The organism is Cellulophaga baltica 18 (genome assembly GCF_000468615.2).
GTDB classification, from domain to species: Bacteria; Bacteroidota; Bacteroidia; order Flavobacteriales; family Flavobacteriaceae; genus Cellulophaga; species Cellulophaga baltica.
Genome location: NZ_CP009976.1, coordinates 3,460,284 through 3,517,954, shown reverse-complemented (window position 1 = coordinate 3,517,954; position 57,671 = coordinate 3,460,284). Strand labels below are relative to the sequence as shown.

The 57,671-nt window shown below is 33.8% G+C and carries 49 protein-coding genes and 1 other RNA gene (2 of these 50 cut by a window edge); 21 read left to right on the top strand and 29 right to left on the bottom strand.

Features of this window, described 5'->3' with window-relative positions; translation table 11 throughout:
• The 5 genes from M666_RS15085 to M666_RS15065 all read right to left on the bottom strand — a co-directional run.
• On the bottom strand, nucleotides 1-606 hold the 5' portion of the coding sequence (locus tag M666_RS15085; RefSeq protein ID WP_029446525.1) for a hypothetical protein. Its footprint begins 78 nt before the window's first position; only the first 606 of its 684 coding nucleotides appear in the window; it begins with the start codon at nucleotides 604-606; its stop codon lies off the left edge, out of view.
• 22 nt (nucleotides 607-628) lie between these two features.
• Nucleotides 629-1,624 carry a hypothetical protein gene (locus M666_RS15080; RefSeq protein WP_029446524.1) on the bottom strand — a complete coding sequence of 332 codons (996 nt, stop codon included), beginning with the start codon at nucleotides 1,622-1,624 and terminating at the stop codon, nucleotides 629-631.
• 57 nt (nucleotides 1,625-1,681) lie between these two features.
• Nucleotides 1,682-2,680 carry a hypothetical protein gene (locus M666_RS15075; protein WP_029446523.1) on the bottom strand — a complete coding sequence of 333 codons (999 nt, stop codon included), beginning with the start codon at nucleotides 2,678-2,680 and terminating at the stop codon, nucleotides 1,682-1,684.
• 173 nt (nucleotides 2,681-2,853) lie between these two features.
• On the bottom strand, nucleotides 2,854-3,264 hold the full coding sequence (locus M666_RS15070; protein WP_029446522.1) for a peptidase associated/transthyretin-like domain-containing protein: 411 nt from the start codon (nucleotides 3,262-3,264) through the stop codon (nucleotides 2,854-2,856).
• Nucleotides 3,265-3,527: 263 nt separating this feature from the next.
• Entirely contained in the window at nucleotides 3,528-4,577 is a 1,050-nt protein-coding gene (locus tag M666_RS15065) for a DUF4138 domain-containing protein (protein ID WP_158400249.1), read from the bottom strand.
• Between the two features lie 340 nt (nucleotides 4,578-4,917).
• Between M666_RS15065 and leuC the strand changes: the two genes are divergently transcribed.
• The 4 genes from leuC (at nucleotide 4,918) to leuB (ending at nucleotide 9,768) form a co-directional block, all read left to right on the top strand.
• Nucleotides 4,918-6,333, top strand: a complete 1,416-nt coding sequence (leuC, locus tag M666_RS15060; protein WP_024480836.1) for a 3-isopropylmalate dehydratase large subunit — start codon at nucleotides 4,918-4,920, stop codon at nucleotides 6,331-6,333.
• Nucleotides 6,334-6,411: 78 nt separating this feature from the next.
• Nucleotides 6,412-7,008 (top strand): 3-isopropylmalate dehydratase small subunit, encoded by a 597-nt coding sequence (gene leuD, locus M666_RS15055; protein WP_024480835.1) that lies wholly within the window; start codon nucleotides 6,412-6,414, stop codon nucleotides 7,006-7,008.
• Between the two features lie 54 nt (nucleotides 7,009-7,062).
• On the top strand, nucleotides 7,063-8,580 hold the full coding sequence (locus M666_RS15050) for a hydroxymethylglutaryl-CoA lyase-like TIM-barrel protein (RefSeq protein WP_025615175.1): 1,518 nt from the start codon (nucleotides 7,063-7,065) through the stop codon (nucleotides 8,578-8,580).
• Between the two features lie 132 nt (nucleotides 8,581-8,712).
• Nucleotides 8,713-9,768: a 3-isopropylmalate dehydrogenase gene (gene leuB / locus M666_RS15045; protein WP_024480833.1), complete on the top strand. Its 1,056-nt coding sequence runs from the start codon at nucleotides 8,713-8,715 to the stop codon at nucleotides 9,766-9,768.
• 82 nt (nucleotides 9,769-9,850) lie between these two features.
• On the opposite strand, the gene M666_RS15040 is transcribed toward leuB, so the two are convergent.
• Entirely contained in the window at nucleotides 9,851-11,479 is a 1,629-nt protein-coding gene (locus M666_RS15040; RefSeq protein WP_024480832.1) for an ABC-F family ATP-binding cassette domain-containing protein, read from the bottom strand.
• Between the two features lie 170 nt (nucleotides 11,480-11,649).
• Between M666_RS15040 and M666_RS15035 the strand changes: the two genes are divergently transcribed.
• Entirely contained in the window at nucleotides 11,650-13,029 is a 1,380-nt protein-coding gene (locus M666_RS15035; RefSeq protein WP_029446520.1) for a hypothetical protein, read from the top strand.
• 154 nt (nucleotides 13,030-13,183) lie between these two features.
• On the opposite strand, the gene fsa is transcribed toward M666_RS15035, so the two are convergent.
• The 3 genes from fsa to ffs form a co-directional block, all read right to left on the bottom strand.
• A complete protein-coding gene (gene fsa / locus M666_RS15030) occupies nucleotides 13,184-13,837 on the bottom strand; it encodes a fructose-6-phosphate aldolase (protein WP_029446519.1) in 654 nt (217 codons plus the stop codon).
• Between the two features lie 46 nt (nucleotides 13,838-13,883).
• Nucleotides 13,884-14,693 carry an SDR family oxidoreductase gene (locus tag M666_RS15025; RefSeq protein ID WP_029446518.1) on the bottom strand — a complete coding sequence of 270 codons (810 nt, stop codon included), beginning with the start codon at nucleotides 14,691-14,693 and terminating at the stop codon, nucleotides 13,884-13,886.
• Between the two features lie 76 nt (nucleotides 14,694-14,769).
• Nucleotides 14,770-14,868, bottom strand: an RNA gene (gene ffs / locus M666_RS20275) — signal recognition particle sRNA small type.
• Nucleotides 14,869-15,029: 161 nt separating this feature from the next.
• Here ffs and M666_RS15020 point away from each other — a divergent pair.
• The 8 genes from M666_RS15020 (at nucleotide 15,030) to M666_RS14990 (ending at nucleotide 22,826) form a co-directional block, all read left to right on the top strand.
• Nucleotides 15,030-16,073, top strand: coding sequence for a glutaminyl-peptide cyclotransferase (locus tag M666_RS15020; protein WP_029446517.1), 1,044 nt, complete (start codon nucleotides 15,030-15,032; stop codon nucleotides 16,071-16,073).
• Nucleotides 16,073-16,465: an acyl-CoA thioesterase gene (locus tag M666_RS15015; protein ID WP_024480827.1), complete on the top strand. Its 393-nt coding sequence runs from the start codon at nucleotides 16,073-16,075 to the stop codon at nucleotides 16,463-16,465. Before M666_RS15020 ends, M666_RS15015 begins: the two co-directional genes overlap by 1 nt.
• A 9-nt stretch (nucleotides 16,466-16,474) precedes the next feature.
• Entirely contained in the window at nucleotides 16,475-17,992 is a 1,518-nt protein-coding gene (locus M666_RS15010) for a polysaccharide lyase domain-containing protein (RefSeq protein ID WP_029446516.1), read from the top strand.
• Nucleotides 17,993-18,119: 127 nt separating this feature from the next.
• Complete coding sequence (locus M666_RS15005) at nucleotides 18,120-18,854, top strand: LytR/AlgR family response regulator transcription factor (RefSeq protein ID WP_024480825.1); 735 nt, start codon at nucleotides 18,120-18,122, stop codon at nucleotides 18,852-18,854.
• Between the two features lie 137 nt (nucleotides 18,855-18,991).
• A complete protein-coding gene (locus M666_RS20510) occupies nucleotides 18,992-19,144 on the top strand; it encodes a hypothetical protein (protein ID WP_155854719.1) in 153 nt (50 codons plus the stop codon).
• Between the two features lie 81 nt (nucleotides 19,145-19,225).
• Entirely contained in the window at nucleotides 19,226-21,319 is a 2,094-nt protein-coding gene (locus M666_RS15000) for a tetratricopeptide repeat-containing sensor histidine kinase (RefSeq protein WP_029446515.1), read from the top strand.
• Between the two features lie 17 nt (nucleotides 21,320-21,336).
• Complete coding sequence (locus M666_RS14995; protein WP_024480823.1) at nucleotides 21,337-22,008, top strand: response regulator; 672 nt, start codon at nucleotides 21,337-21,339, stop codon at nucleotides 22,006-22,008.
• A gap of 152 nt (nucleotides 22,009-22,160) precedes the next feature.
• Entirely contained in the window at nucleotides 22,161-22,826 is a 666-nt protein-coding gene (locus tag M666_RS14990) for a hypothetical protein (RefSeq protein WP_029446514.1), read from the top strand.
• Nucleotides 22,827-22,978: 152 nt separating this feature from the next.
• Here M666_RS14990 and glyA read toward each other — a convergent pair whose 3' ends face one another.
• Nucleotides 22,979-24,256 (bottom strand): serine hydroxymethyltransferase, encoded by a 1,278-nt coding sequence (gene glyA, locus M666_RS14985; protein WP_024480821.1) that lies wholly within the window; start codon nucleotides 24,254-24,256, stop codon nucleotides 22,979-22,981.
• Between the two features lie 113 nt (nucleotides 24,257-24,369).
• On the opposite strand from glyA, the gene fahA reads away from it, so the two are divergent.
• Nucleotides 24,370-25,665 carry a fumarylacetoacetase gene (fahA, locus tag M666_RS14980; protein WP_024480820.1) on the top strand — a complete coding sequence of 432 codons (1,296 nt, stop codon included), beginning with the start codon at nucleotides 24,370-24,372 and terminating at the stop codon, nucleotides 25,663-25,665.
• Between the two features lie 113 nt (nucleotides 25,666-25,778).
• The gene (locus M666_RS14975; RefSeq protein WP_029446513.1) at nucleotides 25,779-26,963 is read left to right on the top strand and encodes a hypothetical protein; all 1,185 of its coding nucleotides are present in this window, start codon (nucleotides 25,779-25,781) and stop codon (nucleotides 26,961-26,963) included.
• Nucleotides 26,964-27,040: 77 nt separating this feature from the next.
• Here the strand turns inward: M666_RS14975 and ytxJ are convergent, their stop codons facing one another.
• On the bottom strand, nucleotides 27,041-27,439 hold the full coding sequence (gene ytxJ / locus M666_RS14970; RefSeq protein WP_029446512.1) for a bacillithiol system redox-active protein YtxJ: 399 nt from the start codon (nucleotides 27,437-27,439) through the stop codon (nucleotides 27,041-27,043).
• A gap of 165 nt (nucleotides 27,440-27,604) precedes the next feature.
• Between ytxJ and clpB the strand changes: the two genes are divergently transcribed.
• Both clpB and M666_RS14960 read left to right on the top strand, forming a co-directional pair.
• Nucleotides 27,605-30,202: an ATP-dependent chaperone ClpB gene (clpB, locus tag M666_RS14965; RefSeq protein WP_024480817.1), complete on the top strand. Its 2,598-nt coding sequence runs from the start codon at nucleotides 27,605-27,607 to the stop codon at nucleotides 30,200-30,202.
• A gap of 122 nt (nucleotides 30,203-30,324) precedes the next feature.
• Nucleotides 30,325-30,921, top strand: coding sequence for a TetR/AcrR family transcriptional regulator (locus M666_RS14960; RefSeq protein ID WP_024480816.1), 597 nt, complete (start codon nucleotides 30,325-30,327; stop codon nucleotides 30,919-30,921).
• Nucleotide 30,922: 1 nt separating this feature from the next.
• Here M666_RS14960 and M666_RS14955 read toward each other — a convergent pair whose 3' ends face one another.
• Nucleotides 30,923-32,125, bottom strand: a complete 1,203-nt coding sequence (locus M666_RS14955; protein ID WP_029446511.1) for an MFS transporter — start codon at nucleotides 32,123-32,125, stop codon at nucleotides 30,923-30,925.
• A 257-nt stretch (nucleotides 32,126-32,382) separates the two neighbouring features.
• Between M666_RS14955 and M666_RS14950 the strand changes: the two genes are divergently transcribed.
• Both M666_RS14950 and M666_RS14945 read left to right on the top strand, forming a co-directional pair.
• The gene (locus M666_RS14950) at nucleotides 32,383-34,539 is read left to right on the top strand and encodes a TonB-dependent receptor (RefSeq protein WP_029446510.1); all 2,157 of its coding nucleotides are present in this window, start codon (nucleotides 32,383-32,385) and stop codon (nucleotides 34,537-34,539) included.
• 108 nt (nucleotides 34,540-34,647) lie between these two features.
• Nucleotides 34,648-35,286 (top strand): tetratricopeptide repeat protein, encoded by a 639-nt coding sequence (locus M666_RS14945; RefSeq protein ID WP_029446509.1) that lies wholly within the window; start codon nucleotides 34,648-34,650, stop codon nucleotides 35,284-35,286.
• A gap of 36 nt (nucleotides 35,287-35,322) precedes the next feature.
• On the opposite strand, the gene M666_RS14940 is transcribed toward M666_RS14945, so the two are convergent.
• The 7 genes from M666_RS14940 to ilvD form a co-directional block, all read right to left on the bottom strand.
• Nucleotides 35,323-36,906, bottom strand: coding sequence for an NADP-dependent glyceraldehyde-3-phosphate dehydrogenase (locus tag M666_RS14940; protein WP_024480812.1), 1,584 nt, complete (start codon nucleotides 36,904-36,906; stop codon nucleotides 35,323-35,325).
• A gap of 185 nt (nucleotides 36,907-37,091) precedes the next feature.
• Nucleotides 37,092-38,345 carry a threonine ammonia-lyase IlvA gene (gene ilvA / locus M666_RS14935; protein WP_029446508.1) on the bottom strand — a complete coding sequence of 418 codons (1,254 nt, stop codon included), beginning with the start codon at nucleotides 38,343-38,345 and terminating at the stop codon, nucleotides 37,092-37,094.
• A gap of 69 nt (nucleotides 38,346-38,414) precedes the next feature.
• Nucleotides 38,415-39,890: a ketol-acid reductoisomerase gene (gene ilvC, locus M666_RS14930; protein ID WP_029446507.1), complete on the bottom strand. Its 1,476-nt coding sequence runs from the start codon at nucleotides 39,888-39,890 to the stop codon at nucleotides 38,415-38,417.
• 28 nt (nucleotides 39,891-39,918) lie between these two features.
• On the bottom strand, nucleotides 39,919-40,449 hold the full coding sequence (gene ilvN / locus M666_RS14925) for an acetolactate synthase small subunit (protein WP_024480809.1): 531 nt from the start codon (nucleotides 40,447-40,449) through the stop codon (nucleotides 39,919-39,921).
• A 47-nt stretch (nucleotides 40,450-40,496) separates the two neighbouring features.
• Nucleotides 40,497-41,078, bottom strand: a complete 582-nt coding sequence (locus M666_RS14920; protein ID WP_029446506.1) for an O-methyltransferase — start codon at nucleotides 41,076-41,078, stop codon at nucleotides 40,497-40,499.
• A 1-nt stretch (nucleotide 41,079) separates the two neighbouring features.
• A complete protein-coding gene (ilvB, locus tag M666_RS14915; protein WP_024480807.1) occupies nucleotides 41,080-42,819 on the bottom strand; it encodes a biosynthetic-type acetolactate synthase large subunit in 1,740 nt (579 codons plus the stop codon).
• 49 nt (nucleotides 42,820-42,868) lie between these two features.
• Entirely contained in the window at nucleotides 42,869-44,545 is a 1,677-nt protein-coding gene (gene ilvD, locus M666_RS14910) for a dihydroxy-acid dehydratase (RefSeq protein WP_029446505.1), read from the bottom strand.
• A gap of 393 nt (nucleotides 44,546-44,938) precedes the next feature.
• On the opposite strand from ilvD, the gene M666_RS14905 reads away from it, so the two are divergent.
• The gene (locus tag M666_RS14905) at nucleotides 44,939-46,306 is read left to right on the top strand and encodes an aldehyde dehydrogenase (protein ID WP_029446504.1); all 1,368 of its coding nucleotides are present in this window, start codon (nucleotides 44,939-44,941) and stop codon (nucleotides 46,304-46,306) included.
• Here M666_RS14905 and M666_RS14900 read toward each other — a convergent pair whose 3' ends face one another.
• From M666_RS14900 to M666_RS14880, 5 genes are read right to left on the bottom strand one after another with little or no spacing between them, the layout of a single operon-like run.
• On the bottom strand, nucleotides 46,307-47,146 hold the full coding sequence (locus tag M666_RS14900; RefSeq protein ID WP_029446503.1) for a 5-oxoprolinase subunit C family protein: 840 nt from the start codon (nucleotides 47,144-47,146) through the stop codon (nucleotides 46,307-46,309).
• The gene (gene pxpB / locus M666_RS14895; protein WP_025615154.1) at nucleotides 47,139-47,876 is read right to left on the bottom strand and encodes a 5-oxoprolinase subunit PxpB; all 738 of its coding nucleotides are present in this window, start codon (nucleotides 47,874-47,876) and stop codon (nucleotides 47,139-47,141) included. The genes M666_RS14900 and pxpB overlap by 8 nt, the downstream gene beginning before the upstream one ends.
• Nucleotides 47,873-48,607: a 5-oxoprolinase subunit PxpA gene (pxpA, locus tag M666_RS14890; protein ID WP_029446502.1), complete on the bottom strand. Its 735-nt coding sequence runs from the start codon at nucleotides 48,605-48,607 to the stop codon at nucleotides 47,873-47,875. The genes pxpB and pxpA overlap by 4 nt, the downstream gene beginning before the upstream one ends.
• A gap of 10 nt (nucleotides 48,608-48,617) precedes the next feature.
• A complete protein-coding gene (locus M666_RS14885) occupies nucleotides 48,618-49,808 on the bottom strand; it encodes an Nramp family divalent metal transporter (RefSeq protein WP_029446501.1) in 1,191 nt (396 codons plus the stop codon).
• Between the two features lie 2 nt (nucleotides 49,809-49,810).
• Nucleotides 49,811-50,911 carry a DUF2891 domain-containing protein gene (locus M666_RS14880; RefSeq protein WP_029446500.1) on the bottom strand — a complete coding sequence of 367 codons (1,101 nt, stop codon included), beginning with the start codon at nucleotides 50,909-50,911 and terminating at the stop codon, nucleotides 49,811-49,813.
• Between the two features lie 217 nt (nucleotides 50,912-51,128).
• Here M666_RS14880 and M666_RS14875 point away from each other — a divergent pair, with 217 nt between their 5' ends.
• The gene (locus M666_RS14875) at nucleotides 51,129-51,572 is read left to right on the top strand and encodes a hypothetical protein (protein ID WP_025615150.1); all 444 of its coding nucleotides are present in this window, start codon (nucleotides 51,129-51,131) and stop codon (nucleotides 51,570-51,572) included.
• 283 nt (nucleotides 51,573-51,855) lie between these two features.
• Here M666_RS14875 and M666_RS14870 read toward each other — a convergent pair whose 3' ends face one another.
• From M666_RS14870 to M666_RS14850, 5 genes are all read right to left on the bottom strand, one after another.
• Nucleotides 51,856-52,578, bottom strand: coding sequence for a DUF6503 family protein (locus tag M666_RS14870; protein ID WP_029446499.1), 723 nt, complete (start codon nucleotides 52,576-52,578; stop codon nucleotides 51,856-51,858).
• 137 nt (nucleotides 52,579-52,715) lie between these two features.
• On the bottom strand, nucleotides 52,716-54,251 hold the full coding sequence (locus tag M666_RS14865) for a YifB family Mg chelatase-like AAA ATPase (protein WP_029446498.1): 1,536 nt from the start codon (nucleotides 54,249-54,251) through the stop codon (nucleotides 52,716-52,718).
• Nucleotides 54,252-54,318: 67 nt separating this feature from the next.
• A complete protein-coding gene (locus M666_RS14860; RefSeq protein ID WP_029446497.1) occupies nucleotides 54,319-56,043 on the bottom strand; it encodes a hypothetical protein in 1,725 nt (574 codons plus the stop codon).
• Between the two features lie 11 nt (nucleotides 56,044-56,054).
• Nucleotides 56,055-57,215 (bottom strand): DUF4249 domain-containing protein, encoded by a 1,161-nt coding sequence (locus M666_RS14855; RefSeq protein ID WP_029446496.1) that lies wholly within the window; start codon nucleotides 57,213-57,215, stop codon nucleotides 56,055-56,057.
• A gap of 7 nt (nucleotides 57,216-57,222) precedes the next feature.
• Nucleotides 57,223-57,671 carry the 3' portion of a TonB-dependent receptor gene (locus M666_RS14850; RefSeq protein WP_029446495.1) on the bottom strand. The gene runs 2,305 nt beyond the window's last position, so only the last 449 of its 2,754 coding nucleotides appear in the window; the start codon falls outside the window, past its right edge; the stop codon is at nucleotides 57,223-57,225.

Genomic DNA, 57,671 nt, shown 5'->3' with positions numbered 1-57,671 from the left:
TTTTTTCATAGATGGAATCTCTACATTCACAAATTTATAAAAAGCCTCATCCATTATAATCAGTTCTTTTTCTTTTACAATTTCCATATCTCCATTTTTATCTACATTAACTGTACCGATCAATATATATTCTGTACCGTCTTCCAATAATAAATTTTCCACATCAATTAACGTTCTGGATAGTTTTTTTTCGGATCTATTTACATTTATTTGTATAGAAATATTTTTAGCATTTACTTTTATTTGTCCTGTTTTATCCTGCAAATAAAAATCTGAACTAACTGATTTTGTTCTGTATATTCGCCATCTTTTAACTCCTTTCGCTCCTCTTCTACCATCATAACTAAGTGAAAGGTTACTATAATTATAGCCAATACATTCTCTTTCTGATATTGGAGATTCTATATAATTAATCGGTTTTATTTTACCTTTAATATTAACAAGACCTTTAGAAAGAGTTTTTATTTCGGAAATATCTAACACATCATTCTTTATTTTATTTTTAAATAATTTAAACAAAATCATACCTCCAATTAATAGAAAGAACAGCACTTCTAAAAAACTTAAAACGAAAATAAAAAAAGGATAAAAAGATTTTAAAATCATAAATTATTCAATAGAACAAAATTTAATAAAGAATAAACTCATCGCTGTTAATTGGCTTGTAGAATAATGAATAATAGCTTTTCCTGGAATCACCTTTAGAACGCAAAACAGATTTATTTCTACCAACTTGTCCTATTTCATCGTAAACTAGAGTTACAATCTTTCCATTTGCATAAAAGCGTAGTTTAAAATTTTTAAAAGACATCATTTTATAACCTTCCTTAACTATTCTTCCGGAAGTTAAAAGTTGTTCAACTCTTTTTTTACTATCTGATTCTGAAAAAAATAATTGTTGAGCAGTCCGTTTTTCTTTGTCATATATTAAATTAGCGTACTGCGATATTTCATTATTATCATAGACTTCAGATAAAGCATAATATTTAGAAAGTAGTTGCTCTGTAAGTTCTTTTAATTTTTCTAAATCCGTCGTAAGCATTGATTGAGATTTCTCTAGTATTTCAATATTATATGGTACTAAAGCTTCAAAATTAGCATCAAAAATATACTCTGTAAGTTCTGGATAATTAAATTTTGTTTTCTTACTAACCTTATTCTTCTCAATTGGTGAAGATAGGTTTAGTAAAACTTCTTCATCACCATATTCTTTTTTAGAAGTGTTATATTCTCGCTTTACAACGTCTATTATTACTTGCGCTTTGTTTAAGCTAGTTTCTAGCTGTTGAGTTTTTCTATTGTATGATGGATACATACGAACCTCTATCTTTTGAATACCTGATTTAGATATAGCGAGGTTGATTGGAAAATAACTTCCTTTAGGAGAGATATCATTAGTAATAAATTCATATTCAAGAAATACTGGAATATCATTTATTCTCACTTCAAAATTTGTATTAGAAGAACTTATATAAATACCGTAATGTGGTTCTATTGGATAATGATTTATTTCTTGATATAAATTACTAATATCTGATAATGTTTTCATATTCTTTTGTGTATTGTCTTGTGCACAACTTGTAATACTTAAAATAAGTAGTAATGCACTAATACTTTTTCTCATAGGTGTTTATTTAAATCTGTAGGCACAATTAACATGTATTAAAAATGGCATAAAAAATCACCTTATTACTTCTAAACTATCCGAACCTTTAGGTTGGTGTAATAGAATTGGATAAAATGATACCCTACCATCCCCATTTTTATCTAAATAATATTTTGCCATCATAGATTCGCCTTTATCAGGATCATTAGCAAAAACCAAGCCTAATACCCTGTTATTTCCATAAAATTTTAATTCATAATTTTCTAAATCAGCCATTAAAAAATCTTCTTTAGGAAAATCCCTTACATATTCCTCTCTATCTTTAAATAATTTCTCTTTATCCAAATAGGAATACTGAGAAGTTTCATAGCCTTGTTTTAATTTGATTTTTTGTAGTTGTAATGCTTCTTTATCTACCATAAGTTGTCTATACTTTTGGTAGAAAGCCACCACTCTTTGCTCAATGGCTACACTATCTTTTTTATCAAACACTTTACTATCACTCCAACCGGTGAGGGTATAAGGTACCTTTGCTTTAAAGTTTAGCTCATCATGATGAGATTTCAATTGAGAAAAATTTATTTCTTTTCCACGATCATCTTTCCTAGGCATTTCATATTCTAATACCATTTTGGGCTCTTCTCTACTCCCATCAATCCATGCAGTCTGTGTTATATCTAACCAAAAATCATAATTATCAGGATCTTCAAAATAGTCTTTTTGAGTATTATCATCTGTATATCTTGGATATATGCTAATAGACAAGCTTTGTTTACCACTTTGTAGTATTGCCTTATTAATAGGATACCAAATGGTCCCCCCCATTGTACTGTAATTAGTAGCTACAGGAATATCATTCACCCTAATTTCATAAGCATATAACGTAGTTATTTGTAGCACGTATTCCGGTTCATAATCATATTTTTTTAATTGACCTATATAAGGGTCATCTTCTAAAATTGCTTTTAAATCTATAGAGGTTGGAGCGGTTTCTTTTACAGGTTCTTTTTTGTTTTGCTGTGCACAACTTGTAATACTTAAAATAAGTAGTAATGCACTAATACTTTTTCTCATAGGTGTTTATTTAAATCTGTATATAGGTATTTGCCAGTCAGTTAATTCCCATTCATAAGGGTCTAGAACAATAATCTCAGTATCTCCTTCATAGTGTAAACCATTTTCCTTTTTAAGCTTTTTTATGGGGTCATCTCCATCGGTGGTTTCAATTGTGATACACTTTTCTTATTTTACTCCCGCTCTAATTCTATTGTTTCAATCACTAAAATATTGTTTAATGGGCTTCTAGAACGTAGATTCACCGTATCATTTACAAATCCTTTTTTTAATACTATAAATGTATAAGAAACAGGTAACCTCTTAATGCTCTCCCCACCCATAAAACCAATATCAGAGGCACTTATTTCTCTAAATTTATAATACCCCTCATCATTAGTTATTGTAGAATCTTTATCACTTAATAGCATAATGTCGTTCTGATTTTCATCTAACAAAAATTTAATTACTACTTGATCTATTGGAGTGTTATTAGCATCAACAATATAGCCTTCTACAGCATACCGTTGTACGTGCTTTGTAATTCCACATGAACTAAGAATCAATAAAAGAAACAAGAGTTTACAAATTATTTTAATAGGCATCTTCGTAAATTTATTTTTAAAAGTTTTTTATGTTAGTCAGAATCCTGTTTTATAATTATAATTACAATCGTTGCATCTAATTCAGACAATAATTCTTACCAATACAGTGCATCAGGAAGAAGCTACAATAGTCAATCTGTAAACAGCGAGACCTCTAGGAGCTCCAATAATTCCTCTATTAGGTATGCTGGAGGAGGAGGAAGATCTGGCGGCGGTGGCGCTAGTGGTAATTGGTAATTAAGATTTTTCAGCGTATGAAACTTTTAACGATTAACAACATTGTTTGGTGGAGTTAGTAAGATAAAACGTTCATGATCTAAACCTTCCAATACAATAAACAATTGCTGTTTTTCACTTAAGCGGATATTCTTTAGAACGTAGACGGCATTCACTTCAGAATTTACGCCTAAATCATTTCTAAAATTGTAAACATATAATGGCTCAATTTTAAATTCTTTTTTAGCTCCCTTACTTTTTATAAAAAACTTCAAATCTTTTATAGTATAGGCTTTTGCAGAACCATTTATGATTTGCAAACTAAAGTACATTTCATTTTTATCTAAGGTAATATCATTTAATTTTAATTCAATCACCCCCACTTTCCGAGATACATTCTTAATCGTCGGTTTCTCAATATGGATATTTTCACAAAAAATACTGTAATACGTTTGGGGTTCAGAAGTATACAAATCAATATCATGAACTGGTTGGTTTTCTATAGCAACAGGGATAATGCTATGATCTTCTGGCCTGGTATTTTCAGTTACCTCTGGAGTGGTAACGCCAACTAACTGACTAGTAGGTTGTGTTGCCCCAGCATTATTGGTGGTTAGTACAGGTTTTACGCTTGGTGCTGGTTCTGAAATTGCTGGGCTTGTATTTATAATCGTATTGTCAGCTTGTAATTTTGGATCTGTTGTTTGAACAGATGGTGTCGGTTTTACTGTTGTATTAGGAGAGACATTAATTCTGCCAACAGCATTAGATACCGTTAATACATACACAAAATTGGTAACATCGTTAGAAGGGTCTAATACAAAAGAATAGATATAGCCATCATTGGTAGTGATGGTTAAATTACTTAAGTGTTTGGTTTTACTAGCCTTTAAAACGCCCATATTACTTTGTTGCTCATGACTGAACATATAATCAGAGGAAGGTTCTACGACGTTTAATATTGGAGCTGGAAAAATAAGGGTAATTATATTAGATTCATTTAAGGCTATAGTTATAGGTTCTCCTGAATGAGCATATCCTATTTGAATGGAAAGAAGCAACAAAAAAAACAAATGCTTCAAATTCTTGATAATCATAACCTTACGCTTTAATGTTAGAAATAGGACAACCATAACAGCTACAATTATGTTTCCTATATCTTACAAAATGAGAGCGCTAAAGTAGCTAAAGCTTTAGAGTATAAAAAATATACTCGTTGAATGTTATCGTAAAAAGTCGAAATCATTATTGTTGGCAATAATTGGATTTTAATCTATTGGATAAGGCTAATTTTTTAATGGTCTTATATATTTTATTTAGGCAAAATACCTGTTGAACATCGTAATTCTTACTACAAGTGAAGTGCATACATGGGATACTTTTTTAAATTTGTAATTGCTCTTTTTAGGAGCAAAAAATTCAAAGTTTATTTAAGAAATGAAAAAGACATTATTTGACAAAGTATGGGATTCGCATGTAGTAAAACATGTAGAAGACGGACCAGATGTATTGTTTATAGACCGCCATTTAGTGCATGAAGTTACTAGTCCTGTAGCATTTTTAGGACTTAAAAATAGAGGTATTCGTGTACTTCATCCAGAGCGTACATTTGCAACGGCAGATCATAACACACCAACAATTAACCAACATTTACCGGTAGCAGATCCGCTTTCAGCGAATCAATTAAAAGCTTTAGAAGAGAATGCTAAAGAATATGGTATCTCTCATTGGGGACTTGGACATAAAAAAAATGGAATTGTTCACGTAGTGGGACCCGAGTATGGAATTACGCAACCAGGAGCAACTATTGTATGTGGAGATTCTCATACTTCTACCCATGGTGCCTTTGGTGCTATCGCTTTTGGTATAGGTACTTCTGAAGTAGAAATGGTATTGGCAACGCAGTGTATTATGCAGCCAAAACCTAAGAAAATGCGAATTAATGTAAAAGGGAGTTTAAATTTTGGAGTGACACCTAAAGATGTTGCTTTATATATTATTTCTAAATTAACTACTTCTGGAGCTACTGGGTACTTTGTAGAATATGCAGGTGATGTTTTTGAAAATATGACGATGGAAGGTCGTATGACCGTGTGTAACCTAAGTATAGAAATGGGTGCTCGTGGTGGTATGATTGCTCCTGATGAAAAAACATTTGATTATATAAAAGGACGTGAATTTACACCTACAGGTGCTGCTTGGGATAAAGCAATGGCCTATTGGGAAACCTTACATACAGATCCTGATGCAGAATTTGATAAAGAATTGAGTTTCGATGCTTCTGATATTGAACCAATGATTACGTATGGAACCAATCCAGGAATGGGGATGGGTATTTCTAAAAGTATTCCTAAAGCAGAGCAAGTTGAGGGTGGCGTAAGTACCTACAAAAAATCTCTAGGGTATATGTCTTTTAATGAAGGGGACGATATGATTGGTAAGCCTATCGATTTTGTATTTATTGGAAGTTGTACCAACGGGCGTATCGAAGATTTTAGAGCCTTTGCTTCTATTATTAAAGGACGTCAAAAAGCTCCTAATGTTACGGCTTGGTTAGTACCTGGTTCACATCAAGTAGAAGCAGCTATTAAAGAAGAAGGTCTGTTAGCTATTATTCACGAAGCTGGTTTTGAGCTAAGAGAACCTGGTTGTTCTGCTTGTTTGGCTATGAATGATGATAAAGTACCTGCTGGTAAATTGGCGGTAAGTACATCAAACAGAAACTTTGAAGGCCGTCAAGGTCCAGGATCAAGAACCTTATTAGCTTCTCCTCTTGTGGCGGCAGCCGCTGCAGTAACCGGAAAAGTTACGGATCCACGTGAATTAATGGAAAAATTAGTTGCTAGTTCTTAGTTATTGCTTGTTATTTTTTAAGTAAAAATAATAGTACCATTAACCATTAACCAGCAACGAACAACAAAATAATACAAAATGGCATACGATAAATTTGAAATACTAACAAGTACTGCAGTTCCTTTACCAATAGAGAATGTAGATACAGATCAAATAATACCAGCGCGTTTCTTAAAAGCCACAGAGCGTAAAGGGTTTGGCGATAATCTTTTTAGAGATTGGCGCTATAATAATGATAATTCTCCTAAGACAGATTTTGTGCTGAATGATAGTACCTATTCAGGAAAAATATTAGTTGGCGGTCGTAACTTTGGTTCAGGATCATCAAGAGAACATGCTGCATGGGCGGTATATGATTATGGCTTCCGTTGTGTAATTTCTAGCTTTTTTGCAGACATCTTTAAAGGAAACTGTTTAAATATTGGGGTATTACCGGTACAAGTAAGTGCTGATTTCTCTAATAAGCTTTTTTCTGAAATTGAAAAAGATCCTAAAACAGTTATTGAAGTAAACTTGCAAGAGCAAACTGTTACTCTTTTAGCTACTGGTGAGAAAGAATCTTTTGACATCAATGGTTATAAAAAAGACAATATGCTTAACGGTTTTGATGATATAGACTACCTAGTGAATGTCAAAAGCGATATAGTAGAATTTGCAAAAAACACTCCTTTATAAGAACCGCTATTTCTTTAATGAAGTAAAAAGATTCGCAGCAGCGTTTACTCGATAATGAAAAAAAGAAAGATTGAAATAATGGATACCACACTCCGCGATGGTGAACAAACCTCGGGAGTGTCGTTTTCTGTTTCAGAAAAATTAACTTTAGCAAAATTACTACTAGAAGAACTAAAAGTAGACCGCATAGAAGTGGCGTCCGCTCGCGTTTCTGACGGAGAATTACTTGCCGTAAAACAGATTACTAGTTGGGCTAGTGAAAAAGATTTAATTCAGAAAGTTGAAGTTCTGTCATTTGTAGATCAAGGAGTTTCAATAGATTGGATGGTAGAAGCTGGAGCAAAGGTTCAAAACTTACTAACCAAAGGTTCTTTAAACCACCTAACACATCAACTTAAAAAAACTCCCGATACCCATTTTAAAGAAATTGCATCAGTAATAGCTTTAGCAAAAAGTAAAGGAATAGAAACAAACGTCTACCTTGAAGATTGGAGTAATGGCATGCGCAATTCTAAAGCATATGTATTTCAGTTTTTAGATTTCTTAGCCACACAACCTATTAAACGCATTCTGTTACCAGATACTTTAGGTGTACTTACGCATAACGAAACTTTCGATTTTGTAAAAGAAATAGTGGATACGTACCCTAAGTTACATTTTGATTTTCATGGGCATAATGACTATGACTTAAGTGTAGCAAATGTTATGGAAGCTTTAAGAGCTGGTTGTCACGGCTTACATTTAACCGTTAATGGTATGGGAGAACGAGCAGGAAATGCTCCTCTTGCCAGTGTTGTAGCTGTTATAAATGATTTTATGCCAGAGTTGGAAACTGGTGTCAAGGAGTCTTCTTTATTTAAAGTGAGTAAGCTTGTTTCTGCATTTACAGGTTTTGGAATTCCTGCTAATAAGCCCATAGTAGGTGCAAATGTTTTTACACAAACAGCAGGCATTCACGCAGATGGCGATAGCAAGAACAACCTTTACTTTAATGATTTATTACCGGAACGTTTTGGCCGTAAACGCCAATATGCCTTAGGGAAAACTTCGGGGAAAGCAAATATCCAAAAGAATTTACAAGAACTAGGACTTACTTTAAACAATGATGAATTAAAGAAAGTTACCCAACGGATCATTGAGTTAGGCGATAAAAAAGAACGCGTAACTAAAGATGATTTACCTTATATTATTTCGGATGTTCTAGATAGTGATGGGTATCAGAGCAAAGCAAAGATCACCTCGTACTTATTATCACATGCAAAAGGATTACAACCTTCTGCAGCCGTATCCGTAGAGATAGAAGGTGAACTGTATGAGGAGCATGCGCAAGGCGATGGACAATTTGACGCCTTTATGAATGCACTAAAGCGTGTGTATAGCACTATGAAGATAGAATTACCTAAACTAATAGATTACGCCGTAAGGATACCTCCTGGCAGTAATTCTGATGCTTTATGTGAAACTATTATCACCTGGGATAACCAAGGAAAAGAATATATTACACGTGGACTAGATTCTGATCAAACTGTATCAGCAATTAAAGCCACAGAAAAAATGTTGAATATTATTTAACGTGAGCAATCACGAAGTTGTTAGCTAGTATAGCTGCATTACTGTAGCACTATAGCCACAACAGATTTTAAACTAATGTAAATTAATTATAGCTTAAGTTTTATAGCTTAAGTTCAAAGTCAAAGTACTATTATGAAATTAAATATTGCCTTATTAGCCGGCGACGGAATTGGTCCTGAAGTTATAGATCAAGCAGTAAAAGTATCAGATGCTATTGCAAAAAAATACGGTCATGATTTAAGTTGGACACCAGCTTTAACGGGTGCTGCTGCCATTGATGATTGTGGAGAGCCTTACCCAGACAGCACACATGATGTTTGTGTAGCTGCAGATGCCGTACTTTTTGGAGCTATTGGTCACCCTAGATTTGATAACGACCCATCTGCTAAAGTAAGACCAGAACAAGGTTTACTTAAAATGCGTCAGAAATTAGGTTTATTTGCTAATGTAAGACCAACATTTACTTTCCCATCTTTAATAGATAAGTCTCCTTTAAAAAGAGAGCGTATTGAAGGTACAGATTTAATTATTCTACGGGAGCTTACTGGTGGAATTTATTTTGGAGAAAGAGGACGTAAAGATAATGGCGATACCGCTTTTGACACCTGTACCTATACACGTGCTGAAATTACAAGATTAGCAAAAAAAGGTTTTGAATTAGCGATGACTCGTGGTAAAAAATTATGCTGTGTAGATAAAGCTAATGTATTAGAATCTTCAAGACTTTGGAGAGAAACAGTACAAGCCATGGAAAAAGATTATCCTGAAGTTACCGTGTCTTATGAATTTGTAGATGCAGTTGCCATGCGTTTAGTGCAATGGCCAAATTCTTACGATGTCATGATTACTGAAAACTTATTCGGAGATATTCTTACAGATGAAGCTTCTGTAATCTCAGGTTCTATGGGCTTAATGCCATCTGCATCTGTGGGTGAGAAAGCTAGATTGTACGAACCTATTCATGGTTCTTATCCGCAAGCAGCTGGTAAAGATATTGCAAACCCATTGGCAACAGTGCTATCTGCCGCTATGATGTTTGAAGATTTTGGATTAACAGAAGAAGCTAAAGATATTAGAGATGTTGTAAACAAATCTCTAGCCGAAGGTATTGTTACTGAAGATTTATCTGAAGGAGCAAAAGCGTATAAAACTAGTGAAGTGGGTGATTGGTTAGCTAAAAACATTTAACACCACCACCTCTTTTAATTAAAAAAGCCTCTGAAATTTAATTTCAGAGGCTTTTTTCTTATACGAACTTAATGAACAACATTTATGCGTTTACAGCATACATTTTAGCTCTTTGTTCTTTAATATTTTTATCAGACATGTAGTCATCAAAAGATAAATAACGATCAATAGCTCCACTAGGTGTCAATTCTATAATTCTATTTGCTACCGTTTGTGCAAACTCATGATCATGAGTAGTAAATAAGATAGTTCCCTTAAAATTCTTTAAAGAATTATTAAATGCGGTAATACTTTCAAGATCCAAGTGGTTTGTAGGTTCATCTAACATTAGTACGTTAGCACGAATCATCATCATTCTACTTAACATACAACGAACTTTTTCTCCCCCAGATAATACGGAACATTTTTTTAAGGCTTCTTCACCACTAAACAACATTTTACCTAAGAATCCACGAACATAAACCTCTTCTCGCTCTTCTTCCGTAGTGGCATACTGTCTCAACCAATCAACCAAACTATCATCACTTTCAAAGAAAGAATGGTTATCTGCTGGTAAGTAAGACTGGTTTGTAGTTATCCCCCATTGAAATTCGCCACTAGTTGCAGTTCTATTTCCGTTGATAATTTCATAAAAAGCAGTAGTTGCTCTAGAATCTTTAGAGAATACGGCTACTTTATCTCCTTTTGCAAGGTTAATATTTACGTCTTTAAATAATAAATCGCCATCATCAGAAGTTGCAGAAAGCTTTTCTACATTTAAAATCTGATCTCCTGCTTCTCGTTCTCTTTCAAAAATAATCGCTGGATACCTTCTACTTGAAGGTTTAATATCATCAATCTTTAATTTAGAAAGCATTTTTTTACGAGAAGTGGCTTGTTTACTTTTCGCAACGTTTGCACTAAAACGCATGATAAATTCTTGTAATTCTTTAGCTTTCTCTTCAGACTTTTTATTTTGTTGTGCACGTTGTCTTGCCGCTAACTGGCTACTTTCATACCAGAACGTATAGTTACCAGAGTATAGATTTAATTTCCCAAAATCTATATCTGCAATATGCGTACAGACAGAATCTAAGAAGTGACGGTCATGCGAAACTACGATTACCGTATTTTCATAATTTGCTAAGAAATGCTCTAACCAACTAATTGTTTCATAATCCAAGTCGTTGGTAGGCTCATCCATGATCAACACATCAGGATTTCCAAAAAGTGCTTGTGCCAATAATACCCTAACTTTTAATTTAGAATCCATATCACCCATTGTGGTGTAATGTAATTCCTCATTAATACCTAGGTTAGATAATAATGCGGCTGCATCACTATCTGCGTTCCAGCCATTCATTTCTTCAAATTGTACCTGAAGCTCCCCTATTCTATCAGCATTTTTATCATCATAATCCGCATACAATGCATCCATTTCTGTTTTAATAGCCGCTAATGGTTTATTACCCATTACAACAGTTTCTAAAACAGTGATGGCATCATAAGCATTATGGTTCTGCTCTAGAATAGACATACGCTTGGTAGGTTCTAAAGAAACATGACCAGAAGTTGGGTCTATTTGACCAGCAATAATTCTTAATAATGTAGATTTCCCTGCGCCATTAGCACCAATAACACCATAACAGTTCCCTTGCGTGAATGAAACATTCACATCGTCAAAAAGAACTCTTTTTCCAAATTGTACCGATAAATTGGATACAGATAACATATACAGTAGTTTAAAATTTGTGCAAAAATAGATAAAATTTACCCTTAAAACTAGCATTCGGAGCTATGAAATATTGAAGAGATAGAGCTAAATATTAATTTTAACGGTGCATTAACAGCATATACTTATTCTCTTTATTAAATTCGCTTCCCTAAGAATTCTTATTATATATGTATAAATATTCTTTTTGTCTCTTATTACTGACTTTAACAGCTTGTTTTTCAGATGATAAAGACTCCCCTACCATTTTTGCAGGAGAAATTATTAATCCTACAAGTCAAACAGTAATCTTATATAAAGATGATGTCGTCATAGATTCTGCTCAACTAGACATGCATAATAGGTTCACAATTAAGTTAAAGAATCTTGAAGAAGGTTTATATAACTTTAGACATGCGCCTCAATACCAATATGTATATCTATCCAAAGGTGATAGTCTACTAGTCCGTTTAAATACCATTTACTTTGATGAGTCTTTAGTTTTTTCTGGAAAGGGAGAAGAGATTAATAATTTCTTGATTGAGGTATTTCTAAATTCTGAAGAGGAAGAAACAGCTGTGAATTCTTATTTTAATTTAGACCCTGAGGTATTTTCTTTTAAAATTGATTCGTTACGAGAAACAAAATTAGCATTGCTATCTGAATTACAAAAAGAAGCTGAGCTAACGCCCAAATCTATAGAAATGGCAAAAGCCAGTATTGACTATAGTGCTTATATCAATAAAGAAAAATACCCCTTCAAACATTTAAAAAAGAATAGAGATAATCTAATAACAGACATCTCAGAAGAGTTTTATGATTATCGCGATGAGCTAAATTTTGATAATAAGGACTTAACATTCTTTACTCCGTATTATGATTATATGAAGCGTCATTTTGATAATGTAGCCTTCACCCATTGTGCTGTAGATTGTTCTAATGGAGGAAGAGTGATTAATAATCAACTTCACTTTAATCAACACAAACTAAAGCTGATAGACAGTGTTGTTAAAGAAAAGAAGTTGAGAGACAATCTATTTAGAAATGTTGCGATGACCTACTTCTTAAAAGTTCATGACAACGTAGAAAACAACAAAGTATTCTTAGAAGATTTCCATAAACTTTCTAATAACAATGGCCATATAGCAGAAATACACGGACTTTATGAAAGTGTATTAAAAATGCAGCCTACACATGAGCTACCCGCTGTAACTGTGATAGATAGTTCTGGTCAGTTGGTTTCTATAACGGATCTAGCTTCGGGTAAAGATGATGTCATCTTTTATTTCTGGACCGATAGGAATACAAGACACTTTGGAAATATAACCAAGCAAGTGGCGAAGTTAAAAGTATTACATCCTGACACCAAATTTATAGGAATTAGCCTCAGTAAAATGGATGAGAATTGGAGAAAAATGATTGATTCATCAGACATAGGATACGATAATCAATATAGAGCGGAAGACGATAATACGTTAAGAAACACACTTATTATAGACGGACTCAACAAAGCTATATTAGTGAAAGACGGTTTAATTGTCGATGCTTATAAAGATATGTACGCACTATAATAGCACTAAGGTAAGGATGCGGTCCTAATTAGTGATTAATTACACTCAAGTAAATGAGCGTAATTCTAGAGATTAGATACACCGAATACAAACAAGAAAGCCGCTAAACAATGTTTAGCGGCTTTCTTTATAATAAGAGAATCTAATTTATGAACTAGTTTCCTTTTTTGTAATCTTCTAAGAATTTAGCAAGACCTATATCTGTAAGTGGGTGCTTTAATAAACCTTCAATAGAAGATAAACCACCTGTCATAACATCTGCACCTAATTTAGCACAATCAATAACATGCATTGTATGTCTTACAGAAGCAGCTAATATTTGAGTTTCAAAACCATAGTTATCATAAATCGAACGAATTTCTGCAATAAGGTTTAAACCATCTGTTGAAATATCATCTAAACGACCAATGAACGGAGAAACGTAAGTTGCACCCGCTTTAGCAGCTAATAAAGCCTGCCCAGCAGAGAAAACTAAGGTTACGTTTGTTCGGATGCCTTTATCGCTAAAGTACTTACAAGCCTTAACACCATCTTTAATCATTGGTAATTTAACAACGATTTGTTCGTGTAAACTAGCAAGTTCTTCACCTTCCTTGATCATTCCTTCGAAATCCGTAGAAATTACCTCTGCAGAAACATCTCCGTCAACAATATTGCAAATGTCTACATAATGTTTTAAAATATTGTCTCTACCTGTAATTCCTTCTTTTGCCATTAAAGATGGGTTTGTGGTAACACCATCTAAAACACCTAATTCTTGAGCTTCTTTAATTTGAGCAAGATTTGCTGTATCTATAAAAAATTTCATGCTTCTATTTTTAGTATTATTAATTGAAAATCTATGAGTTACAAAGCTACAATTTATAATGGTTTAAGAGTAATTTCTCGTACACTTTATCTGGAAGAATCTTTTTTAATAAAAGAGAGAATTTCTGCATAAAGTCGCCCACCTTATAATGAACTTTGGGTTTGGGAGTTTTAATGATCTTAAAAACTTTGTGTGCCACTTGAATAGGGTCTCCTCCACTATCTACATCATTATTAATAGCTTCTAATGTAGCTCCATACGGTTTTTGATAGGCCGAATTAGTTAGTACTGGAGAATGATACCTACCAGAAGCAATATTTGTGGCAAAATCTCCTGGAGCTAAATTTGTGATGTGTACACCAAAATCTTTAGTTTCCATTCGCATGGCTTCCGTTACTAGTTCCAATGCCCCTTTAGAAGCAGAATAAATGCCACGATACGGCAATCCCATATATCCAGCAATGGAGGTTATGTTAATAATAAGTCCAGCTTTTTGAAGACGCATCTGTGGCAATACAGCTTTCATCATACGAATAGGACCATGAAAATTGGTGTCAAATGCTTTTGAAATTTCAACGTCTGGCGTTTCCTCTATGGGTCCAGTAATACCAACTCCTGCATTGTTTACCAATACATCAATCTTTCCTTCGCATTTTAGTAATTCTGTTATTGCAAGAGCAATAGTATCTTCTTTTTTTACATCTAATTCTAACAAATTAAAAGCATCAAAGTTAGGATACTTAGCCTTGCTCCTTGTAGTACCATAAACTATAAAACCTTTAGATTTTAAAAAAATACCAATAGATTTTCCAATACCAGATGAACCACCAGTAATTAAAACAACTTTTTGTTCCATAAAAAATTTTAATGGATACAAAGAAACGAATAATAATAAGGAGAAAAAAAGGAGGGGAATAAATTGAAGAAATAAAAAATGGCAAGCTACCTACGTCGCACCGCTACAACCACATACCCTTGCTGCGTTCCCACCCTGGGGGATTCTGCAGGAGCTGGTCGCGTAGGACTTGCCGCTGCAAATATACAATGTTTTAATTTTTTCACAATCATTTTACTTTCTAATTTTAAATAAATACCTTGCCTACAAATAGAATTTATGCTATCTAATTGAAAGCCAAATTCTTGAATATTTAATTTTTAGCAGATCGCTTTAAAAAAATTTAAAAATTACGAAATGAAATCTATTTTTTCGATTACTTCACTCCTATTAATCATCTTTTTAAATGCTTGCGGAAGCAGTAATGCTGTTCCTGCGGATTTATTTGAAATAGAATTAACAGGCAATAAAACAGAATTTCAGCAAAATGCATCCGTTGGAATTGCGGTGAAAAATAAAAAAGGACTTGAAATTGAAAACATATCATATACTATTAACGATAAACCGTTAAAGGTCGAGAATAATCGTATTCTTTTAGATATGCCACATCTGGGAGAGAAAACAATTAAAGCTACCATAGTCTATGAAGGTACAACAGGGGAAATAGAAAAGAATATTAAACTTTTAGCAGAAAAAGGCCCTGAAGTTTATACCTATGAGATTATTAATGAATTTCCTCATGATCCAAAAGCGTTTACACAAGGCTTAGAATTTTATAAAGATACTCTTTATGAAAGCACAGGAAGAAAAGGACAATCATACTTAAGAAAAATTGATTTTATAACTGGCAAAGTGTTTAAGCAAATAGACTTGGATGCACAATATTTTGGAGAAGGACTTACCATCCTTAATGATAAAATTTATATGCTTACCTGGCAAAGTGGTTTAGGCTTTATCTATGATGTCAATACTCTGGAGAAGATAGATAGTTTTCAATATGGAGCAAGTAAAGAAGGCTGGGGGTTAACAAACGATGGGAAAAAATTATACAAGAGTGATGGTAGTGAAAAAATATGGCTACTTAATCCTGAGACCCTAGTAGAAGAAGATCATATAGAAACAGTCACCAACAAATCTATTTTTAATAAAACAAATGAGTTAGAATATGTAGACGGACTCATTTATGCCAATGTATGGCAAAAAGAAAGTATGATGATTATTGATGCTGTTAGTGGTGCAATTATTGGAGTAATTAATTTTGGTGGATTAAAAGATAAAGTAACGAAACATCCGGATTTAGATGTTTTAAACGGAGTGGCTTATCATACCAAAAGAGGTACATTTTTTGTCACGGGAAAAAATTGGGATAAATTATTTGAAGTAAAAATAATTAAAAAATAATGCCAAAATCTTTTCACAAAACCATACAGGTTACCCAAGATGATTTGGATGACTTAAACCACGTAAACAATGTGCGTTATGTACAATGGATTCAAGATATTGCCAAGGAACACTGGCGAGAAAAAGCCCCTAAAGAACTCTTAGAACAAAGTATTTGGGTGGTAAAAAGTCATTTTATAGAATACAAAAGAGCCGCTGTATTGGATGATATTATTGACATAAAAACCTATATAAAAGAATCAAAAGGAGCACTTTCTATCCGAATGGTAGAAATGCACGACCAGAAGACAAAACAACTGCTTTTAAAATCTAAAACAGAATGGGTGTTGCTAGATTCTCAAAGCAATAGACCAATTAGGGTTTCAGATGATATTATTGCCATTTTTAAGTAAATTACAGCAATGAAAGCGAATCAACTCAAACCCTTATGTTTTTTTATACTCTTCGCTTTTGTGTGGTTAGGGAGTTCTTGTCGAAAAGATTTTGACTATGAAGATAGTACTGGTAATTTATCATTTTCTAAGGATACTATTTTTCTAGATACCGTTTTTACCAACATAGGCAGTAGTACCTATGCCTTAAAAGTGTATAACACTAGCGCCAAAGATCTACAAATACCCTCCATCACCTTAGAAAATGGAATAGAGAGCTTCTATAGGATTAATGTAGACGGACAAGCAGGAACTACGTTTCTAAACACTCCTCTATTAGCAAAGGATAGTTTATATATTTTTATAGAAACCACCGTTGATATTTCTACCACGAATCAAAAAGAGTTTTTATACCTAGATGCGATACGTTTTGATACAGGTATACATGAACAAAAGATACCTTTAGTCACGCTTGTTAAAGATGCTATTTTTTTATTTCCATCTGATTTGAATCAGAATACTTTAAAATTAGGCACTACGGATAATGGTGAAGAAATAGAAGTCACAGGTTTTGAACTTAGCGACGATCAATTAAATTTTAATAACGAAAAGGCCTATGTAATCTATGGATATGCAACCGTACCTAAAAATAAAACACTAAACATAGCCGCTGGTACTCGAGTATATTTTCATGAGAATTCTGGGCTCTACATGCAGGAAAGTAGTAATGTAATCATTCAGGGACAAAAAAGTAGTGATGCGATAGCCTTAGAAAATGAAGTTATTTTTGAAGGCGACCGATTAGAACCAGCCTATGCAAATACCTCTGGGCAATGGGGAACTGTTTGGTTTGATGAAAATAGTGTTGCAAATAAATTAAATTATTTGACCATTAAAAATGCAAGCATTGGTTTAGCTGTCAATGGAAATACAAGCACTGTAACCGAAAACTTAAGCTTAAAAAATACTCAGATATACAATAGCGCATCGGTAAATTTATGGGTCAAAGGCGCTTCTATATCTGCAGAAAATTTGGTGGTAGCCAATGCTGGTGGTTCGTCTGTAAACCTTAAAGGCGGTAGCGCTATCAGTTTCATTCATAGCACGATAGCCAATTACTGGACCAGTGGTAGCAGAACAGGCCCTGCACTACAAATTACAAATGATACCGACCAAAAAACAACGGCTACTTTTGGAAACTGTATCATTACAGGAAATAGTACCACAGAATTATTGATCGCCAATTTGGATATGAATACGGATGCATTAGGAATTCAATTTACCAATTCTATGGTAACCATCAATGCTGAAAATTTCGCAGGAAATCCATGGTATGATTTTCAAAATGAAGCGCTTTATAAAAATATCATTTTAAATGAAGAGGCCGCCTTTGTAGATCCTATCAAAAACATATTCGCATTAACAGCTACTTCTTTTGCTTTAGATAAAGGAGATGTGATGCTTGCAACTCAAGCGCCACTAGATATCAATGAAGTAGATAGGACCACCTTACCAAGCCTCGGTGCCTACCAATACATTCCTGAATAGGTCATAAATAGCTAGCTAAAAAGAGTTATTTAATAGCATTTTCGAATGAAAACCCTTGAAAGTCAAAGGTTTTCATGCAGTCTATTGTTATGAACATATGGTAATTTGCAAGCTAATTTATTATCTTATGGAATACAGCTATGCCATTATAAATTCTGATAGTACCTTTAGCCATACCCTCAGAACGCAATTAGCCAACTTCAAAGAGTTTAATTGTGCTGGTGTTGCAGAGCATTCTTCTGAAGGCTTAAACATCATTTTAAAAGAATCTCCCGAAATTATATTTATCAACCTAAATCAGAATGCAGAAACCTGTTTTATGATGGTGTTAGAATTACACCAATATCTAAAACATCTTCCCGTGATTATTGGTATATCAAAAAGCAAAGAATATGCTTATGATGCTATTAAAAATGGCTTCTTTGACTACTGGCTACAACCGTTAAATGAATTTGATATTCGTAAATCTGTTTTAAAATTACAGAAGAGAGATTTTAGCTCGCAATGTACCAATACTACCTTATGTTTAAAATCTTATAAAGATTATCGGTATATAAGTACCAATGAAATTCTGTACCTAAAAGCAGACAACAACACTACCGACGTTTTTATGAAAGATGGTTCTATCATCAGCGCTTTTAAAACCCTAAAAACGTTTGAAGATAGATTACCTGCTAGCTTTATGAGAATCCACCAAAGTTATATTCTTAATACGACGTACATTTCTAGAATTAATTACGGTAAATCTACCTGCACCATAAAGAACAACAGTACCACACTCCCCTTCTCTAAATCTTACAAATCAAATATAGATGAAGTCAAGAAAATACTAACCAAAAGTACTATTACCACGTTTAATTAAGTAAATTCTTACAAAAATAAGATAGATACTCACAGATATTAGGGAAATACACCAAGAAATGATACTGTTCTATAAACAGTACTACCGCGCTATACTTTTGATTTCAAATTAAGTAACCAATTTAAATCAAAGATATTATGAAAAAGTTAGTAGCAGTATTCGCAGTAGTAGTTTTAAGTTTAGGAATGTTCTCTTGTACTTCTGAGGCCAGTCAAGATGAAGATCAATTATATGTAAATTCACCAGTTGCATGTGATGATTGTGGAGAAGTAGTAACAAAAGGTAATTAAGCAGCGATTATAAACATAATAGAAGCTTTAAATAAATTTTTATTTAAAGCTTTTTTTTATCTTGTCAATTCAATTTTTTTAATGCGAACAGGCAAGATTACATACCTATATATTTCTATTTGCACACTTGCAGCGCTGCTTCTTTTTTCTTGCGGTGAAAATGATAATTCTTCGCAAGAAAGCAGTAGTCCTAAAGTTGTTCAAGATTCTTTATCGATCCTCGTTAACCGTAGCTCAGATCCAAATCTCAATATTGAGGAAAGAAAGCAAATAGTCCAAGAAGCTTTAGATAAAGTTAATTTACTACCAACAGATTCCATCAAGTTAAAACATTTAGCTATACTATCTTTTAATTCCGTACAGTTAAAAGACTCCGTATTTTTTAGAACAATTAACAAAGAAACAATTTCATTAGCACAAAAGGAAAAAGATTCTGTGGCCATGGCAGAAGCCTACTGGGATTTGGGTATATTTTTAGATAACACTAAATTAATAGATAGTACCTACTATTATTACAATGAAGCATTAGCTATATATTCAAAACAGAATAATCAAAAGAAAATGGCTTTTCTTTATAATTCGATTAGCACTATTCAACGAAAATTAGGAGACTATGCCGGTGCTGAGCAAACGACCGTAAAAGCTTTAGAAATTTTTAAAGAATCTAAGAATTATTTTGGGATGTCTAATAGTTATAATAGTTTAGGATCTATAACACACTCCTTAGGTGATATAGAAAAAGCCATTCAGTACTATAAAATAGCCAGTAGTTATTTAGATTCCTTACCCACTGATAAATCCTATAATCAAATTTTTATTACCAATAATATTGGGGTCTCTAATATGTTGTTAAACCAGTATAGAGAAGCAGAAAATAGTTTTGAAAAAGTAGTCAATTTTAAAAATTTAAGAACCATAAATCCTGAATTTTTAGCAAAAGCTATGGTGAATTTGGCCAATGCTAAAAAGAAACTATTTAGTACAGAGGATTTAGAACCACAGTACTTAGCAGCTATTGAAATCACTAAAGAATACGATAATACTTTTAGTGAAGCCACTTCTACAGGTCATTATGCACAATATCTGGCCTATATAAAAGATACAGTAAAAGCTGTGCAAGTGGCTAAAAAAGCTTTGGTATTATCTGAAAAAGCAGAAAATTTTGAGAGCTTACTTAGAACGCTAAATTTCTTAACATTAGTAGATAAAAAAAATGCATCAACCTACGCACAAGAATATTTTGTAGTTGATAAAAAGCTAAAAGAAGATGAACGAAAACTACGAGACAAATTTGCGCGGATTCGTTTTCAAACCGATGAATTTATTGAACGAAATGAACTTTTAGCGAAACAAAATGAATTATTGATCCGAGAAAAACGGCTATGGAGTGCACTAGCTGTTTTAGGTTTAATTGGCATCGCAGCCATATTGATTATTGTCATACAACGTATTAAAAATAACAATCTTCGTTTTAAGCAACAACAGCAAGAGAGTAATCTTGAAATATTTAATTTACTATTGTTGCAACAAAGCAAATTTGATGAAGGAAAAAAAATAGAACAAGAACGTATTTCTCAAGAATTGCATGACGGTTTTTTAAATAAAATTCTAGGAATACGCTTGGTATTGTTAGGCCTTAATAAGAGGCAAGATGAAAAATCTATAGCTCAGAGAGCAGAAGTCATCACAGAGTTAGCAGAGCTATCTGAAGAAATTAGAAGTATTTCTCATGAGCTAAATGAAGCCGCCTTTCAAAAAATGCAGAACTTTATTGAGGCTATTAAATCGTTGATAAAAACCTTTCAAACAGCCTCAGAGACACTTAAATATTCCTATAAATTTAATACAGATTTAGACTGGGATAGTCTTAATAGTACTTTAAAAATTAATCTATATAGAATTGTTCAAGAAAGTATTCAAAACTGTATCAAACATGCCGAAGCTAGTACTATTTTCGTTAATTTTGATGTAGAAGATAATTTTTTGACAGTAATCATTGAAGACAATGGTAAAGGTTTTGATAGTAAAAAATCTAAAAAAGGCATTGGATTCCGTAATATTTCTTCAAGATTAGAAAAAGTAAACGGTACATTACGTGTAGATAGTACTATTGGTAACGGAACAAAATTAATTATAAGAGTTCCGTACCTAAACGAGATTGATAAAATAGCATAGCTTAAAATAGTGATTAAATGAAGACCCTAAAAATCTTAGCTGTAGATGATCATCAAATGACGATGATTGGATACAAATATATACTTGAAGATGCAGAATTTGAAGATTTCACTGTAGCGATGGAAATGGCAACTACCTTTGAAGAAGGGAAACAGAAAATAGAACAATCTGTAGCCAATTCAGACCTCTTTGATTTAATTTTATTAGACATTCAACTATCGCCAGTAGTAGATGGTGTGCCAAGTACAGGGCAAGATTTAGGAGTAATTGCGCGTAACATTTCCCCTACTTCTAAAATTGTCTTTTTATCTTCTTTTAGTGATAATTATAGAATCAATAGCATTCTTAGAACTGTAAATCCAGAAGGCTATATGGTGAAAACTGAAATTAATGAAATAGTACTAAAAGAAATGGTAGAAACTGTTCTTACTTCTCCTCCTTATTATACTAAAAAAGCATTGATTGCTATTCGGAATAAAATGTCAACCAATATTCATTTAGATGATACGGACATTAAAATTCTATACTATTTATCTGTGGGAACGCGCACAAAAGATATGGGAGACTATGTACCCCTTTCTATTAGTGCCATTGAAAATAGAAAGCGGCAAATTAAAGAAATCTTTGGTGTGGAAAATGAAAATGATAATGCGTTAATCGCATCGGCTAAAGAAAAAGGATTTATTTAATTGAAAAGATTCTTAATTACCACTTCTTAAATCATTTATAATCAAAGTATTACAGACGAACAAACGAAAACCTTTGAAAGTCAAAGGTTTTCGTGCAGTCTAAACTTTAAATTATATACTAATTTTGATTGTAATTGTTTACAAAGAGAAGAATGTCATCTAAAAATAATAAACCTCGAAAAAAAATTGGAGCTTTCGAATCCGAGGATAATAAAATTCTTGGTTTGAATACCTTTTTATTGAAAATTGAAAAAGATTTCTTTTGTACTGTTTCTATCGTAAATGAAGATAGTTTTACAACAACGAATGATTTAGTCTTGGACGTCAATTTTAATTTTAATTTAAGTGAAGGTCTATCTATACTTGCCTTAGGTAAATTAGATGGTCATGACTTAATGCTTAAAAATGAAAAAGATTCTTTTTTTCAGAAAGCATTTCAAAAATTGAGAATAGCATCAAATAATTTGTTTGACATCAAAGAATTGAATTTAATTTTTAAGGACTCAACAGTAGTTGTTTATCGAATATTTGAAAATAGCATTGCCTTAGAATTGAATAAACTTATCGTGGAAATGCATAATAGCTATGTCTATTTCACTAAAGGTTTAACCCAATTACCGTACGAAATTCATGTGCCTTTATTAGAAAACAATAATTTTTACACTAAAAATGCGTTAGTTAATAACAGTACAATAGAAGAAAACCACAAAAACTACAATAGTTATTGGGGCTTATATTTTGATAGCAAAGTAGATAGTGATATTTATGACGCTCAAAAAAAAGAAATTATATATGGCAAATTAACCATGTTAGAGTAATACCTAGGGCTTAAGTCACATTGTAAAAGTATGCGCTGTAGCGTATTTGGACCAATAGATTTTCGGGGACTAGTGTTTTTTAGTTTGAAACCTAAAAGAAAAGCCATTGAATTAATTTTCAATGGCTTTTTGATTGTAGGTATATTACTTAATTAGCACGCATAGAAAAGTTCTCGCTTACTCATTAATGCATTTACTTTTGTTCTAACTGCCTCAATAACATCATCATTATCTGCATTCATTAAGACTTCATCAACAAATTCAACAATGGTAGACATATCATCTTCTTTCAACCCTCTTGTTGTAATGGCAGCCGTTCCAAAACGAATACCAGAAGTAATAAATGGTGACTTATCATCAAAAGGAACCATGTTTTTATTTGCTGTAATATCTGCTTTAACAAGAGTGTTTTCAGCATCTTTACCTGTAATATCTTTGTTTCTAAGGTCAATTAACATCATATGATTGTCCGTACCTCCAGAAATAATTTCGTATCCTTTTTTAACGAAAGCTTTTGCCATCGCATCAGCATTTTTCTTTACTTGTAAGATATATGTTAAATACTCATCAGTTAAAGCTTCACCAAAAGCAATTGCTTTAGCTGCAATAATATGCTCTAAGGGTCCGCCTTGATTACCTGGAAAAACTGCTAAATCTAATAAAGCAGACATTTTTCTAAGACTACCATTTTTCAATTTAATTCCGAAAGGATTGTCAAAATCTTTTCCCATTAATATTAATCCACCTCTTGGACCTCTTAATGTTTTATGCGTTGTAGTAGTCACAATATGACAATGAGGAATCGGGTCATTTAAAATACCTTTGGCAATTAAACCAGAAGGGTGAGATATATCTGCTAATAAAAGTGCACCAACACTATCAGCTATTACTCTAAAGCGTTCAAAATCTATATCTCTAGAATAAGCAGATGCACCAGCAATAATCATTTTTGGTTTTTCTTTTTCTGCTATTTCCTGAATTTTATCATAATTTAAAACTCCAGTTTCTTTATCAACACCATAAAATACAGGGTTGTATATTCTACCTGAGAAATTCACAGGAGAGCCATGTGTTAAATGCCCACCATGAGAAAGGTCAAATCCTAAAATAGTATCTCCAGGTTTTAAACAAGCATGGTATACAGAGGCATTAGCTTGTGAGCCCGAATGGGGCTGTACATTTGCATATTCTGCACCAAATAATTGCTTAGCTCTGTCAATCGCAATTTGTTCTACAACATCAACAACCTCACAACCGCCGTAATAACGTTTGCCTGGATAGCCTTCAGCATATTTATTCGTTAACACAGAACCTGCCGCTTCCATTACTTGAGCACTTACAAAGTTCTCAGAAGCAATAAGTTCTATTCCATTAATTTGGCGCTGTTTTTCTTCAGCAATTAGTTCAAAAATTTGATTGTCGCGTTGCATAATAAAATAAACTGTTAAATTGAGTTGCAAAAATACGAATTGACCGTCGTTAATTGGAAGAAAATAATATATTTGATTCCAGAACTTATTAAACACCAATTAACAATTTAGATATGCCTATAAAAACGAATGATCCTAATAAAAAAACATGGATTCCGGTACCAGCTAATTCTGACTTTCCGATTCAAAATATTCCTTTTGGTGTCTTTTTGACTAGAGATGACGTCATAACTATTGGTACTCGAATAGGGAACCATGCTATAGATTTAGGAGCGTTGCATCAATTAGGCTATTTTAAAGATATTCCGCTTACGGATGATATTTTTCTGCAAGACACGTTAAATGATTTCATTTCTGACGGCCAAAAAACATGGCGCTTGGTAAGAAATCGCATTTCGGAAATTTTTGACACGGATAATGCTTCCCTACGAGACAATGAAGAACATAAAAAAGTAGTTCTTTTCACTATGGAAGAGATTGAAATGCAGTTACCTGTACAGATTGGTGATTACACAGATTTCTACTCTAGTAAAGAACATGCTACCAATGTGGGTACCATGTTTAGAGATCCTAATAATGCCCTATTACCTAACTGGCTCCATATTCCAGTAGGTTATCATGGAAGAAGTTCTTCTATTGTTACTAGCGGTACTCCTGTTAGAAGACCTATGGGGCAAACTATGCCTGCAGGTGCGGAAACTCCAGTTTTTGGACCTTCTAAATTGGTAGACTTTGAATTAGAAATGGCTTTTATAACTACAGATGCGAATGTCTTAGGAGAACCTATTCCTGTAGATGAGGCAGAAGATTATATTTTTGGAATGGTGTTATTTAATGACTGGAGTGCTAGGGATATTCAAAAATGGGAATATGTACCATTAGGTCCGTTTTTAGCTAAAAACTTTGCCTCCTCCATCTCTCCATGGATTGTAACTATGGATGCATTGCAACCGTTTAAAGTAGAAAGCCCAGAACAAGAACCAAAGCCACTACCCTACTTACTCCAAGAAGAAGGAAACAAGAGCTATGATATTCACTTAGAAGTAGATATTTTACCAGAAAACAGTACTCCTACAACGGTAACCAAATCTAATTTTAAATACATGTACTGGACTATGTCCCAGCAGTTAGCACACCATACTATTAATGGTTGTAATGTGAATAGTGGTGACATGATGGGTAGTGGTACCATTTCTGGGCCAACGCCAGATTCTTATGGTTCTATGTTAGAATTAAGCTGGGGTGGTAAACAAGAAGTGAAATTAAATGATGGCGCTACCCGAAAATTTATTGAAGATAATGATACCGTAATCATCAAAGGATATTGTCTAAATGATAACATTCGAATTGGTTTTGGAGAAGTGTCTACAAAATTATTGCCAGTATATCAACCTAAAAAAAAGCAGTAATCATTTAGGCTTAATAGCATTTTTGTATACTAGAAGTGAATCGTTTTCGTTTTCATATTAAATTATGGCACGGCTATTGGAAATAGTTCCAAGAAACCCATAAATAATATATTATGAAAAAATTTCTACTCGCAACCAGTATTCTTTTTTTTATATCCTGTGGGGGTGTAAAAAAAACACAAGAAGCTTTAAACTCCGGAAATTATGATGCAGCCATTAATAAGGCTCTGAATAATTTAGTGGATAATAAAACTAAAAAAGGAAATCAACCTTACGTATTATTATTAGAGGAGGCCTTTAAGAAAAACACGGCTAGAGAATTAAAGCAAATTGCGTTTCTTCAAAAAAGTAATAATGCCGCCAATTATGAACAAATTTATAATGGCTACGTAAACTTAAAACAAATTGAAGAGCGCATTAAGCCTTTATTACCTTTAATGATCTACGAAGAAGATCGTGAAGCTAGGTTTTCTTTTAGTGATTATGATGCTAAAATAATTAATACAAGAAATCAATTATCGGATTATTTGTATGCCAATGCATCAGCGCTTTTAGAACAGTCTACAGCCAAAAATGATTACAGAAAAGCATATAATGACTTGCTGTATTTGGAAGAGCTAAATCCAGGATATAAAGACACCAATCTTAAAATTCAAGAAGCACATCAAAAAGGAATAGACTATGTTCAGGTTCGTTTATTTAATGATACCGAACAAATTATTCCAAGCAGATTGGAAGAAGATTTGCTAAACTTTAATACGTTTGGTTTAAATAATTTGTGGACAGAATACCATACCAATGCCATTAAGAGCATTCAATATGATTACGAAATGGATGTGGTTTTCAAAAATATTTCTATTTCACCAGAGCAAGTTAAAGAAAGACAAATAAGTAAAGAGAAGCAAATTCTTGATGGCTACACCTATGCTGTAGACCGAAGTGGAAATCAAGTAAAAGATAGTTTAGGAAATAAAATTAAGATTGATAAATTTAAAACTGTAAAATGTGATTTCTACCAATTTACTCAAACTAAATCGGCACAAGTAGTTGGTCAAGTTAATTTTTTAGATTTAAAAACGAAACAGCAGATCAATACGTATCCGTTAGCTAGTCAGTTTCTTTTTGAACACAATTATGCCAACTATAGTGGTGATAAATTGGCTTTAGACAATGATCTTATTTCTATGTTAAGCTTAGCGGCAGTACCCTTCCCTACCAATGAGCAAATGGTTTATGATGCTGGCGAAGATTTAAAAGCCAACTTAAAAGGGATTATCACAAGACATCAATTTAATTAAATATAATAATAGTTCACTAAAAAAGCCCTCAGTTGTACATAACAACTGAGGGCTTTTTTAATAATGAAATTTTCTTATTATATAAATTTTTCTAATTCCATATCATTTATACTCCCATGAGAGGCATCTGCAACGGCTACCCCATTTTTGATAACCATTAGTTGTGGAGATTGATGTACTACTTGAAATTTATATCCTGTTTCATTAGAAACTTCTCTATTACTTAACAAATCCAAATAATATAAATCGGCCTGATTTTTATCTAAATTATAGGTGTTTTTAAAGGTATTCATCACCATACGGCTAATTCCACAAGTGGTAGAATGTTTAAAAATAATTTGCGGTTTTGTTTTAGATTTCTCCTTTATTTCTTCTAATTGATCTAATGAAGCTAATGCAATCCATGGCAATTCTGCTTTTTCCTCTTTAGGGGTTGCCTCTTTATTATTTCCAAATAGACTATCAAATAATCCCATATATTCTTAATTTTATATAGTCAGTCGTAAGGCGTTTACAACCTTACAAACTGCCGTATTGTCTTGCTAAATTACTTTTTTACCGTCAAAATGACATTTATCATTTCTTGGTAAGAAATTTGATTTTATCTTGTAAAAGTAGTCAATAACATAAAATAACAATATATGAATATAAATAATTTCACCACAAAATCGCAGGAAGCAGTGCAACTCGCTCAGCAACTCGCGCAAGAAATGGGACATCAACAAATTGAAAACGAACATATTTTCAAGGCTATTAGTCAAGTTGATGAAAATGTAACTCCCTTTATCTTAAAGAAACTGAACGTCAATACCGATTTACTTTTTCAAATGGTAGACAAACAGTTAGAAAGCTTACCTAAAGTAACAGGAGGAGATTTAGTCTTTTCTCGTGAAACAGGTAAGACATTGAACGATGCTTCTTCTATTGCCAAGGTCATGGAAGATGAATATGTTTCTATTGAACATTTGCTATTAGCAATTTTTAATTCTAAAAGCAAGATTGGTCAAATTTTAAAAGACCAGGGAGTCAGTGAGAAAAACTTCAAAGCTGCCATACAGGAATTACGTAAGGGCGGAAAAGTGACATCTCAGGGTGCAGAAGACACTTATAACTCCTTAAACAAGTATGCTAAAAATTTAAATGATTTAGCCGATAAAGGAAAATTAGATCCTGTAATTGGGCGTGATGAAGAAATACGAAGGGTACTTCAAATTTTATCACGTAGAACAAAAAATAATCCTATGTTGGTGGGTGAACCTGGTGTTGGTAAAACGGCCATCGCTGAAGGTTTAGCTCGTAGAATTGTTCAGGGAGATGTGCCAGAAAATTTAAAAGATAAAGTCATTTATTCTTTAGATATGGGCGCTTTAATTGCTGGTGCAAAATACAAAGGTGAATTCGAGGAACGATTAAAGGCGGTTATTAAAGAAGTCACCACTTCTGATGGTAACATTGTATTATTTATAGATGAAATTCATACCCTTGTGGGCGCTGGTGGTGGCGATGGCGCTATGGATGCCGCAAATATTTTAAAGCCAGCCTTAGCCAGAGGTGAACTTAGAGCCATTGGAGCAACTACGCTTGATGAATATCAGAAATATTTTGAAAAAGATAAAGCGTTAGAACGTAGATTTCAAAAAATTGTCGTGGATGAGCCAGATACCGAAAGTGCTATTTCTATTCTTCGTGGTATAAAAGATAAATACGAAGCACACCATAAGGTACGTATCAAAGATGAGGCTGTAATTGCTGCTGTAGAATTATCACAACGTTATATTACCAATCGTTTTCTACCAGATAAGGCCATCGATTTGATTGATGAAGCTGCAGCAAAACTACGGATGGAAATTAATTCTAAACCAGAAGAATTAGATGTTTTAGATCGTAAGATCATGCAATTGGAGATTGAAGTTGAAGCTATTAAACGTGAAAATGATAAAACTAAGTTACAAGCTTTAAATCTAGATTTAGCCAATATCAAAGAAGAGCGTAATGAGATTTTTGCCAAATGGGAAAGCGAAAAAACGGTTGTAGATGATATCCAGAAAACAAAACAGGATATTGAAGATTTTAAGCTTGAAGCGGAGCGTGCAGAACGTAATGGCGATTATGGTAAAGTAGCCGAGTTACGTTACGGTAAAATAAAAGATGCTCAAGAAAAGTTAGAAAGCCTGCAGCATGTTTTAGAAGAGCAACAGCTGGGAGACACCATGATTAAAGAAGAGGTCACCAGTGAAGATATCGCCCAAGTAGTAGCTAAGTGGACAGGTATACCTGTTACTAAAATGCTACAGAGTGAGCGTGAAAAATTGTTACAATTAGAAGAGGTGTTACACAAACGTGTCGTGGGACAAGAAGAAGCTATAGAAGCAGTTTCTGATGCTATACGTCGTAGTAGAGCTGGTTTACAAGACACCAAACGCCCTATTGGTTCGTTTTTATTTTTAGGAACAACAGGCGTTGGTAAAACAGAATTGGCAAAAACATTAGCTACGTATTTATTTGATGATGAAAGTGCGATGACACGAATAGATATGAGTGAATATCAAGAACGTCATTCGGTAAGTAGATTGGTTGGAGCACCTCCAGGATATGTAGGCTATGATGAAGGAGGACAATTAACGGAAGCGGTACGCCGTAGACCTTATTCTGTCATATTATTAGATGAGATAGAAAAAGCGCATCCAGACACCTTCAATATATTATTACAAGTACTAGATGAAGGTAGACTTACGGATAATAAGGGCCGTGTGGCAGATTTTAAGAATACGATTATCATTATGACAAGCAATATGGGCAGCCATATTATTCAAGAGAAGTTTGAATCAAATCCTGATGCATACAGTGCTACAGAAGCAGCGCGCGTAGAAGTTTTGGGGCTATTGAAAAAATCTATTCGTCCTGAGTTTTTAAACCGTATTGATGATATTATCATGTTTACGCCATTAAGCAAAGAAGACATCACAAAGATTGTTCGTTTACAATTAAATGGATTGAAGCGAATGTTGTCTAAGCAAAATATTACTATTGATGCTACAGATGAAACCATTAACTATCTTGCTCAAAAAGGGTATGATCCGCAATATGGTGCGCGTCCTATCAAACGTGTTATTCAGAAAGAAGTGTTGAACACGCTCTCTAAGGAAATATTGGCTGGAAAGATCACCACAGATAGTGTTGTGCTCATTGATTCTTTCAACGATCAATTGGTCTTTAGAAACCAAGAAGAACTAGCTTAATACTTGTTTAAAATAGATTTACAGAAACATCCTTTTATTTAACAGATAAAAGGATGTTTTTTTTGTTATTTAACATACCGCACAGTATATAATTTTTTATATTCGTATAAAATAGCTTTTATATGACAACCAAAGCCGAAAGAACTACTATATACATTGTAGAGACTGTAGCTCCCATATTTAATAAATTAGGGTATGTTGGCACGAGTATGAGCGATCTAACCGAAGCAACGGGATTAACAAAGGGTGCGTTGTATGGCAATTTTGAGAATAAAGAAGCGCTAGCCATAGCCGCATTTGAATACAATAGCAAATTACTTCTTGATGCTATTGATGTACAGATCAATTCTGAAGGTACCGCTTTAGAAAAATTAGCTACCCTATTAGACTTTTACAGACATTATGATGAATTTACCTTACCTATGGGAGGTTGCCCTGTTTTAAATGTTGGAGTTGATGCTAAGCATAACAATAAATTATTGGCCGCTGCAGCTAAAGAAGTTGCTAAAACCATAGAGGGTAAAATAGCTTTAACTTTAGAAAACGGAATTAATGCTGCTGAAATTAAACTTCCTGTAACACCTCTTCAATTTGCTAAGCAATTATATACCATGATCCAAGGAGCCATTGCTATGGCTACTATTACTGGAGATAGAAAATATTTATTAAATACCATCACCTACCTTGAGTACCTAATTTCAAATGAAATTAAAAAGTAACTTATTTAAATGCTAGGCGTTTTATTTTATTTTTAATAGCATGTTTTTTGCGGTTTACTAATATCCCCACTGCAATAAGTACACCCATTCCGGCTAGAACAGCCCCCACAATACTCGCTGAAGTTATTCCGTACCCCATTGCAATTGGTAATCCTGCTAGGTAAGCTCCTGAAGCATTCCCCATATTAAAAGCACTCTGATTCATAGAAGAACCTAACATTTCAGATCCTTTAGAAGCATTAATAATAGCCATTTGAATCGGGGTAGCCACCGTAAAAGAAATAATACCAATAACAAAGGTAAGTACTAATATCGCTATGGGATTTTGAGCAATAACCGTATTGATAAGCAGCACTAAAGACATCATTCCTAAACTCAGAATTATAGCTTTCATAGGACTAAACTTTTCCGCCATTTTAGCTCCCACAAAATTTCCAACGACCATTCCTAAACCTGCTAATATCATAGCGTAACCCACCATACTTTCTGGATAACCAGAAACATCTGTGATTAATGGAGCTATATAACTGTACCATGCGAAAAAACCTCCTGTACCCACTGTAGTCAATAAAATAAGCACCCAAAGTTCTACTCTTTTAAAGACTTGTAAATCTTTTCGTAATCCTTCCGTAGAAGATTTAGGAAAAGCAGGCATCCAAAAATATACACTTAACATCGCTAAAATTCCAATACATCCTACGAGCATAAAAGAAAGATTCCAACTAAAATGGTGTCCTAAATATGTTCCTAATGGAACACCTAAAACATTAGCAACCGTTAATCCTGAAAACATAATAGCCATAGCCTGAGCAGACTTTCCTTTTGGCACTAATTTCCCTGCGACTACGGCGCCTATACCAAAAAAAGCTCCATGAGGCAATCCTGATAAAAATCTAAAAACTAATAAGCTTGTATAATTTTCTGCGAAAGCAGATAATGTGTTAAATACGGTAAACCATAACATTAAGGCTAATAAAACTTTATGTGCAGACCATTTACTTCCCAAGCCTGTTAATATTGGAGCCCCCACTACTACACCTAAAGCATAGGCAGCTATAAAATGACCTGCTTGCGGAATTGTAATTTGTAATGCAGTGGCAACATCGGGTAAAATTCCCATAATTACAAACTCTGTCATTCCTATTCCAAAACCTCCAATAGCTAAGGCTAATAATGCTTTTTTATTTGATTTTATCGCATCCATACGCTTCTGCATTTTACTAATCAACAATATTTTTTAATTGTAATGAATAACAATTAAGCCAACAAAGGTAGAACCAATAAACAGCTTATTTCTATGTTTAATTACCATATTTATGTTAATTATTCACCTCCGGATAGCGCTCTATATTTTCCTTTTTCTACAATTCGGGGTGTAAATTGTACAACTCAGAATATCATTTTCTTTTATGTTTCGTGGTCTATTCATCTTTGCAGTATCAACCAAAAGACAGAACCATCATGAAAATTACAGTATTTACAATTCTATTGCTTTTACACCTCAATGTCATAGCACAGAAAACCATTAATGGAAAAGTTATTGATCATCAAGGTATGCCAGTAATGGGCGCTAATGTTTATTTGGAAGGAACGTATGATGGTACAGCAACAAATGAAAGTGGTATATTTTCTTTTTTTACAGAAGAAACTGGAATACAGACTTTGGTTATCTCCTCTATTTCTTATGAAACGTATACCAAATCTTCTGATATAGCTACTTTTAAAAACTTTACGGTAAAACTCCGAGATGATGTAAACACTTTAGATGCGGTTACTGTAAATGCAGGATCTTTTAAAGCTGGCGACAACGCAAAGGTTACCGCCTTAAAGCCCTTAGATATTGTAACTACTGCAGGTGCACTTGGTGACGTCATGGGCGCTTTACAAACCCTGCCAGGAACCTCTACCGTTGCTGAAGATGGTCGGTTATTTGTTCGTGGTGGCGATGCCGAAGAAACTCAAATTTTCGTAGATGGTATGCGTGTATTTACCCCCTACGCCCCTTCTGCCAATAACATTCCTACTAGGGGGAGATTGTCTCCTTTCTTGTTTAAAGGAATTACATTTTCTACTGGTGGATATTCCGCAGAATATGGTCAAGCGCTATCTAGTGTTCTTTTGCTTAGCAGTATAGACGAACCCCTGGAAGAAAAAACAGAATTATCCCTAATGACGGTAGGTTTAGGAGTTGGCAATACCCAAAAATGGAAAGCTAATTCTTTGAGTATAAATGCTTCATATATGAATTTAGAACCATACCAGAAATTATTTCCCGGGAATAATATTTGGCATAAACCCATAGAAACTTTAGGAGGAGAAGCAGTATATCGATACAAATTTAAAAACGATGGTTTATTAAAAGTATATGGTGCTTTGAGTGCATTAAGTTTTGATCTTACTCAAGAAGACATCAATGAACCCTTAGGGATTAGATTTGCAATAGAAAATAGAAACTTATATATCAACACCTCTTATAAAGATTTTTTAGCCAAAGATTGGAGTATTCTAACGGGTGTATCATTCTCCAATGATGAGTCTAAATTAAAATTTAGTGATGCTGATGTTACCGATGTTGAGCATTCGGCTCATTTTAAATTGGTTCTCAATAAATATTTTTCTAGCAGGTACAAACTAAACTTTGGTGCAGAATACTTTATCACAAACTTTGAAGAAAACTATACAAGCGCTACGACAGAAAGCAATGCCTACGGTTTTGACAATAACCTCTTGAGTAGTTTTATAGAAACAGATATTTTCTTTTCTAAGAATTTAGCCACCAAAATTGGTTTTAGAGGGGAGTATTCTCAATTATTAGAAGAATTTAATGTATCTCCTAGAATTTCCTTAGCCTATAAATCTGGGGCAAATGCACAATTTTCTTTGGCTTATGGTCAATTTTTCCAAAACCCAAAGAATGACTATCTGAAATTTGAGGCTGATTTATCAGCTGAAAACACAACACATTTAATTGCCAATTATCAATATGTTAAAAATAAACAGATATTTAGAGCGGAGGTATATTACAAGGATTACAATAATCTCGTGAAATATGAAACGCCAGTAGCGCTTCCTACCTCTACCTATGCTAATACAGGTGGTGGTTTTGCTAAGGGGCTTGATATTTTTTGGCGGGATAACAACACCGTGAAAAATACGGAATACTGGGTATCCTATTCTTATTTAGATACCGAAAGGGATTATAAAAACTATCCAACTGCTGCAACCCCCAATTTTGCAGCTACACACAATGCCTCTTTGGTATTAAAGCATTGGGTAGAAAATTGGAAAAGTCAGATAGGGCTGAGTTATAATTTTGCTACTGGCCGCTCCTACACCAACCCTAATACAGATGCTTTTTTAGCAGAAAAAACTAAAAACTATACTGCTTTAAATGCCAATTGGGCCTATTTAATCAGTCCACAAAAAATACTTTACTTCTCGGTAAGCAATGTTTTAGGTACCAAGAATATTAATGGATATCAATATGCTGATCAAGCAAATAGTGCCGGAACATTTGATCGTAGAGCGCTAACGCCCAATACGGATAGCTTTTTCTTCGTTGGTTTATTTTGGACCATTAGTGATAATAAGAAAGACAATCAACTAGATAATCTGTAAAATCGACATATGAATCGCCAAAAACAACAACTCGGTACCCTAAATTCTTTTATGGCTAAGAATACCTTGATATTTGATTCACTTAAAAAATCTTTAAAAACCAATCGTATGAAAACTATTGTATTTGTATTCACCTTTATGCTCACCTTAAATCTAGCAGCACAGACCTCTTATGAAAAAGGGATGACCAAAGCTTTTCAGTTATGGTCAGAACAAAAAAACACAGAAGCATCACAGCTATTTGAACGAATTGCAACAGCAGAAAAAGAAAATTGGCTCCCCCCTTACTATTTAGCCACTGTTGAAATCGTGAGCAGTTTTGGTATTCAGGAAGAAGGTGTACTAACTGCCAAACTAACACGCGCAAAAAAATATTTAGATCAGGCTGCTAGTTTATCTAAAGATAATCCGGAAATTATTATAAACTACGCCCTATTAAATACCGCGTATATTGCATTTGACGGACAAAAATACGGCATGACATTGTCTCCAGAAAATACAGCTCTATACACTAAGGCCCTAGAAATTGCTCCAGAAAATCCAAGGGTCGTATTGAGTAAAGCCGAATGGGATATGGGTTTTGCTAAGTTTTTCGGGAAATCTACACAAGCTTTTTGTGATGATATAACACGTGCTATAGAATTATTTACTAACGAAGAACAAACCATACAATTTTATCCCTATAGTGGAATAGAACGTGCAGAAGCAGTTCAAACGTCTTGTAAAAAAGAAACCTCTCCAGAATAAGGGAGAGGTTTCAAATTATATGGTGTGAGTATCAAATTATAAAATATAATCAGTACTTACAAAATTAGAAAGTTTAGCATCTAATAGTTGTTCTATAATCTCTGTATTTAAATCATTATCTTTAAAAGCAACGAAGGTTCTAATAGAGAAAGAACGTAATGCATCATGCACACTTAAAGTGGCCTGTGCGGAATCTTTTCTTCCTGTAAACGGGTACACATCTGGTCCACGTTGACAAGAGCTATTTAAATTTACACGGCATACTAAGTTTACTAACGTATCTATTAACGGGGCAAGCGCATATACATCTTTACCAAACAAGCTTACTTGTTGCCCGTAATTAGACTCTGCCATATCATCTAAAGGTTCCTCTATATTTTTAAAGGGAACAATAGGAATAACGGGTCCGAATTGCTCTTCTTGGTACACATTCATATCTTTAGTAACCGGATATAGCACTGCAGGCCAGATATAGTTATCTGCATGTTCGCCTCCTTTTTTATTTAAAATCTTTGCTCCTTTAACCAGGGCGTCATCAATTAACCCTTGAATATATGCGGGTTTTTCTGGCTCTGGTAACGGAGTTAATTTTGCGCCATCATCCCAAGGATTACCAAATTTTAGCTCATCGACACGCTTCGAGAATCGTTTGTTAAACTCTTCCGCAATATCTTCATGAACATAGACTACTTTCAATGCTGTACAACGCTGACCGTTGAAGGATAATGTACCAGCGATACATTCATCAATAGTCAAATCTAAATCGGCATCCGGAAGTACAATCGCCGGATTTTTTGCTTCTAAACCAAGTACCAAACGTAAACGATTACTTTTTGGATGTTGATTTTGCAAAGCATTAGCGGACTTACTATTTCCAATGAGTGCTAAAACATCTACTTTACCTGTTTGCATAATAGGTGCTGCAACCGCTCTACCTCTACCAAAAAGAATATTGATAACCCCTTTTGGAAAACAAGACTGAAAAGCTTCTAGTAAAGGGGTAATTAATAAAACACCATGCTTAGCGGGTTTAAAAATAGCCGTGTTCCCCATGATAATAGCAGGAATCAGCAAGGCAAAAGTTTCATTTAAAGGGTAGTTATAAGGCCCTAGACAAAGAACTACGCCTAAAGGTCCTCTCTTAATGTGCGCATAAACCCCATCATGTTTTTGGAATTTAGCTGCATTACGGTCTAATTCTTTATAATCCTCAATGGTATCATAGATGTATTCTACGGTTCTATCAAATTCTTTTTGAGAATCTGGCAATGACTTTCCAATCTCCCACATTAATAATTTTACGACTTCTTCGCGCTTCGTTTCCATTTTCTTAACGAAAGCTTCCATACAATCAATACGATCTTTAACATGCATGGTTGGCCAGACTCCTTGACCTCTACCGTATGCCTTTGTAGCTGCACCTAAAGCATCCATAGCTTCTGGTTCTCCCATATCGGGAATAGAACCCAATAATGTTGGTTTATAGTCTTCCGTAGATGATATGGTAGAAAATACTTGTGTGCTATTTCCGTCCCACGTTTTTAACTCACCGTCTATTAAATATTTCTTTTGCTCTATTATTTCTTTGATCTGAAATTCCTCTGGAATTGTAGTTTTCATTTTTGTCATTTTGTACGTGCTTAAGTATAAAGTTACTTAATATGTCGATAATACTTCAAATAATTACCCTTGTAATTGCTAAGAATCGCATAATCTTAACATAAAAAAATAATATGATAGTTATCAAACGTTTTCGAAAGGAAATGGAAAATCCAATCTTCTATCATTCGTTCTATAAAAATAGATTATACCAAGTATTGAAATAGATCTGGTTTATCATTCAAATAATCTCCAAAGAAATTATTGTCTTTCATTCGTGCAATCAAAGGCTGTAGATCTGTCGCGTTTTTAAGTTCAATCCCCACCACAGCAGGGGCGTTCTCCTTGCTCGATTTTTTAGAATATTCAAAATGTGTAATATCATCTGTAGGACCTAAAATATCTACTACAAATTCTTTTAAAGCTCCAGGACGCTGCGGAAAGCGTACGATAAAATAATGTTTTAAATTTCTATATAATAAGGCACGTTCTTTTATTTCTGCTGTTCTTGTAATGTCATTATTACTTCCACTAACAATGCACACTACATTCTTACCTTTTATTTCTTCTTTATAAAAATCTAATGCCGCTAGGGTTAATGCACCTGCGGGCTCTACGACAATGGCATCACGATTGTACAAGTCTAATATGGTTTGGCAAACTTTACCTTCGGGCACAGTTATCACCTTGTTCAAGTATTTTTTACAGATTTCAAAGGTTAAATTGCCCACTTTCTGTACTGCAGCACCATCTACAAATTTATCAATATGTGCTAATTCTGTATTCATGCCATTTTCAATAGACGTTTTCATAGAAGCCGCACCTTCTGGTTCTACACCTATAATTTTAGTGTTCGGAGATAATTGCTGAAATACACCACACAATCCAGAAGCTAATCCGCCACCTCCAATAGCAACAAATACATAATCTATGGGTGCCGCTGTTTGATGAATAATTTCTAAGCCTACCGTTCCCTGCCCTTCTATGGTCTTAGGATCATCAAAAGGATGAACAAAAACTTTTTGGTGTTCTTCACAAAACTGAAGAGCTGCTTTAGAAGAATCGTCAAAAGTATCTCCTTCTAAAACAATAGTAACCCAATCTCCACCAAACATTTCTGTTTGTTCTACCTTTTGCCTTGGTGTAACAGAAGGCATGTAAATTGTGCCTTTAATTCCTAAATGATTACACGCAAAAGCAACGCCTTGCGCATGATTCCCTGCGCTAGCACAAACTACCCCTTTGTTTCTTTCGTCAGCACTTAAACTGAAAATCTTATTAAACGCTCCTCTAATTTTATATGATCGTACGCGGTGTAAGTCTTCTCGTTTTAAGAGAATAGTTGCATCATATTCTTTAGAGTATCGGATACTTTCTTGTAAAGGCGTATTATCGGGTACCACTTGTTTTATGGTTGTAGCGGCTGTATATATGTCTTCTATTTTTGGAAAATATTTCATAGCGTAAATGTAAAAAACCTGTCAGGTTTAAAAAAACTTGACAGGTTTGATATTAAAGGTATAGAAAATTTATACGATAGGTTTCATTGCTGTCATTGAAGCTCTTAATCTAGCTCCAACAATTTCTACTGGATGCTCTCTTAACGCTTTATTTACTTCAATTAATTTAGCATTGTCAACCGCATTACCTTTTCCTTCACCGAAATTTTTACCAATCACGTCAGTATCAATCTTAGTCATGAAGTCTTTTAATAAAGGCTTACAAGCATGATCAAATAAATAACAACCGTATTCTGCAGTATCAGAAATTACACGATTCATTTCAAATAATTTTTTACGCGCAATCGTGTTCGCTATTAATGGCGTTTCATGTAATGACTCATAATATGCAGATTCGGCAATAATACCTGAATCTGTCATTGCTTCAAAAGCAAGCTCTACTCCTGCTCTAACCATTGCCACCATTAAAACCCCATGGTCATAAAATTCTTGCTCAGAAATTTTATCGCTTCCTGCTGGTGTTTTTTCGAAGGCAGTTTCTCCCGTTGCAGCTCTCCAAGTTAATAAGTTCTTATCATCATTCGCCCAGTCTTCCATCATTGTTTTAGAAAACTCACCTTGAATAATATCATCCATATGTTTTTGGAATAATGGACGCATAATCTCTTTTAATTCTTCTGAAAGTTCAAAAGCTTTAATTTTAGCAGGATTAGATAAACGATCCATCATATGTGTAATTCCACCATATTTAAGACCTTCTGTAACAGTTTCCCATCCGTATTGAATAAGTTTAGACGCATACCCAGCATCCAATCCTTTTTCTATCATTTTATCAAAACATAGAATTGATCCTGTTTGTAACAAACCACAAAGAATAGTTTGCTCTCCCATTAAATCAGATTTTACTTCTGCAACAAAAGAAGATTCTAAAACACCTGCTTTATCACCACCCGTAGCTACAGCATATGCTTTTGCTTCTGCTAAACCTTTTCCTTCTGGGTCATTCTCTGGGTGAACCGCAATTAAGGTTGGTACACCAAAGCCTCTTTTATATTCTTCGCGAACTTCAGATCCTGGAGATTTTGGCGCTACCATAATAACCGTTAAATCTTTACGAACTTGCATTCCTTCTTCTACAATATTAAAACCGTGAGAATATGATAAAGTAGCTCCTTTTTTCATTAAAGGCATTACCGTTTCTACGACATTCGTATGTTGCTTATCTGGCGTTAAATTGATCACCAAATCTGCAATTGGAATTAATTCTTGATACGTACCAACTGTAAATCCGTTCTCCTTAGCGTTTTTGTAAGATTGTCTTTGCTCTTTTATAGCAGCATCACGCAATGCATAAGAAATGTCTAAACCAGAATCACGCATGTTTAAACCTTGGTTTAAACCTTGTGCTCCACATCCTACGATTACAATTTTTTTACCTTTTAAAGCTTCTACACCATCAGAAAATTCAGTTGTATCCATGAATCTACATTTCCCTAATTGGGTCAATTGTTCTCTTAGTGATAGTGTATTGAAATAATTTGCCATTTTATAAACTCGTTTATTTAAAATTGATTTATTGTTGTTTTTTAAATTGTGATAATAAGGCAGAAATAGGCATTTCTGCCTTAGTTACTGCTATTCTTCCTGAACGTACAAATTGCATAATTCCGAAAGGTTTTAATTGTGTATACATATCGTCTACCTCATGTTTTCTTCCTGTTTTAGCCAGAACAAAGAAATCTCTAGATACCGTAACGATTGTTGCATTACAATCTTTAATAATATTCTGTATTTGACGTTCATCAAATAATAGACTTGATGCTATTTTAAAAAGCACGGACTCTTGATAGATGGTATCATCATCTAAGTGATAAAATGCTTTTATAACTTCTATCTGTTTTTCAATCTGCCCTACAATCTTGCGAGCTACTTCATCCTCTGTAAAAACAACTACCGTAAATTTAGAGACGTTTTCAATTTCTGATTTAGAAACATTTAAACTCTCAATATTAATATGTCGCTTCAAGAATATTCCTGAAATTCTGTTTAATAATCCAATATTATTTTCAGAATAGATTGATATTGTAAACCACTTTTTTTCCATCCTTTTACCCTAATTCCCTATTTAATTTTAAAAGGGATATTTATATATTAATTACTTCTAACGGCTACTAATACTCCTGTAGACCAATTTAATGTTGTTATTTTAAAATCTTCTCTAGCCTGCAAATAGTCTAATAATTTAATCACATGATCCTCATGACCTACTGGCCAATTTTCCTGTTTAGACATATCATCAATTACATAAAACCCACCTACAGTTACTAGATTTAATGCTTCTTCTATTTCGCTATATTTTCCAGGCCAAGCATCGGCAAAAATCAAATCGAATTTCGCTCCGCTGTAGTTCTTTAGCCAAACTGATCCATCTTCGCAGATAAGTGTTACCCTTTTATCCTCTCCAAAAAATTCTGTTGAAATTTGGATTAATTCAGGATCATTATCTACGGAAATTAAACTAGAATTAGCATCCATTCCTTCAATCATCCATGAAAGAGACAATCCTATACCCGTACCCAATTCTAAAAATCTAGAATTTGGCTTAGAAGCAATTAAGGTTTGTAGTAAGGACCCAATGTGTAAATCCGAGGGCATACTAAAGTCTATTTCCTTAGATTTAGCTTCTATTCTAGCATGAATTTTAGGCAGATTATTGAATGGCGTATCTATCATCTTATTTTAATCTGATATCTGAAACGGAAGCCCCTGTTGGTATCATAGGGAATACATTATCTTCTTTTTCTACTTTAACTTCTAAGAAATAAGGTTCTTTTGAAGCTATCATTTCTTGAATTGTAGCTTTTAAATCTTTTCTTTCGCTAATTCGTTTTGCTTCAATATGATATCCTTCTGCTATTTTCACAAAATCAGGATTCACCATTACGGTAGAAGCATATCTTTTCTCAAAGAATAATTCTTGCCATTGGCGGACCATCCCTAAATGATCATTATTTAATACAACAATTTTTACAGGTATTTTATGCTGAAATATTACCCCTAATTCTTGTATGGTCATTTGATATCCACCATCCCCAATTATAGCAACAACTTCACGTTCCATGGCTCCTTGTTTTGCCCCTATTGCTGCGGGTAATGCAAAGCCCATAGTTCCTAGCCCTCCTGAAGTTACATTACTTTTAGTTTGGTTAAATTTTGCATACCTACACGCAATCATTTGGTGTTGTCCTACATCTGTAACTATAATAGCGCTATTTTTTGAAGCTATATTGATCTCTTCAATAACTTCACCCATTGTTAAACCTTCTTTGGTAGGCTTAATATCATTCTTAATGACTTCGTTATACTCTATCTCGTATCTTTTCTTAAACTCATTATGCCAAGCTTCATGTTTATTTGCTTTTATCATTGGCAATAATAATTGTAAGGTCTCCTTAGAATTTCCTAACACTGCAACTTCAGAAATAACATTCTTATTTATCTCTGCAGGATCAATTTCAAAGTGAATTACTTTTGCTTGTTTAGCATAGGTTTCTAAGTTTCCTGTAACACGATCGTCAAAACGCATTCCAATAGCCACCAATAAATCACATTCATTGGTTAAAACATTTGGTCCGTAATTACCATGCATTCCTACCATACCTACATTTAATGGATGTTCAGTATCCATTGCAGACAATCCTAAAATGGTCCAAGCAGCAGGGATTCCTGCTTTCTCTACCAATTCTTTCAATTCTGCTTCTGCCCGACCAAGAATTACCCCTTGACCAAAAACAATCATTGGTTTCTTAGCTTCGTTGATTAACCGGGCCGCCTCTGTAATCGCATTGATATTCGGCTTAGGAACAGGCACATAACTACGTACGCCTGTACATTTCTCATAACTAAAGTCGAATGTTTCAAACTGCGCATCTTTCGTAATATCTACCAAGACAGGTCCTGGACGACCCGATTTAGCGATATAAAACGCCTTCGCCATTATCTCTGGAATTTCTGATGCTTTTGTTATCTGATAATTCCATTTAGTTACTGGAGTAGAAATTCCAACAATATCAGTTTCTTGGAAAGCATCTGATCCTAATAAGTGACTCCCTACTTGACCTGTAATACAAACCAAGGGTGTAGAATCTATCTGTGCATCTGCTAATCCTGTTACCAAATTTGTTGCTCCTGGACCAGATGTTGCAATAGCAACACCAACTCTACCAGAGACTCTAGCATACCCTTGAGCAGCATGCGTAGCTCCTTGCTCGTGACGCGTTAATATATGTGTAAGTTTATCTTGAAATTTATATAATTCATCATAAACAGGCATTATGGCACCACCTGGGTAACCATAAATTAAATCAACACCCTCAGCTAACAAACAATGTATAATTGCCTCTGCTCCGCTAATTTTTGTAGCAGTCTTCATATTTGTCGATTTTGATTTCTCTTTAACTGTATTTGTATTCATCCGCTGTACTTTTAGATTTCCGTTTTACAGGAAATAATAAATAGCTTTTTTAAAATTCATCCGTAACACACCCTTGCGCTGCAGAAGATACTGAGCGTGCGTATTTGTATAAAACACCTTTTTTAAACTTTAGTTCTGGAGCAACCCATGATTCTTTACGTTTTGCCAGTTCTTCATCAGAAACTTCAACATTAATAGCATTTGTTTCTGCATCGATAGTAATAATATCGCCATCATGTACAAGCGCTATAGTACCACCATCTTGTGCTTCTGGAGAAATGTGCCCTACGACGAACCCATGCGTACCTCCTGAAAAACGACCATCTGTGATTAAAGCTACTTCCTTACCTAAACCTGCACCCATAATGGCTGCGGTTGGTTTAAGCATTTCTGGCATACCAGGACCACCTTTAGGACCTTCATAACGGATAACAACAACATCTCCTTTTTTAACCTTCCCGTCACGAATACCATCATTGGCATCATATTCACTATTAAAGACCTTTGCTGTTCCTTTAAATAAAAGGCCTTCTTTACCTGTTATTTTTGCTACTGAACCATTTTCAGCTAAATTTCCATAAAGCATACGTAGATGCCCTGTTGCTTTTATTGGATTATCTAAAGGACGAATAACATCTTGACCTTCCTGTAAATCTGGAACATCTGCTAAATTTTCGGCAAGCGTTTTTCCTGTTACAGTTAAACAATCTCCGTGTAATAAACCATTCTTTAATAAATACTTTAATACTGCTGGAATACCACCAATACGGTGTACATCTTCCATTAAATATTTACCACTAGGTTTTAAATCTGCAATAAATGGTGTAGTATCACTAATATGCTGAAAATCTTTAAGAGTAAAATCAATATCTGCAGCTCTTGCAATAGCTAAAAAGTGAAGTACAGCATTTGTAGACCCCCCCATGATAGTGACCAAACGAATAGCATTTTCTAATGACTTACGAGTTACGATATCTAAAGGTTTAATATCATGCTCTAGCAAGTAAAACATTTTTTTACCAGCCTCAATACATTCCGCTTCTTTATCCTTGCTGATTGCTGGGTTAGAAGAATTGAAAGGTAAAGACATCCCTAATGCTTCAATAGCAGAAGCCATAGTATTAGCGGTATACATACCACCACAAGCACCAGCACCAGGAATAGATTTTTTAATGATACACTGAAAATCATCTTCTTTCATTGTACCAGCAACTTTCTCTCCCCATGCTTCAAAAGCAGAAACGATATCTAACTTTCTATCATTATGACAACCAGAAGCTATCGTACCACCGTATACTAAAATTGATGGACGATTCAAACGAATCATCGCCATCAAAGCACCAGGCATATTTTTATCACAACCTACCACAGTTACCAGGCCGTCATAAGACATTCCTTGCACCACTGTCTCCATAGAATCGGCAATAATATCTCTTGACGGTAGTGAAAAACGCATTCCTGGAGTACCCATAGAGATACCATCACTAACACCAATCGTATTAAAAATTAGTCCTACAGATGCATTTGAATTTACACCCGCTTTTACTAATTTGGCCAAATCATTCAAGTGCATATTACAAGGATTACCCTCATAACCGGTACTTGCCACACCAATTATTGGTTTTTCAAAATCTTCATCTTTAAAACCAATACCGTACAACATTGCTTGTGCTGCTGGTTGTGTAGGATCTTGAGTTACGTTTTTACTGTATTTATTTAATTCCATTAAACTATGTGCTTGTATATTTTTATTCCTTTGAGTATTCTCTACTGAATCAAAGATAAATGATTATAATTCCTTAGTTTTTTAACAAATCTTATTGGTTCAAAGTCAATTTTATCATTATATCTATAAATTACTGTTTATCAAGTGTTTATATTTGTATTTTCTCCCATATTCAATACAATAAAGTTATTTTTAAAGCATAATTTTTTCTATTAATTCCATAAAAAAAAGCCTGTATCATTTGTATAGATACAGGCTTTTTAAAACAACAAAAGACTATATCATTCTTTAAGAAGAATAATAATGACGTAAATGTTGTTTTTAATTTCTAACATGTAGTAAATGTAAAGAAAATTGCAGAAATTCAACCTTATAAATCCGTAATTTTGATAAATGCAACAATTATTAGAAAATCAACGAGAATTTTTTAAATCGCAACAAACAAAACCGGTTTCTTTTAGGAAGAACTACCTGAAAAAATTAGCAGCGGCTATCACTTCTTATGAAGATGAGATTTGTGACGCTATTTATTTGGATTTTAAAAAACCAAAATTTGAAACAATTCTTACGGAAACACAGTTTGTTTTGGCTGAATTGCATACGGCTATTAAAAAACTAAATTCTTGGGCTGCTCCTAAATCGGTCCGTAGTTCTTGGGCTAATTGGCCTTCGTTTGATTATATCTACAAGGAGCCCTACGGAACTGTTCTTATTATTGCGCCTTGGAATTACCCGTTTCAGCTAGCAATTGCTCCATTAATTGGCGCAGTCGCAGCGGGAAATACAGCGGTTATTAAGCCTTCTGAAATTACTCCTAATACGTCCGAAATTTTAGTAAAGATTATCAACGAAGTATTTCCTAAAAACTATGTTGTTGTAGTAGAAGGTGGCGTGGAAGTTTCCCAAAATTTACTAGCTCAAAAATGGGATTATATTTTCTTTACGGGAAGTTCTCACGTAGGGAAAATAGTTTACGAAAGCGCCGCGAAATACCTTACTCCTGTCACACTAGAATTGGGTGGTAAAAATCCCGCCATAGTTGATGAAACTGCAAATATTGCAGTTGCTTCTCGAAGAATTGCTTGGGGTAAATTTTTAAATGCAGGCCAAACCTGTATTGCTACAGATTATATTTTGGTACATACCTCCGTTAAAGAAAAATTAGTACAAGAACTCATCAAAAGCATCAACCAATTTTATGGTAGTCCTATAGAATCTTCTGCTGATTTTGCACGGACGGTAAGCAACAAACATTTCGGAAACTTATTAGCACTGCTAGAAGGAGAAAAAATTATTTTTGGTGGTGAAAACAATCCTCAAGATAATTACTTGGCTCCTACCTTAGTAGATGAACCAAAAATGGATAGTAAAATAATGCAAGGAGAAATATTTGGGCCTATACTACCTATAATAACCTATGAGACCCTAGAAGATATTGATGATTATATTTCGAAGTATGAAAAGCCTTTAGCTACCTATGTTTTTAGCGCAAACAAAGCCTTTCAAGATACCATAATGAGCACCTATAGTTTTGGTGGTGGCGCTATTAATGATACCGTTATTCATATCGCTAATAAAAATCTTCCTTTTGGTGGTGTTGGCGCAAGTGGAATTGGCGTATATCATGGCAAAACCTCTTTTGATACCTTTTCACATTCAAAGGCTATCCTCAAAAAAGGAACATGGTTAGATATTCCATTACGTTATCCACCTTATAAGTTATCTTTAGATTTTGCTAAAAAATTAAAAAAGATGTTTTAATTACATCAATTTAAACGAAAGCGTATCTCCCGCTTTTTTTTGTGCTAAGATAGAAATTCCTTTATCCGTAAGTTGAAGTATTCTTGGATACCCCCCCGTAGTTTGGCCATCTTTCATCAAAATGATTAGCTTACCAGCGGGTGTAAATTGTATGGTTCCTGGCAAAGTTGCGGAAGTAAGCATTGAAACAGCATGACCCGTAATAGTTTCATTAAGTTGATATGCCATTCTATTATTTTCATTAGCGATAGTAAATTCTTGCGAAAAGAGCATTTCTAATTGCTTATCATCTAACAGTTCAAATTCTGGCCCTTTAGCCACATGAAGAATTTCTTCATCTAAAATTGAATCTACTTTCAATCCAGTTATTTTAGGCTCAAAAAGAGCTGTATGTATATAAGGAACCTCATATTTATCTTTTAGCAATGCTTTTGGGGTTATATTCCCATAATAAGACCTACTTCCTAAGACTAGTGAAGACTGGAATCCTTTTTTAATGGCTAAATAGGCTCTAAAGCCTTTTTTTAGGCGACCATAAGATAAGATATCTCCAGCATTAACTTTGAGTACTTTATAGTTACTAACCGGTTCATTATTTAGTGTTATGGATAATTCTGCACCGCCCAAAGCAATATAGGTAGCTTCTTCAAACTCTAAAGTAGGACCTGTCATCGTTATTTCTAAAACGGCTGCTTCCCTTTCATTTTCTAAAAGCATATTTAGTTTGTAAACCGTCTCCGTATCCATTATACCAGACACAGGAACACCTTTGTCTCTAAAACCAAAACGACCTGTATCTTGAATGGTAGTAAAAAAGCCTGATTTTAATACTTTAAGCATCGATTTTAATTTTTTCAAATTGATAAATTCCTACCTCTGATTCAATTTTATGCAAATCATATTCTGCCTTAGAAATGGAATAAAACTGAACTTTATCTCCTACTTTTACTAAACACGGATTTTCATTTTTAGGATTAAAAATAGGCACAGAACAATTGCCAATAATATTCCACCCTCCAGGAGATTCTTGCGGATAAACTCCCGTTTGTTTCCCTGCTAAACCAACAGATCCTTTGAGTACTTTTGGTCTTGGGGAATTTCTTCGCGGAATTTCCAATAAGCTAGGTAAACCTCCTAAATACATAAACCCTGGTAAAAACCCTATTCCGTAAACCGTATAAGGGTTTTCCGTATGTAATGCTATAATTTCTGCCGGTGTTTTTTGTAGTTTTTCTGATATTTCAATTAAATCTAAAGCAAATTCGCTTTCATAACACACGGGCAATCGCCATAAAAATTTTTGTTCTAATGTTATCGCCTTCTTTTCAGAATACCAGTGTTCTAACTGTATCTTGAAAGTATCAAACTGGATAATATCATTACGCAAAACCAGCGTAAGAGAATTGTAGGCAGGAATAAGTTCCCAAAGTCCTTCATGCAAGCATTCTTTCTTTAGATGGGCACTAAAAAATAAAATATCGTTTAAAATACGATCATTAACCTCTTGAGGCCATTCAATTAATACGGCATGAACTCCGAAGGGGCGGATTGATATAGGGAAATTTTTCACGGGTTGATTTGAATGTTATACTTTGGTAATTCATTATGAAGATACATTAAAATTTTCAATGCTGAAACAGTATCTCCATGGATACAAAAAGTATCTGAAAGGGTGTTAATTAGGGTACCGTTCAATGTTTTAATTTTATGCTCCTTTAAGATAAATAGTAGGTGTTCTAATACTTTTTCGGGCTTTTCAATTAGTGCATTATCTTGACGTCTTGAAACTAAACTCCCATCACTATTATAATTTCTGTCTAAAAAAGTTTCATAAGCAACTTTAATACCCTTTTTCAAAGCCTCCTGGGCTATGATTGAATTATAGGGCACATATACTATTATGGAATCGGAAAATGGCGCAATGGCTTCGAGATACGCTTGGGCTAAATCAATATGTACCGCACTATCATTATATAGCGCTCCATGTCCTTTAATATGATGCACTGTGGCGTTCTCTTCTTTCGCTATAGAAAAAAAAAGCTGTAATTGCTTTTGAAGGACCTCAATTAAACTTTCTTTAGAAAGAATCATAGTCTTTCTTCCAAAATTCTCCTTATCAGGATAAGAAGGGTGCGCTCCTATTAAAACAGCATTACTTTTTGCTATTCTTATAACCTGACGAATGCTATTCTCATCACCAGCATGACCCCCGCAGGCTATATTACACGAAGAAATTAATGGCACTAATACTTCCTCATTCCCTACTCCTTCTCCAACATCGCTATTAATATCTATCTTCATACTAAGTTTCTTAATATCCAAAAACTTTTAGGATGCTTTTTACCCCAAGTATTAAGGTGAGTGTAACGATTGCTATTCCTAGTATGTTTTGAAATAGACTATTTCTATGGGCTCCTAATACATCCTTTCTATTCACTACCCATAATAGAAAAACGGCAATTACGGGTAACAATATTCCGTTTGCTATTTGGGCAAATTTTATTATTTCAATAGGCTTTACCCCTAGTAACAGAAAGGATAAACCTACTACTATAATTGCCATCCAAACAAATTTAAATCGTTTATCCTGCAATCCTGCTTTCCATCCAAAAACACTATTAACCACATAAGCCGCAGCTAGAGGTGCTGTAATTGCCGATGTTATACCCGCCGCAAAAAGGCCAATACCCATAAAATATTTAGCCGCGCTACCAAATAAAGGTTCTAAACCTTTGGCTAAATCCATCACACTAGAAATAGTGCTATTAGCTATACTTGTTGCAGCAATCATAATTCCCATCGATACCACACCGCCCAAAGCAATAGCGACAATAGTATCTCTTCTTGCTAGTTTTAGATCACTTTTAGATTTCCATTTTTCACTCACTAAAGAAGCATGCAAAAACAAGTTATAAGGTACCACTGTGGTACCTACTAAAGCTATAATACTAAGAATACTATTTTGAGGAATAGAAGGAACAAATAGCCCTTTAGCTATAGCCACAACATCTGGCTTTGTAATGATTGCGGTAACTAAAAAAGACAAACTCATAATAATCACTAAGGAAACAAGCGCTTTCTCTAGGGTTTTATAGTTGCCAAAATAGAGTAAAATAAAAGCTATTCCGCCTATTATTAAGGCATATATTTTGGTGTTTGCTGCGCCAAAAATTGCTTCCAATCCTAATGTTGCACCACCAATATTACCGCCTTCATAAGCTGCATTGCCAATAACAATGGCAGAAATAATGATTCCTAATACCAAATTCCTAATCCAGGGTATCTTAAGCTCTGATTTGATAACATCCGCTAGTCCGCGCTGCGTTATAATCCCTAAACGCGCAGCCATTTCTTGAAGAACAATCGTCGCAATTACCGAGAGTAACATTGCCCAAAGCAATGCATAACCAAAACTGGCGCCTGCTAATGTGCAAGCCGTTACAGTTCCAGGTCCAATAAAAGCTGCTGCCACTAAAACTCCTGGACCTATTTTTTTAAACATAACTATTTGGTATGGTTTAAGGCATAGAGCGCAAAACTACCCAACCAATGTGTTCCGCTATAATTGCCATCTACAATAGTAGGCAGGGAATGTTCTATATGTTTTGTTGCGATGTTTTTTAAATGTGCATACTCTGGTAAACTTTCTGAAATACCATACAAGCACCAAGCACGACTAAAATTGAGTCCGTCTAAATGCACCAATTTACCATCAGTTCTATCGGACACTAAGCCTGGTTCTAATTCAAATTCTGGATCCGTGAGTTCTGGTAAAAAAGTATCAAACCAAATCCTAAATTCATCTTCTGCACACACTTTACGCATTAAATTAGCTTCTTCTAAGCAAGGCGATAAAAAATCAAAGCCACTAGGCTCCCAATTTAAGGGACATTCACTATCATCTGCATAAAAGCGAATGGCTGTTTCTTTAATGGTTTTCTTAAGCACTTCATTATCCATGGTATTTGCATAATCATAGGCTAAAGAAAGTCCGAAGGCTGTATTAGTATGTTCTCCTACACGTATAGGATAATTTAGTTTAGGAAGAAATTCGGTATAAGAATCGATAATTAGGTGGGTTAATGGTTGTAAGTTTTTTTCCAAATCACGTGCTAAAGGGTCATTCCAAGTATGTAATTCTTCGGCTAATTTTAAAATCCACGCCCAGCCATAGGTACGCTCGTAAGAACTATTACCTTCCATTTTAAAATAGGCAATTTCTGCTGCTATATTCGCTTCGGAAATATTAGAAATTAATTTCTCACGGATAATATTTGCCTGGTGTAAGCTAGGAAACTGTTTTAATAAAGAGACGAGAGACCAGTGCCCATGGACCGAAGAATGCCAATCATAACAACCATAAAATGCGGGGTGTAATGTTTTAGGTGCCTGTAGGTGCGTAGCATCTGAAAGTGATTGATTCAGTTTATTTGGATATTCTACTTGCAAGCATTCTAAAGGGAGATTAGCTAATCTATTGGCTTCTTTAAAACTCAACTCGGGAAGCGCTAAAGTTTGCGCTGTAGTTGTTATTGGTTTAGGCTCTTCTTTACATGATATTACGAGAAGAAGCGTAGCGACAAGAATTTGTACTTTTTGGATCATTGAAGTTCTATTTTCAATTTTAATATGATAGCAAGTAAATATAGAGACTTAAAATTAAATTTAGTAAAATCGGCCTATAAATATATCGTTGAATGGTAATAGGTAGTGTAGTTCGTCTAAAAATGTGTCATACGTCTAAAACTTGAATTGTTTATATACTATTTGAAAAAAGTAACTGTTATAATAATCCCGAATACCTATTAACCTACTTAAATCAATGAACTGTTTAGAATGTAATAAAGAACTTAGTTATATAGACCATAAAAATTCTTTTGACATTTACGGAGTGGAACTTTGTAAACAACATAAAGGACGTATGGATAAATTGGTGAATACCAAAAAAACTCCTACGGAAGCTATTAAACTATACTACGGCTTAAAAGAAATTGGAATATCCTCCATGTTAGAATGGTGGGATGGTAAGAAATCTGTGGATTTAGCTATTTCGCGTGTAAAACTCAACATCGAAATAGATACAGAGTACAATACCATTACCCACGAACAAGCGATAATGGATTTAGAAGAGGCGATGCATTCTTTTAAAAATGGATTCACCACGATTAGAATACCCGATGTCGTCATAAAATATTACCTCAAAGAAACGGTAAAAAATATAGAAGGAATTGTTGAAGGTCTTAAAGTAAACATTAAAACATTATAGTTGATGGTTTAAAGGTATGCGGTACAGTAATTCATAATTTCTATTTCGCCTAAGTTATTTTGTTTTTAAACCTTAAACAGATTATTGAAAAATACTACAAAAAGCAAGTACATTTATATCCCATGTACTTGCTTTTTGTATATATACTATTTTGACATTAAATAATCACTTCAATCCTAATCGTTCAATAAATGACTATGTAAGCCTATAAATAGTGTATAGGCCATAGCAAAAGATCATCCATGGACGCCACTACGTTAGAAAAAATTATTAAACGTACATTTTATTCCAATGGTATGTCTTTCGTCAAAATATCCGTACCTAAGTATTTATCATCTTTATTGTAATACCACGCTCTAACTTTTGGCATTTTAATAGTCCCAACATTTTCCAAGTCACTTAAAAGGATGTATTCCCCATCATTTTTAGACTCATCATGAAAGAACTGATACACTTCCAAAGCATAGCTCGTAGGATCAAAATAGAAATACCAAACATCTTTACCCACACTTTCGTCATAGGTAACTTTTAGAACTAGATATTCTTTACCCTTAAATGTTTTAGTCTGTACTTTAGGATCTAGATTTGTTCCTTTATCTTTTAATTTCATTGGAAGACCATACAAATAGAGGTAATAGTTCTTCATGAAATTGGCACGCTCACAGCTCAACCGATGTGTCTTCAAAGCTTCCTCTGATATGCTTGTACTTCCGTTTAACTTTAATGTGCACTCTTCTTTATCTAAGGTTTGTTTAATGATAGTACCCTCTGTTTTGGAAGTGATTTCAAAGTGTTCTTTTGGTAAATCAATTTCTACTTCACTATGCCTTTCCTTACCGTCTGGGTAGTTCATGGTAATAAATAGTTTTCCTTGAAAAACACTCCAAAGCTTGTCTGGGTCATGATAAGCAATTGCTTTATCCAACAATTCTGGAGCTGTAAGATCTTGTGCTTTAGAGATTTGCATTCCTAGGAAGAATACGAGTACGATAAAATATTTAGTCATTTCTTATTTTTATAGGTAAAAGATAAATTAAAATATTGGTATAAGATTAATTACCGCTACGAATAACTATAGTGAAGTCTTAAATTGACACTTTACTATTTCAATCTACGCTATCATTCACTATTCTAAACATATTACTATCCCAACCAACCTTCTCTATCTAAACTACGGTATTGTATGGCCTCAGCTATATGTGTTCCTGTAACCGCTTCTGCAGCATCTAAATCCGCGATGGTTCTTGCTACTTTAAGAATTCTATCATAAGCTCTCGCAGATAGGTTAAGGCGTTCCATAGCATTTTTCAACAATTCTTTTGAAGCGTCATCCATTTTACAATATTTCCGGATATGCTTGGTATTCATTTGCGCATTGTAATGCACGTTTTCCATTTCTTCAAAACGCTGGGTTTGCAATTCTCGAGCCGCAGTTACTCGCTTTCTTATTTCTACACTCCCCTCTCCTTTTCGTTCTTCCGATAATTTATCAAAGGGCACAGGTGTTACTTCTATATGAATATCAATACGATCTAAAAGTGGTCCAGATATTTTACTTAAATAGCGCTGCATTTCTGCTGGGGAAGAGGTTACAGGTGCATCTGGATCATTAAAATAACCTCCGGGACTAGGATTCATACCTGCCACCAACATAAAACTACTCGGATAGGTAACGGTAAATCGCGCTCTAGAAATGGTCACTTCTCTATCTTCTAAGGGCTGACGCATTACTTCTAAAACGCCACGTTTAAATTCGGGCAACTCATCTAAAAATAAGACCCCATTATGCGACAAGGATATTTCTCCTGGCTGCGGATATGCTCCTCCTCCCACAAGTGCGACATCTGAAATAGTATGATGAGGACTTCTAAAGGGACGCTGATTCATTAATCCCATGTTCTTTATTTTACCGACAACACTATGTATTTTTGTGGTTTCTAGCGCTTCATGCAAGGTCATAGGAGGTAAAATAGACGGTAAACGTTTTGCTAACATGGTTTTACCAGCTCCTGGTGGACCTATTAGAATAATATTATGTCCGCCTGCAGCGGCAATTTCCATGCACCGCTTGATACTTTCTTGTCCCTTTACGTCAGAAAAATCAAATTCAGGAAAATCTAAAGATTTATAGAACTCTTTTCGTGTATCTATTATAGTCTGTTCTAAGGGAGTACCTATATCAAAGTATTCTATAACTTCTTTGATATTTTCCACACCGTAAACTTCTAGATCATTGACGATGGCAGCTTCTCTAGCATTTTCTTTGGGAAGAATGAAACCTTTATACCCTTCTTCCTTTGCTTTAATAGCAATGGGTAAAGCTCCTTTTATAGGTTGCAAACTACCATCTAGAGAAATTTCTCCCATGATGATATATTTTTCTATATTTTCTGACTTAATTTGTCCCGATGCCGTTAAAATCCCTAGGGCTAAGGTAAGATCATACGCAGAGCCCTCTTTTCGCAAATCTGCGGGAGCCATATTAATGGTGAGTTTTTTTCCTGGTATTTTATACCCATTATTCTGTAACGCAGCAGCAATTCTATAATTACTTTCTTTAATAGCATTATCGGGTAGCCCAACTAGATGATATCCTATTCCTTTATCTACATTGACTTCTACTGTAATAGTTGTAGCCTCTACACCAAAAACAGCACTACCGTAAACCTTTGTAAGCATTTAGATTATTTTCCTTAAAAATAGGAAAATAATTAGACATATAAGAATTCTACTATTTCAATATAGCCTACTGTACAGTGAACTCTTCCTCTATTTCGATTGGAGTTCCAGAAGAACTAAATCCTCTAAGTTGGATTACAAACGTACCTTTAACATCTGAACTATAAAAACTAAAGTCATTACGCACGCTATTCATTTTAAATTCAGGATTCCAATATAAAATATGTCTATAGTCCGGAATACGATCATCGGATAACAAATGTTTTTGTTGGAAATATTTTTTTCTTGGAGCGATTGCATTTAGCTCAAGTTTAGTTAATCCAAAATAATCTTCATTTCTACCAAAATCTCCTTGAAAAGTTTTAATATCTATTATTCCAGAAAAAATATTAGCACCTAAAATATATTTATCACGAACAACAGTAACACTTTTAATATTTTGAGTGTTATAACTAATTAAGCCTTCTATTGAATTTAAACGAACTCCATCTATAATAATTAATGGATCATAATCCCCTTCTGAAAACTGTTCACCATAACTTTTTATTTTCAATTCATATTTCCCTTTTTTGTCTTCACTAATCCAAACGTTATCAATTATTTCAACTATAGTCTCCTTAAAACTTGGAAATCTTGTGAAATCATCCAATATATATTTAACTCCTAAGTCCCCGTAAAAAGCTTTTTTTAATGGTAACGAAACTATAGTGTCAGGCTTAGCATTATAATATGCATTTTCTATTTGATTATGAATACTTCTAGCAAGAATCAAATCTTTCAATGTAGAATCTATCTTAATCTCAATAAAATCTAAACTACTATAATCAAGATTTTTATGAGTATCTAAGTTTATTTCAATCTTTTCATCAGATTTACCGATAGGTTGTAATAAAGCAAAATCAATTTCAGACGAATTCCTGTAATCTAAGATAAATTGACCATTACTATTTGTTTTAAAGGTGTATAATTGGTAATTATTACCGGGTATATTAAAAGTAAAATTTTTGTTTGGTAATAGATGTCCACTACCTACCTCTTGTATGGTTCCACTAATTAATTGTCCTCTTAATTCAGGAAAATAGAACTCTGAGCTCTTTTGTTTATTTTTCCTTAAAGAGTTGGAGGCGTATTTTTGAACGTGGAAATTATTCTTCTTTTTAATTAGAAGAGAATATTCACCTTCTAAAAATTCCTTATTCTTAGTTTCTAAATTAACTTTTAATTTCTCACGGGTATTAACAAATTGTTTTTCTAAAGATAAAATTAAATGTGACTTTAGAGTTGTTTTAGAAGGTAATTCTATAGCCTTAACACTATTGAGAAATAATGTTGAATCTGGAATTTTACTTCGATTGCTGAAAGGGTTGATAATTACTATATCTTCTTGAAAAAAATTACTAACACTATTGTTTTTCATCCAATTAGTATAAGCAATTAATTTATAGCCATCTGTCTTTAAATTAGTAGGGATAAAAAAATCATTATAACCATTACCATTCTCTAAATGTATTTTTTGTCTAATTACTATTTCTAGATCTTTATTAATTAACTCAACGTATCCTATTTTACTAATATTACTTGGTTCTCCCTTGCTATTTTTGCAATAAAATTTATAAAAAAAAACTTCCCCTGAAAGTACCGTGGAGTTACTATAATGAAGCTCTACAGATTCATTACCTATATTCTTAAGTTTTTTTAAATCAGCACTATTTTCAGTACTAATTACCTGAGAATTGGCTGATAACGTAATTAGAAAGAATATTAAATACTGGCAATATATTTTGCTAAACATAACTATAACATTTAATCAATCCAAAATTCTGGTTTTTCTTTTGAGCCCAATACTGAACAGTCAATACATGGCCTATTAACTATAGAGTATACACTCCCGATATAGTTAAAACTTGTAAATACGTAATTATTGGTTTTTAACAAATCTATCATATCACCAATATCATTAGATGTAAAATTTAAGGGACTACAATCAAATGGATAATTGGCTCTTGCACCAGAAGGAATCATATCCTCATAATTGAAAAATATTCTTTTAGAACTTACTGTAGACACTTCAAAAAAACCAATAACTTTCTCAGTACTATTCTCTGATCGTATATTTCCTTTAATAAAGCCAGGCTGTGTTTGAGAAAATAAATTATCACTACTTGCAAAATCTTTCAGAGTATTATAAAAGTTATTAGCTTCTCTAGATTGAACATATTGATGTACAAGAATACTATACCTATTTCTAATACTAAAGTCTTCCTTAGGTATAAATTTTACTTGAAAGTTATCAATTCTACTTTCAACCCCTTGCGCAGTACTTATAGTCAAAATTTCATTTGAATTTAACGTATTATAACAAATTACATTCTGTTCATCTTTAGGAACAATTTCCACTATAGGAGGATTCTCTGAGAGAATATTTAATGTAACAAAACTTGTAATAAGAGATTTAATTAAATAAGTTTCTTCATATTCAAATCTAAAATATTTTGCTTTATTTTCCGAATCATATCCATCTACCTTTATGGCTACCCCTTCATTCCCTAAATCATCTACACTAAACTCCGCTCTTAAATCCTCGATTACCGAATTAGCAATAGGCTCCACATATTCTGAAAAATACCTCTGACCATCTTTGGTAGTGACATTTAATTGATAACTTCTACCTTTAATGACATTGAAAGGCTCTCTAGATAAATAAATACCGGGACTATCTTCAAGAAATTGAATTGAATTATCTAAATCATCCAATATAATTACTTTCGCTTCTGATTCCCGTATATTCTGAAAACCAGCCTCATATGTCCTATTAAGTGTAACACTTTGTTGCCCTTTTACATCCGTGATATTAGCATTTATGACTAAAATACTTTCAAAATCTTCAGTTTCAACTTCAATAATTTCAGTACAGCCGATATGTAATAGAATAAATATAATTATATAATAGCTTCTAAATTTCATAGTATTTTTAAAATTTAAAATTATAAGTTATTGAAGGAACTGGAATTGAAAATATAGAAGTTTGTATAGCCTTTATTTTATCATCTTCATTAGTAAAATAAACGGAAAACGGATTACTTCTACCTAGAACATTATAAATTGATATTGTCCAAAAACTATGTGCAAACTTTTTAATTTTATGATTACCTTCAATATTAAATCCAACATCTAATCGTATAAAGTCTGGAATTCTATAACTATTTCTATCGCTAAAAACTACATATTCATTATTATTATATTCAAAATTACCAACAGGAATAGTAATTGGTCTACCGGTCTGGTATACAAAATTGGATGAAAAACTAAAACGTTTTGTGAACTTATAATTTCCTACAAAACTTATATCATGAGGTTTATCAAAATTTGATGGGAAAAACTTTCCATTATTAATTTTTTCTTCCTCAAACTGGCTGTCTA

Coding starts and splice junctions, on each gene's coding strand:
- M666_RS15080 (WP_029446524.1), bottom strand. CDS start 1,624: ATGAGAAAAAGTATTAGTGCATTACTACTTATTTTAAGTATTACAAGT.
- M666_RS15075 (WP_029446523.1), bottom strand. CDS start 2,680: ATGAGAAAAAGTATTAGTGCATTACTACTTATTTTAAGTATTACAAGT.
- M666_RS15070 (WP_029446522.1), bottom strand. CDS start 3,264: ATGCCTATTAAAATAATTTGTAAACTCTTGTTTCTTTTATTGATTCTT.
- M666_RS15065 (WP_158400249.1), bottom strand. CDS start 4,577: ATGATTATCAAGAATTTGAAGCATTTGTTTTTTTTGTTGCTTCTTTCC.
- leuC (WP_024480836.1), top strand. CDS start 4,918: ATGAAAAAGACATTATTTGACAAAGTATGGGATTCGCATGTAGTAAAA.
- leuD (WP_024480835.1), top strand. CDS start 6,412: ATGGCATACGATAAATTTGAAATACTAACAAGTACTGCAGTTCCTTTA.
- M666_RS15050 (WP_025615175.1), top strand. CDS start 7,063: ATGAAAAAAAGAAAGATTGAAATAATGGATACCACACTCCGCGATGGT.
- leuB (WP_024480833.1), top strand. CDS start 8,713: ATGAAATTAAATATTGCCTTATTAGCCGGCGACGGAATTGGTCCTGAA.
- M666_RS15040 (WP_024480832.1), bottom strand. CDS start 11,479: ATGTTATCTGTATCCAATTTATCGGTACAATTTGGAAAAAGAGTTCTT.
- M666_RS15035 (WP_029446520.1), top strand. CDS start 11,650: ATGTATAAATATTCTTTTTGTCTCTTATTACTGACTTTAACAGCTTGT.
- fsa (WP_029446519.1), bottom strand. CDS start 13,837: ATGAAATTTTTTATAGATACAGCAAATCTTGCTCAAATTAAAGAAGCT.
- M666_RS15025 (WP_029446518.1), bottom strand. CDS start 14,693: ATGGAACAAAAAGTTGTTTTAATTACTGGTGGTTCATCTGGTATTGGA.
- M666_RS15020 (WP_029446517.1), top strand. CDS start 15,030: ATGAAATCTATTTTTTCGATTACTTCACTCCTATTAATCATCTTTTTA.
- M666_RS15015 (WP_024480827.1), top strand. CDS start 16,073: ATGCCAAAATCTTTTCACAAAACCATACAGGTTACCCAAGATGATTTG.
- M666_RS15010 (WP_029446516.1), top strand. CDS start 16,475: ATGAAAGCGAATCAACTCAAACCCTTATGTTTTTTTATACTCTTCGCT.
- M666_RS15005 (WP_024480825.1), top strand. CDS start 18,120: ATGGAATACAGCTATGCCATTATAAATTCTGATAGTACCTTTAGCCAT.
- M666_RS20510 (WP_155854719.1), top strand. CDS start 18,992: ATGAAAAAGTTAGTAGCAGTATTCGCAGTAGTAGTTTTAAGTTTAGGA.
- M666_RS15000 (WP_029446515.1), top strand. CDS start 19,226: ATGCGAACAGGCAAGATTACATACCTATATATTTCTATTTGCACACTT.
- M666_RS14995 (WP_024480823.1), top strand. CDS start 21,337: ATGAAGACCCTAAAAATCTTAGCTGTAGATGATCATCAAATGACGATG.
- M666_RS14990 (WP_029446514.1), top strand. CDS start 22,161: ATGTCATCTAAAAATAATAAACCTCGAAAAAAAATTGGAGCTTTCGAA.
- glyA (WP_024480821.1), bottom strand. CDS start 24,256: ATGCAACGCGACAATCAAATTTTTGAACTAATTGCTGAAGAAAAACAG.
- fahA (WP_024480820.1), top strand. CDS start 24,370: ATGCCTATAAAAACGAATGATCCTAATAAAAAAACATGGATTCCGGTA.
- M666_RS14975 (WP_029446513.1), top strand. CDS start 25,779: ATGAAAAAATTTCTACTCGCAACCAGTATTCTTTTTTTTATATCCTGT.
- ytxJ (WP_029446512.1), bottom strand. CDS start 27,439: ATGGGATTATTTGATAGTCTATTTGGAAATAATAAAGAGGCAACCCCT.
- clpB (WP_024480817.1), top strand. CDS start 27,605: ATGAATATAAATAATTTCACCACAAAATCGCAGGAAGCAGTGCAACTC.
- M666_RS14960 (WP_024480816.1), top strand. CDS start 30,325: ATGACAACCAAAGCCGAAAGAACTACTATATACATTGTAGAGACTGTA.
- M666_RS14955 (WP_029446511.1), bottom strand. CDS start 32,125: ATGGATGCGATAAAATCAAATAAAAAAGCATTATTAGCCTTAGCTATT.
- M666_RS14950 (WP_029446510.1), top strand. CDS start 32,383: ATGAAAATTACAGTATTTACAATTCTATTGCTTTTACACCTCAATGTC.
- M666_RS14945 (WP_029446509.1), top strand. CDS start 34,648: ATGAAAACTATTGTATTTGTATTCACCTTTATGCTCACCTTAAATCTA.
- M666_RS14940 (WP_024480812.1), bottom strand. CDS start 36,906: ATGAAAACTACAATTCCAGAGGAATTTCAGATCAAAGAAATAATAGAG.
- ilvA (WP_029446508.1), bottom strand. CDS start 38,345: ATGAAATATTTTCCAAAAATAGAAGACATATATACAGCCGCTACAACC.
- ilvC (WP_029446507.1), bottom strand. CDS start 39,890: ATGGCAAATTATTTCAATACACTATCACTAAGAGAACAATTGACCCAA.
- ilvN (WP_024480809.1), bottom strand. CDS start 40,449: ATGGAAAAAAAGTGGTTTACAATATCAATCTATTCTGAAAATAATATT.
- M666_RS14920 (WP_029446506.1), bottom strand. CDS start 41,078: ATGATAGATACGCCATTCAATAATCTGCCTAAAATTCATGCTAGAATA.
- ilvB (WP_024480807.1), bottom strand. CDS start 42,819: ATGAATACAAATACAGTTAAAGAGAAATCAAAATCGACAAATATGAAG.
- ilvD (WP_029446505.1), bottom strand. CDS start 44,545: ATGGAATTAAATAAATACAGTAAAAACGTAACTCAAGATCCTACACAA.
- M666_RS14905 (WP_029446504.1), top strand. CDS start 44,939: ATGCAACAATTATTAGAAAATCAACGAGAATTTTTTAAATCGCAACAA.
- M666_RS14900 (WP_029446503.1), bottom strand. CDS start 47,146: ATGCTTAAAGTATTAAAATCAGGCTTTTTTACTACCATTCAAGATACA.
- pxpA (WP_029446502.1), bottom strand. CDS start 48,607: ATGAAGATAGATATTAATAGCGATGTTGGAGAAGGAGTAGGGAATGAG.
- M666_RS14885 (WP_029446501.1), bottom strand. CDS start 49,808: ATGTTTAAAAAAATAGGTCCAGGAGTTTTAGTGGCAGCAGCTTTTATT.
- M666_RS14880 (WP_029446500.1), bottom strand. CDS start 50,911: ATGATCCAAAAAGTACAAATTCTTGTCGCTACGCTTCTTCTCGTAATA.
- M666_RS14875 (WP_025615150.1), top strand. CDS start 51,129: ATGAACTGTTTAGAATGTAATAAAGAACTTAGTTATATAGACCATAAA.
- M666_RS14870 (WP_029446499.1), bottom strand. CDS start 52,578: ATGACTAAATATTTTATCGTACTCGTATTCTTCCTAGGAATGCAAATC.
- M666_RS14865 (WP_029446498.1), bottom strand. CDS start 54,251: ATGCTTACAAAGGTTTACGGTAGTGCTGTTTTTGGTGTAGAGGCTACA.
- M666_RS14860 (WP_029446497.1), bottom strand. CDS start 56,043: ATGTTTAGCAAAATATATTGCCAGTATTTAATATTCTTTCTAATTACG.
- M666_RS14855 (WP_029446496.1), bottom strand. CDS start 57,215: ATGAAATTTAGAAGCTATTATATAATTATATTTATTCTATTACATATC.